Source organism: Variovorax endophyticus (assembly GCF_025376855.1).
Taxonomy (GTDB): Bacteria; Pseudomonadota; Gammaproteobacteria; order Burkholderiales; family Burkholderiaceae_C; genus Variovorax.
Genome location: NZ_JAHUTH010000026.1, coordinates 56,554 through 112,101 on the forward strand (window position 1 = coordinate 56,554; position 55,548 = coordinate 112,101).

The 55,548-nt window shown below is 70.4% G+C and carries 53 protein-coding genes (2 of these 53 cut by a window edge); 15 read left to right on the forward strand and 38 right to left on the reverse strand.

From position 1 onward, the window contains the following. The 10 genes from KV106_RS28780 to KV106_RS28825 all read right to left on the reverse strand — a co-directional run. Positions 1-263, reverse strand: the start of a protein-coding gene (locus KV106_RS28780) for a branched-chain amino acid ABC transporter ATP-binding protein/permease (RefSeq protein ID WP_261214175.1). It extends 1,576 nt beyond the left edge of the window; the window shows 263 of its 1,839 coding nt (coding positions 1-263); its start codon is at positions 261-263; its stop codon lies off the left edge, out of view. Next, positions 260-1,123, reverse strand: a complete 864-nt coding sequence (locus KV106_RS28785) for a branched-chain amino acid ABC transporter permease (protein WP_261214176.1) — start codon at positions 1,121-1,123, stop codon at positions 260-262. Before KV106_RS28785 ends, KV106_RS28780 begins: the two co-directional genes overlap by 4 nt. Before the next feature lie 13 nt (positions 1,124-1,136). Then, positions 1,137-2,276 carry an ABC transporter substrate-binding protein gene (locus tag KV106_RS28790; protein WP_261214177.1) on the reverse strand — a complete coding sequence of 380 codons (1,140 nt, stop codon included), beginning with the start codon at positions 2,274-2,276 and terminating at the stop codon, positions 1,137-1,139. Positions 2,277-2,315: 39 nt separating this feature from the next. After that, positions 2,316-3,122, reverse strand: a complete 807-nt coding sequence (locus KV106_RS28795) for an SDR family NAD(P)-dependent oxidoreductase (RefSeq protein WP_261214179.1) — start codon at positions 3,120-3,122, stop codon at positions 2,316-2,318. A 43-nt stretch (positions 3,123-3,165) separates the two neighbouring features. After that, positions 3,166-4,170 carry a Bug family tripartite tricarboxylate transporter substrate binding protein gene (locus tag KV106_RS28800; RefSeq protein WP_261214181.1) on the reverse strand — a complete coding sequence of 335 codons (1,005 nt, stop codon included), beginning with the start codon at positions 4,168-4,170 and terminating at the stop codon, positions 3,166-3,168. Between the two features lie 30 nt (positions 4,171-4,200). After that, positions 4,201-5,649: an MmgE/PrpD family protein gene (locus KV106_RS28805; protein WP_261214183.1), complete on the reverse strand. Its 1,449-nt coding sequence runs from the start codon at positions 5,647-5,649 to the stop codon at positions 4,201-4,203. Between the two features lie 136 nt (positions 5,650-5,785). Next, complete coding sequence (locus KV106_RS28810) at positions 5,786-6,760, reverse strand: cupin domain-containing protein (RefSeq protein ID WP_261214185.1); 975 nt, start codon at positions 6,758-6,760, stop codon at positions 5,786-5,788. Positions 6,761-6,785: 25 nt separating this feature from the next. After that, positions 6,786-7,769: a Bug family tripartite tricarboxylate transporter substrate binding protein gene (locus KV106_RS28815; RefSeq protein WP_261214187.1), complete on the reverse strand. Its 984-nt coding sequence runs from the start codon at positions 7,767-7,769 to the stop codon at positions 6,786-6,788. Between the two features lie 8 nt (positions 7,770-7,777). Then, positions 7,778-8,662: a fumarylacetoacetate hydrolase family protein gene (locus KV106_RS28820; RefSeq protein WP_261214189.1), complete on the reverse strand. Its 885-nt coding sequence runs from the start codon at positions 8,660-8,662 to the stop codon at positions 7,778-7,780. A 42-nt stretch (positions 8,663-8,704) separates the two neighbouring features. Beyond that, positions 8,705-9,670 carry a Bug family tripartite tricarboxylate transporter substrate binding protein gene (locus KV106_RS28825; protein ID WP_209539543.1) on the reverse strand — a complete coding sequence of 322 codons (966 nt, stop codon included), beginning with the start codon at positions 9,668-9,670 and terminating at the stop codon, positions 8,705-8,707. 223 nt (positions 9,671-9,893) lie between these two features. On the opposite strand from KV106_RS28825, the gene KV106_RS28830 reads away from it, so the two are divergent. Further along, the gene (locus KV106_RS28830; RefSeq protein ID WP_261214193.1) at positions 9,894-10,661 is read left to right on the forward strand and encodes a FadR/GntR family transcriptional regulator; all 768 of its coding nucleotides are present in this window, start codon (positions 9,894-9,896) and stop codon (positions 10,659-10,661) included. A gap of 15 nt (positions 10,662-10,676) precedes the next feature. Here KV106_RS28830 and KV106_RS28835 read toward each other — a convergent pair whose 3' ends face one another. From KV106_RS28835 to KV106_RS28890, 12 genes are all read right to left on the reverse strand, one after another. After that, positions 10,677-11,831, reverse strand: a complete 1,155-nt coding sequence (locus KV106_RS28835) for an ATP-binding protein (RefSeq protein ID WP_261214194.1) — start codon at positions 11,829-11,831, stop codon at positions 10,677-10,679. Between the two features lie 132 nt (positions 11,832-11,963). Next, a complete protein-coding gene (locus tag KV106_RS28840) occupies positions 11,964-12,935 on the reverse strand; it encodes an MYG1 family protein (RefSeq protein WP_261214195.1) in 972 nt (323 codons plus the stop codon). Between the two features lie 13 nt (positions 12,936-12,948). Continuing rightward, positions 12,949-13,341: a hypothetical protein gene (locus KV106_RS28845; RefSeq protein ID WP_261214196.1), complete on the reverse strand. Its 393-nt coding sequence runs from the start codon at positions 13,339-13,341 to the stop codon at positions 12,949-12,951. 149 nt (positions 13,342-13,490) lie between these two features. Then, positions 13,491-14,291, reverse strand: coding sequence for an SDR family NAD(P)-dependent oxidoreductase (locus KV106_RS28850; protein ID WP_261214197.1), 801 nt, complete (start codon positions 14,289-14,291; stop codon positions 13,491-13,493). Next, on the reverse strand, positions 14,288-15,295 hold the full coding sequence (locus KV106_RS28855) for a Bug family tripartite tricarboxylate transporter substrate binding protein (protein ID WP_261214198.1): 1,008 nt from the start codon (positions 15,293-15,295) through the stop codon (positions 14,288-14,290). Before KV106_RS28855 ends, KV106_RS28850 begins: the two co-directional genes overlap by 4 nt. Continuing rightward, positions 15,288-16,970: a GMC family oxidoreductase gene (locus KV106_RS28860; RefSeq protein WP_261214200.1), complete on the reverse strand. Its 1,683-nt coding sequence runs from the start codon at positions 16,968-16,970 to the stop codon at positions 15,288-15,290. The genes KV106_RS28855 and KV106_RS28860 overlap by 8 nt, the downstream gene beginning before the upstream one ends. Before the next feature lie 4 nt (positions 16,971-16,974). Continuing rightward, positions 16,975-17,976: a Bug family tripartite tricarboxylate transporter substrate binding protein gene (locus tag KV106_RS28865; protein WP_261214202.1), complete on the reverse strand. Its 1,002-nt coding sequence runs from the start codon at positions 17,974-17,976 to the stop codon at positions 16,975-16,977. Positions 17,977-18,027: 51 nt separating this feature from the next. Beyond that, entirely contained in the window at positions 18,028-19,515 is a 1,488-nt protein-coding gene (locus KV106_RS28870) for an aldehyde dehydrogenase family protein (RefSeq protein WP_261214204.1), read from the reverse strand. Between the two features lie 101 nt (positions 19,516-19,616). Next, positions 19,617-20,048 carry a Zn-ribbon domain-containing OB-fold protein gene (locus tag KV106_RS28875; protein WP_261214206.1) on the reverse strand — a complete coding sequence of 144 codons (432 nt, stop codon included), beginning with the start codon at positions 20,046-20,048 and terminating at the stop codon, positions 19,617-19,619. Then, on the reverse strand, positions 20,045-21,223 hold the full coding sequence (locus KV106_RS28880; protein WP_261214207.1) for a thiolase domain-containing protein: 1,179 nt from the start codon (positions 21,221-21,223) through the stop codon (positions 20,045-20,047). The genes KV106_RS28875 and KV106_RS28880 overlap by 4 nt, the downstream gene beginning before the upstream one ends. A gap of 2 nt (positions 21,224-21,225) precedes the next feature. Next, positions 21,226-22,251: a Bug family tripartite tricarboxylate transporter substrate binding protein gene (locus KV106_RS28885; RefSeq protein WP_261214208.1), complete on the reverse strand. Its 1,026-nt coding sequence runs from the start codon at positions 22,249-22,251 to the stop codon at positions 21,226-21,228. Continuing rightward, positions 22,244-23,800, reverse strand: coding sequence for a class I adenylate-forming enzyme family protein (locus tag KV106_RS28890; RefSeq protein ID WP_261214209.1), 1,557 nt, complete (start codon positions 23,798-23,800; stop codon positions 22,244-22,246). Before KV106_RS28890 ends, KV106_RS28885 begins: the two co-directional genes overlap by 8 nt. 94 nt (positions 23,801-23,894) lie before the next feature. On the opposite strand from KV106_RS28890, the gene KV106_RS28895 reads away from it, so the two are divergent. From KV106_RS28895 to KV106_RS28930, 8 genes are all read left to right on the forward strand, one after another. After that, positions 23,895-24,911, forward strand: coding sequence for a LacI family DNA-binding transcriptional regulator (locus tag KV106_RS28895; RefSeq protein WP_261214210.1), 1,017 nt, complete (start codon positions 23,895-23,897; stop codon positions 24,909-24,911). 133 nt (positions 24,912-25,044) lie between these two features. Then, positions 25,045-26,229 carry an acyl-CoA dehydrogenase family protein gene (locus KV106_RS28900; protein WP_261214213.1) on the forward strand — a complete coding sequence of 395 codons (1,185 nt, stop codon included), beginning with the start codon at positions 25,045-25,047 and terminating at the stop codon, positions 26,227-26,229. A gap of 6 nt (positions 26,230-26,235) precedes the next feature. Then, positions 26,236-27,369: an acyl-CoA dehydrogenase family protein gene (locus tag KV106_RS28905; RefSeq protein WP_261214214.1), complete on the forward strand. Its 1,134-nt coding sequence runs from the start codon at positions 26,236-26,238 to the stop codon at positions 27,367-27,369. After that, on the forward strand, positions 27,366-28,262 hold the full coding sequence (locus KV106_RS28910) for an enoyl-CoA hydratase-related protein (RefSeq protein WP_261214216.1): 897 nt from the start codon (positions 27,366-27,368) through the stop codon (positions 28,260-28,262). Before KV106_RS28905 ends, KV106_RS28910 begins: the two co-directional genes overlap by 4 nt. Next, positions 28,259-29,782 carry an acyl-CoA synthetase gene (locus tag KV106_RS28915; protein ID WP_261214218.1) on the forward strand — a complete coding sequence of 508 codons (1,524 nt, stop codon included), beginning with the start codon at positions 28,259-28,261 and terminating at the stop codon, positions 29,780-29,782. The genes KV106_RS28910 and KV106_RS28915 overlap by 4 nt, the downstream gene beginning before the upstream one ends. A gap of 1 nt (position 29,783) precedes the next feature. Beyond that, entirely contained in the window at positions 29,784-30,788 is a 1,005-nt protein-coding gene (locus tag KV106_RS28920; RefSeq protein ID WP_261214220.1) for a phosphotransferase family protein, read from the forward strand. 17 nt (positions 30,789-30,805) lie between these two features. Continuing rightward, positions 30,806-31,174, forward strand: a complete 369-nt coding sequence (locus tag KV106_RS28925; RefSeq protein WP_261214221.1) for a DUF6285 domain-containing protein — start codon at positions 30,806-30,808, stop codon at positions 31,172-31,174. Continuing rightward, entirely contained in the window at positions 31,171-32,310 is a 1,140-nt protein-coding gene (locus KV106_RS28930; protein WP_261214223.1) for an acyl-CoA dehydrogenase family protein, read from the forward strand. Before KV106_RS28925 ends, KV106_RS28930 begins: the two co-directional genes overlap by 4 nt. A 37-nt stretch (positions 32,311-32,347) precedes the next feature. Here KV106_RS28930 and KV106_RS28935 read toward each other — a convergent pair whose 3' ends face one another. The 7 genes from KV106_RS28935 to KV106_RS28965 are packed head-to-tail and all read right to left on the reverse strand — an operon-like array spanning position 32,348 to position 39,768. Beyond that, positions 32,348-33,484, reverse strand: coding sequence for an acyl-CoA dehydrogenase family protein (locus KV106_RS28935; protein ID WP_261214224.1), 1,137 nt, complete (start codon positions 33,482-33,484; stop codon positions 32,348-32,350). A gap of 28 nt (positions 33,485-33,512) precedes the next feature. Further along, positions 33,513-34,520 (reverse strand): NADPH:quinone oxidoreductase family protein, encoded by a 1,008-nt coding sequence (locus tag KV106_RS28940; protein ID WP_261214225.1) that lies wholly within the window; start codon positions 34,518-34,520, stop codon positions 33,513-33,515. Further along, on the reverse strand, positions 34,517-35,383 hold the full coding sequence (locus KV106_RS28945; protein WP_261214227.1) for a MaoC/PaaZ C-terminal domain-containing protein: 867 nt from the start codon (positions 35,381-35,383) through the stop codon (positions 34,517-34,519). The genes KV106_RS28940 and KV106_RS28945 overlap by 4 nt, the downstream gene beginning before the upstream one ends. A gap of 47 nt (positions 35,384-35,430) precedes the next feature. After that, a complete protein-coding gene (locus KV106_RS28950; RefSeq protein WP_261214229.1) occupies positions 35,431-36,222 on the reverse strand; it encodes an enoyl-CoA hydratase/isomerase family protein in 792 nt (263 codons plus the stop codon). Next, complete coding sequence (locus tag KV106_RS28955; protein WP_261214230.1) at positions 36,219-37,256, reverse strand: DUF7064 domain-containing protein; 1,038 nt, start codon at positions 37,254-37,256, stop codon at positions 36,219-36,221. The genes KV106_RS28950 and KV106_RS28955 overlap by 4 nt, the downstream gene beginning before the upstream one ends. A gap of 14 nt (positions 37,257-37,270) precedes the next feature. Then, positions 37,271-38,044, reverse strand: a complete 774-nt coding sequence (locus tag KV106_RS28960; RefSeq protein ID WP_261214232.1) for an SDR family NAD(P)-dependent oxidoreductase — start codon at positions 38,042-38,044, stop codon at positions 37,271-37,273. Between the two features lie 59 nt (positions 38,045-38,103). Then, positions 38,104-39,768 carry a long-chain-fatty-acid--CoA ligase gene (locus tag KV106_RS28965; RefSeq protein ID WP_261214233.1) on the reverse strand — a complete coding sequence of 555 codons (1,665 nt, stop codon included), beginning with the start codon at positions 39,766-39,768 and terminating at the stop codon, positions 38,104-38,106. 190 nt (positions 39,769-39,958) lie between these two features. Between KV106_RS28965 and KV106_RS28970 the strand changes: the two genes are divergently transcribed. Together KV106_RS28970 and KV106_RS28975 are read left to right on the forward strand one after the other, a co-directional pair. Next, a complete protein-coding gene (locus KV106_RS28970; RefSeq protein WP_261214235.1) occupies positions 39,959-41,128 on the forward strand; it encodes a thiolase domain-containing protein in 1,170 nt (389 codons plus the stop codon). Positions 41,129-41,130: 2 nt separating this feature from the next. Further along, positions 41,131-41,529: a Zn-ribbon domain-containing OB-fold protein gene (locus tag KV106_RS28975; RefSeq protein ID WP_261214237.1), complete on the forward strand. Its 399-nt coding sequence runs from the start codon at positions 41,131-41,133 to the stop codon at positions 41,527-41,529. 63 nt (positions 41,530-41,592) lie between these two features. Here the strand turns inward: KV106_RS28975 and KV106_RS28980 are convergent, their stop codons facing one another. The 7 genes from KV106_RS28980 to KV106_RS29010 form a co-directional block, all read right to left on the reverse strand. Further along, positions 41,593-42,111, reverse strand: a complete 519-nt coding sequence (locus KV106_RS28980; RefSeq protein WP_261214238.1) for a GNAT family N-acetyltransferase — start codon at positions 42,109-42,111, stop codon at positions 41,593-41,595. Continuing rightward, positions 42,112-42,408 carry a type II toxin-antitoxin system TacA family antitoxin gene (locus KV106_RS28985; protein WP_261214240.1) on the reverse strand — a complete coding sequence of 99 codons (297 nt, stop codon included), beginning with the start codon at positions 42,406-42,408 and terminating at the stop codon, positions 42,112-42,114. It abuts the gene before it with no gap. Positions 42,409-42,520: 112 nt separating this feature from the next. Beyond that, positions 42,521-43,549 carry a Bug family tripartite tricarboxylate transporter substrate binding protein gene (locus KV106_RS28990; protein ID WP_261214242.1) on the reverse strand — a complete coding sequence of 343 codons (1,029 nt, stop codon included), beginning with the start codon at positions 43,547-43,549 and terminating at the stop codon, positions 42,521-42,523. Between the two features lie 38 nt (positions 43,550-43,587). Next, positions 43,588-44,799 carry a CaiB/BaiF CoA transferase family protein gene (locus KV106_RS28995; protein WP_064262253.1) on the reverse strand — a complete coding sequence of 404 codons (1,212 nt, stop codon included), beginning with the start codon at positions 44,797-44,799 and terminating at the stop codon, positions 43,588-43,590. Continuing rightward, a complete protein-coding gene (locus KV106_RS29000; protein ID WP_057594612.1) occupies positions 44,792-45,688 on the reverse strand; it encodes a CoA transferase subunit A in 897 nt (298 codons plus the stop codon). Before KV106_RS29000 ends, KV106_RS28995 begins: the two co-directional genes overlap by 8 nt. 11 nt (positions 45,689-45,699) lie before the next feature. After that, positions 45,700-46,497, reverse strand: a complete 798-nt coding sequence (locus KV106_RS29005; protein ID WP_057594611.1) for a CoA-transferase subunit beta — start codon at positions 46,495-46,497, stop codon at positions 45,700-45,702. 163 nt (positions 46,498-46,660) lie between these two features. Continuing rightward, positions 46,661-47,539 carry a FadR/GntR family transcriptional regulator gene (locus tag KV106_RS29010; RefSeq protein ID WP_057598053.1) on the reverse strand — a complete coding sequence of 293 codons (879 nt, stop codon included), beginning with the start codon at positions 47,537-47,539 and terminating at the stop codon, positions 46,661-46,663. Positions 47,540-47,705: 166 nt separating this feature from the next. Here KV106_RS29010 and KV106_RS29015 point away from each other — a divergent pair, with 166 nt between their 5' ends. Next, positions 47,706-49,955, forward strand: coding sequence for an acyl-CoA dehydrogenase (locus KV106_RS29015; RefSeq protein WP_261214248.1), 2,250 nt, complete (start codon positions 47,706-47,708; stop codon positions 49,953-49,955). Positions 49,956-49,977: 22 nt separating this feature from the next. Here the strand turns inward: KV106_RS29015 and KV106_RS29020 are convergent, their stop codons facing one another. Continuing rightward, a complete protein-coding gene (locus tag KV106_RS29020) occupies positions 49,978-50,706 on the reverse strand; it encodes a FadR/GntR family transcriptional regulator (protein ID WP_057595726.1) in 729 nt (242 codons plus the stop codon). Between the two features lie 154 nt (positions 50,707-50,860). Between KV106_RS29020 and KV106_RS29025 the strand changes: the two genes are divergently transcribed. The 3 genes from KV106_RS29025 to KV106_RS29035 all read left to right on the forward strand — a co-directional run bounded on the left by KV106_RS29025 (position 50,861) and on the right by KV106_RS29035 (position 54,832). Beyond that, positions 50,861-51,844: a Bug family tripartite tricarboxylate transporter substrate binding protein gene (locus tag KV106_RS29025; protein WP_177239464.1), complete on the forward strand. Its 984-nt coding sequence runs from the start codon at positions 50,861-50,863 to the stop codon at positions 51,842-51,844. A 45-nt stretch (positions 51,845-51,889) separates the two neighbouring features. Further along, positions 51,890-53,065 carry a PDDEXK nuclease domain-containing protein gene (locus KV106_RS29030; protein ID WP_261214250.1) on the forward strand — a complete coding sequence of 392 codons (1,176 nt, stop codon included), beginning with the start codon at positions 51,890-51,892 and terminating at the stop codon, positions 53,063-53,065. Positions 53,066-53,224: 159 nt separating this feature from the next. Beyond that, on the forward strand, positions 53,225-54,832 hold the full coding sequence (locus KV106_RS29035; RefSeq protein ID WP_057595729.1) for an MFS transporter: 1,608 nt from the start codon (positions 53,225-53,227) through the stop codon (positions 54,830-54,832). Positions 54,833-54,847: 15 nt separating this feature from the next. On the opposite strand, the gene KV106_RS29040 is transcribed toward KV106_RS29035, so the two are convergent. Next, positions 54,848-55,548: the 3' portion of a nitroreductase gene (locus tag KV106_RS29040; protein WP_208513123.1), read on the reverse strand. 1 nt of this gene lie beyond the right edge of the window; only the last 701 of its 702 coding nucleotides appear in the window; its start codon straddles the right edge of the window (only 2 of its three bases are visible, at positions 55,547-55,548); it ends in the stop codon at positions 54,848-54,850.

A 55,548-nucleotide genomic window follows, 5' to 3' on the forward strand; every position in this document is an offset into this window, starting at 1 on the left:
ACCGCGCTCCAGTAGTCGAGCCCGCCGCGCGTGACCAGCAGGCCGACCGCGTAGGCCCCCACGCCGAGGAAGGCCGCGTGGCCGAAGCTCACGTAGCCGAGCTGGCCGAAGGTCAGCCCCACCGCGAGCGAGAACAGCGCGAGCACCACCGCGTAGCTCAGCACGTCGGCCACGTAGGGCGCGCTCGCGAGGCCGGCGATGGCGGCGCTGGCGAACGCCACGCCGGCGAGCAGCACCGGCAGCCGAGTGAGGAGCGCCTTCATGCCGCGCGCCCCATCAGGCCGTGCGGCCGCCACAGCAGCGTGACCAGCATCAGCGCGTAGATGGCCGCGGCGGCGAAGCCCTCGGACATGAAGGCGCCCGCCAGCGCCTCGACCACGCCCAGCAGCACGCCGAACACCACGGCGCCGCGCACGCTGCCCAGCCCGCCCATCACCACCACCACGAAGGCCTTGATGATCACGGCATGGCCGATCTGCGGCGAATAGAGGATCACGGGTGCGAGCAGCGCGCCGCCGAGCCCCGCGATGGCACTGGCCAGCACGAAGGTCAGGCTGTTGACGCGCTGCACGCGGATGCCCACCACGCGCGCGGCGAAGGCGCTCTGGGCCACGGCGCGCAGCTGCACGCCGAAGGCCGTGCGCCGCAGCAGGAACTCCATCCCCACCAGCACCACGACGCCCGCGCCGAGCACGAACACGCGCTGCCACGGCACGGCGACGCCGCCGGCCGTCCACACGCCCGGGATGCCCGGCACGTTCTCGGCCTGCGCGCCGAAGCTCACGAACACCGCCTCGAACACGATGATCGAAGCCGCGAAGGTCGCGAGCAGCACCTCGGACTTGTCGTGGCTGCGCGCCAGCAGCGGCGCCACGCAGACGCGGTCGAGCAGCGCGCCCAGCGCCACGCCCGCCAGCACCGCCAGCGGCAGCGTCGCCAGGTAGGGCAGGCCCCAGCGCGTGCCCAGCAGGGCCGCGAGCGCGCCGACCATGAACACCTCGCCGTGCGCGAAATTGATCACGTGCAGCACGCCGAAGACCAGCGTCAGGCCGAGCGCGACGAAGGCGTAGCCCACGCCGTTCGACAGGCCGTTGGCCAGCAGCTGAAGGACGAATTCCGTCATCGGTGCCGTCCGCTCACTGCGACGCCGTCAGCTTGCCGCCCTTGGCGACGAAGTCGACGTAGTCGCGGGCCTGCGACTGGCCGCCGGCATCGAAGCGGATCTCGCCGCGCGGCGTGGTCCAGGCGTTCTTGTGCAGCGCCTCCGCCACCTTGGCCGTGTCGGTGCTGGTGCCGGCCGCGGCCATCGCCTTGGCGGTGAGCCAGACCGACTCGAAGCCCAGCACCTCGACCTTCTCGGGCACATGGCCGTGCTTGGCCTGGAAGCGCTTGACGAATTCGTCGTTGAGCGGATTGCGCCGCGTCGACACGTAGATGTCGGAGCCGAAGGCGCCCTCGGCGGCGTCGCCCGCCAGCCGCAGGATCTGGTTGTTGAGCACGCCGGTGGCCGTGCACTTGCGCGCCTGCAGGCCCACGGTGCCCATCGCGCGCAGCGCGTTGGCCGCCTGCTCGGGCTTGCCCGCGACGATGCACACGGTGTCCGCGCCGCTGGCCTTGACCTTGGTCATCAGCGTGCTGAAGTCGCTCTGGCTGAGCTCGAAGGTCTCGCCGGCCACGAACTTGTCGCCGAAGCGCTTCTTCGAGCCCTCGATGACGTAGCGGCCGTAGTCCGTGTTCTCCGCCACCACCGCGAGCTTCTGCGGCTTCACGCGCTCGAGCAGCTGGCGATCGAAGTACTCCGAATCGGCGTCGAGCGTGGTCGTGAGGCGAAACACCTTGTCGTAGCCCGACTTCGTGAGGTCGGGGTGCTTGGGCACCGCCGCCATGAACAGCACGTTGTTGGCGCGCGCGATCTGCAGCACCGCCAGCGCCACCGTGCTGCTGATCTCGCCGGCGATGAACTTCACGCGGTCCTGGTTGATGAGCCGCTGCGCCGCGGCCACGCCCTCGACGGGCTGGAAGTTGCTGTCGTAGACGATGAGCTGCACCTTGCGCCCGCCGAGGATGCCGCCCTGGTCGTTGATCATCTCGGCCGCGAGCTCGGCGCCCTGCTGGCCCTGCTGGCCGATGACGCTCTTGGTGGGCATCAGCACGCCGATCTTCACGGGCTCGCCCTGCGCGAAGGCGGCGGGCGGCAACGCGGCGCAGGTGGCGAGCAGCGTGGCCGAGACGGCCGCGAGCAGGCGGCGGCGAAGGGGGCGGTTCGAATGGTTCATGGCTTGTCTCCGGTTCCGGTCAATAAAGGGCAATAAGGGTCACGACGGCGTGAGCACCTTGCCGCCGCAGACGGAGATGCACTGGCCGGTCACGTAGGAGGAAAGATCGGTCGCGAGGAACTCGAGCGGCCCCGCCATGTCCTCGACGGTCGCGAGGCGGCGCAGCGGGATCTTCGGCAGGTCGGCATCGCCCACCATGCCGCGCGCCCGGGCCTGGCTCGCGACGCGCGCGGTGGCCGTGGAGCCGGGCGCGATGCAGTTGACGCGGATGCCGTCGGGGCCGACCTCGGCCGCGAGGAAACGCGTGAACTGCACCACGCCGGTCTTCGCCATGCCGTAGTGCGCATAGGCGCCGGCGCGGTGCGCGGCATCGAGCCCCAGCGTCGAGCCCACGTTGATGATGTTGCCGCTGCGCCGCGCGCGCATGTGCGGCAGCACCGCCTGGCTGCAGTACACGGTGGTCATGAGGTTGACGTCGAACATGTCGGCCATGTCGCGGTCGCTCATCTGCGAGGCGCGGCTCGCTTCGATCGGCGCGAAGGCGCCGCCCGCGTTGTTGACGAGGATGTCGACGCGGCCGAATTCCTCGATGGCGCGCGCCACCAGCGCGTCGGCGGCCGCGCGCTGGCGCAGGTCGCCCTGCACGCCGATGCTGCGGCGGCCCAGCGCGACGATCTCGTCGCTCACGCTGGCGGCGCTGAGCTGCTCGTCGAAGCGGCGCGCCGCGTCGAGGTCGACGTCGGCCACCACCACGTGACAGCCGAGCCGGGCGAGGCGCAGCGCGAAGCCGCGGCCGATGCCGCGCGCGGCGCCGGTGACGATGGCGACCTGGTCCTGGAGTTTCATGAAGGGGTCCTCGTTGGATGGATGGGGCAAGGCGGCGGGAGCCTCACTGCTGCTGGACCAGGCCGTACTCGTCGGCGATGCGGCGGTACTGCGGGATCTTGGCGGCCAGGTCGTTCTTCATGGCCTCGCCGTCGAGCACGTAGAGCGGCACCTGCATCTGCTCGAGCAGGCTGCCGAAGGCCGGGCTGCGCGCGGCCTTGAGGAAGGCGGTCTCCAGCGTCTTGCGGATGGGCTCGGGCGTCTGCGCGGAGACCGCGAGGCCGGTGATCCAGGGAAACTGCCAGTCCACGCCGAGCTCGGTGAAGGTCGGCACCTGCGGCATCGAGGGCATGCGCTGGCGGTCGAGCAGCGCGAGCGCGCGCAGCTTGCCGGCCTTGACCATCTCGGCGTAGTTGGAGGTCGGTGCGAAGGTGGTCTCGCCCGACACCACCGCCATCAGGCTCTGGTTGGCGCCCTGGTAGGGAATGTGGTTGAAGCGCACGCCCTTGGCGCGCTCGAGGGCCTTGGCGCCGAAGTAGGCGGTGTCGGAGGTGCCGACCGTGCCGAAGCTCAACTCGCCGGGACGCGCGCGCGCATCCGCGATCAGGTCGTCGAGCGTGCGGTACTTCGAGTCGGCCTTGACCACCAGCGCATGCGAAGGCCCCGCGTAGTTCAGCACGTAGGCGATGTCCTTGAGCGGATCGAAGGGCGCCTTGGTCAGCAGCGGGCTGATCAGCACCACGCTGGTGGTGACGGCCACCAGCGTGTAGCCGTCGGCCGGCGCGCGCAGCACCTGCGCGGTGCCGATCAGGCCGTTGGCGCCGGGCCGGTTCTCCACCACCACCGGCTGGCCCAGGTCGTCGGCCACGAGCTGCCCGATGCGGCGCGCGCTCACGTCGGTCAGGCCGCCCGGCGGGAACGGCACCACGATGCGGATCGGCTTGCTCGGGAAGGCATCGGCGGCGCGCGCCGGCTGCGCGAGCGGCGCGAGCACGGCGCCCAGCGCCATGGCCGCGCACAACAGGCGCGAGACGAAGCGGGGAAGGAAGGGACGGACGGTCAGGGTCATGTCGGCTCCTCGGGATGGATGGGGAAGGCCTCAGCAGGCCGGATCGAGCGCGCGGGTCAGTGCGCGCACGTCGGAGAGCGACTCGAGCGCCATCACCATGTCGACCGCCTCGTCGATGCGCGCGTCCCAGCGGCTGGACATCGGCGCGAGCGTGCGTGCCATGCGGCGGAACTTGTCGACCACGTCCTGCTCGCCGTAGCGCGGCGCGCCCTCCCAGCTGTCGCCGAGCGCGAAGTCGCTCTCCAGCTCGAACTCGCGGCCGCGCGCGCGCACCACCGCGCGCGACGGCACCTTGAGCACCTGCTGTTCCAGGCCCCAGGTCGCGGGGTCGTAGCCCTTGGGCTCGTTGGCCAGGCGCACCTTGCGGCGCATCGCGCGCGCCACCTCGCCGCGCATGTTCTGGTCGCTGAACCACTCGGGGCCGGCCGGCACGCCCAGCGCCACCATCGCGGCCGCATGCGGGAAGCTGAAGGTGGCGGCCACGAGGTTCGGCGGATCGCCGTCGTCGGCGAAGCGCGGGTACGGGATCATCGGGAACGAGCGCAGCTCGATCGATTCGATCTCCTCGGCGCGCAGCGCATGGCGGCGCAGCAGCTGGTCGAAGGCGGTCAGCGCGTAGTGGATCCAGCGGCAGCAGGGCCAGAACTTGATCGAGGTGCCGGGCAGGTACCACTCGCTGCCCAGCTTCGCGAGCATCGCGCCGGGATCGAGGATCACGCCCTGGAACACCTGCGCGTAGCTGTCGGTGTCGAAGATGTCGCGGATGCCGCGGATGCCTTCGCGCGCATGCCAGGCGGCCATCAGCCCGCCCTGCGCATTCCAGCCGGTGTCTGCGTACTTGAAGGTGCCCAGGTCGGTGTCGCGCCCCCACTGGCGCGACCAGTCGCGGCCGACCATGTACTGGGCGCAGTTGCCGAAGGCATCGGCGAGCTCCGCGGGCGTGGCGCCGATCAGGCGCGAGGCCGCGGTGCAGGCCGCATGCACGCCCTGCCCCGGGCCGACCAGCCCGGTCCAGCCCTTGGTGCGGCCCTGCTCGTCGACGGTCACGCGCGGGCTCAGGAAGTTGCCCAGCCGCACGCCGACCTCGAAGCCCAGCGTGAAGGCGGCCAGCAGGTCGGCGCCATTGCCGCCCTGCTCCTCCGACAGCGCGAGCGCCGCGCCGAGGCTGGCCTGCGCATGGTGGCCCTGGACCTTGTAGCACTCGTCGATGTCGAGGATGTTCCCGAGCCGCCCGTTGGCCCAGGCGGCGGTGGCGACCGAGGTCTTCTGGCCCGTGCCGAGCACGCTGGCCGGGCCGCCGATGCCGTTGCGCCGCACCATGCGCCGCACCGCCAGGCCGGGATCGGTGCCGACCGCGCCGATGGCGCAGCCCAGCGTGTCCAGCAGCAGCAGCTTGGCGCTGCGGCGCACCGCTTCGGGAATGTCCTCGTGGCGGGTCTCGATGGCGAAGGTCGCGAGTCGGCGGGTGGTGGTGTCCATGGTGGCGAACGGAGCTGCGTGGGTGGAAGGGGCGAACCGGCTCCTGCCGGCACGGGGCCTGGCATGGAGAGCGAAACGGAAGGTGGGCGGCCGGCACCTGCCGGCCCGCCTCAGTTCATCGGTGCATGGCCGTGGCTCACGGAGGAAGCGTCCCCGAGCGCAGCCAGCGGAAGGCGCGCATCACCGGGGCATCGGACATGCGCACCAGGATCGCGTCGCGCGTGGCGCTGTGTCGCTGCGCGAGCCAGGCCGGCGCCGCGATCACGTCGCCGCGCCGCCATTCGAAGCCGTGCTCGCCGATGCGCGAGCTGCCCTCGCCCTCGACCACGATGAAGATCTGGTTCGCGGTGCTCTGCGCGACCTGCCACGCGCGGCCGGCCGAAAGCGCCACCGCCACGCGGTCGAAGGTGTCGAGCGTCGGCGGTCCGAACTCGAGCGTGCGCACGCCCGGCGCGGTCTCGGGCGCGTCCAGCAGCCGCGGCTTGTAGTCGCGCAGCGCGAAGCGCATCGGGCTCGTGGGATCGACGCGCTCGGCCTTCTCGACCTTGTCGGGATGGTGCTCGAAGAACATCGGCCCGAGCAGTTGCACCAGCGGCGCGTCGAGGATGTCGATCCAGTAGGCGTCGACCTCGCTGCGGTTGTCGTGCCCGTGGAAGCTCCAGTTGGGCGTGAGCAGCACGTCGCCGGGCTCCATCGGCACGTCGGTGCCATCGACGATGGTGAAGGTGCCGGGCCCGGCCTCGACCACCACGCGCATCGCGTTGGGCGTGTGGCGATGGCTGCGCGCGGCCTCGCCGCCCTTGACCATCTGGTAGGCCGCCACCAGCGTGGTCACGGTCGGGTAGTCGTTGCCGGGGATCGGGTTGGCCAGGATCAGGTTGCGCCGCTCGGCCCATTCGGTGCCGACGAGGCGGCCGGCCGCGTGCAGCGCGGCGCGCGCGTCGGCGTACTGCCAGTGCGCGGGCATGTAGTGCTGTTTGGGCTGCGGATAGAGCGAGGGCGTCGGCTTGTTCCAGCCGTTCTTCACCTGGATGTCCTCGAGCATGCGGTGCAACTGCGCGAGATCGCTCGCGCTGTCGAAATCGGGTCGGACGGTGGCGGTGGTGTTCATGGCGGTGGGCCTTGCGTTGTCTTCTTCACTCGGGCTTCACGCCCGCGGCCTGCACCATCTCGCGCGTGACGGCCACGTCATCGCGGATGGCCTGGCGCAGGTCGGCCGGCCCGCCGGCGTTGACCTCGAGGCCGCGCGCGGTGGCGTTCTTGCGTGCGAACTCCGGCTCGCCGAGGATCGCCTTGACGTCGGCGGCGATGCGCTCGATCACCGCCTCGGGCGTGCCGGCCGGCGCGACCAGCGCATACCAGACGGCGGCGCGCAGCTGCGGATAGCCCTGCTCGGCCGTGGTCGGCACATCGGGGAAGAGCGTGGAGCGCCTGGCTCCGGCCACCGCCAGCGGCTTGATCTTTCCGGCCTTGAGCAGTTCGCCCGCGACGCTCGCGCTGCCCGTGGCCAGCTGGATCTCGCCACCCACGAGCCCGGTCATGACCGGCGCCACGCCCTTGTAGGGCACATGGGTGATGTCGAGCGAGGCCTTGGCCTTGAGCAGCTCGTAGACAAGGTGCGGCTGGCTGCCGTTGCCGAACGAGCCGTAGGCCAGCGTGCCGGGTCTGGCGCGCACCGCCGCGACGAGTTCGCGCAGGTCCTTCGCCGGCACCGAGGGGTTGGCGATCAGGAACTGGTCGCTGGTGGTCATCAGCGCGACCGGCGCGAAGCTCTTGTCGGGGTCATAGGGCAGCGACTTGTAGAGGAAGCGGTTCGAGGTCAGCGTCTGGTTGATGGTCGCCATCAGCGTGTAGCCGTCGGGCGCGGAACGCGCCACCGCCTCCGCGCCGATCAGCGAGCCGGCGCCGCCGCGGTTGTCGATGACCACGGCATGGCCCCAGCGCTTCGACAGTTCGGCCGCGACCGACCGGATCAGCACGTCGACGCCGCCGCCCGCCGGGAACGGCACGATGATGCGCACCGGCCGGGACGGATAGTCCTGCTGCGCGTGCACGGCGGTGGCGCCGCCGCCGAGCAGCGCGAGCGCGCAGGCCAGAAGACGCAGGGTTCGCATCGCCATCCTTGTCCTCAGAAGCGCCGCGGCGCGAAGTCCTCGTCCTCGACGACCGGCAGCGTCATCGAGCCCACGCGTTCGATCTCCATGCGAACACGGTCGCCGGGCGAGAACTGGCCCACGCCCTCGGGCGTGCCGGTGGCGATGATGTCGCCGGGCTGCAGCGTCATGACCGAGGAGGCCCACTCGATGAGCCCGGGCACGTCGAGGATCAGCGCGCTGGTGCGCGAATCCTGGCGCAGCTCGTCGTTGACCCACAGGCGGTTCGCGAGGTCGCCGGGATCGCCGATCTCGTCGGCCGTCACGATGTACGGGCCCACGGGCGTGAAGGTATCGAAGGACTTGCGCGCGACGCGCTCCTCCTCGAACCGGCCGGGCTCGATGCGCAGGGTCACGTCGATCAGGCAGCAGTAGCCGAACACGTGCGAGAGGGCCTGCTCGCGCGGCACGTTGCGCGCCTGCCTGCCGATCACCACGGCGAGTTCGGATTCGTGGTCGAAGCGGCGCGTCGAGCCGCGCGGCAGGCGGATCGCCTCGCCCGCGCCGATCACCGACGAGGAGGCCTTCAGGAAAAAGCCGCGCTCGACCGCCGAGGCGCCGCCGCTGACAGAGCGCGCGCCGATCTCGCCGATGTGCTTGCGGTAGTTGACCGGCGCCGCCACCACGTGCAGCGGGAAGGGATTGGGCGCGCGCAGCGTCACCTCGGACAGGGGGCGCGCCCGCGCCTCGCGGCGTGCCTTCTCGATGTCGGCCTTGCGCCGGTCCCATTGCGCGATCAGCCGCGACATGTAGACGCGCGGGAACTCGGGCCCGGCATCGGGCACGGCCGCGGTCACGTCGTAGATCAGGTCTTCCTCGACGAGGCCCACGCGGTCGTCATCGAACACGGCAATCTTCACTTGGCTTTTCCTTTCAGGTCTCGGAGGGAACGGGGCGGCGGCTCAGTCGAGCTTGATGTCCGCCTCGGTCACGAACTTCTTCCACATCGCCAGGTCGGCGCGGGTGGTGGCGTCGAGGTAGTGCACCGAGGTGTCCTCGGCCGGGTCGACGCCGATGTCCTTCATGCGCTGGCGCATCTCGGGCGAGCGGACCACCTTGGCGATCTCGGCGTTGAGCCGTTCGACCACCGCCTTGGGCGTGCCCGCCGGCGCGGCGATGCTGTACCAGGAGCGGATCGAGAAGCCCGGGAAGCCCTGCTCCTGCATCGTCGGGAGGTTCGGCGCCATGCCCAGGCGGCTCGGGCCGGTGACGGCCAGCGCGCGCAGGTTGCCGCCCGTCACCTGTGTCATCGCGGAGGTGTCGCTGAACACCAGTTCGATCTGCCCGCCGATCAGGTCGACGATGGCCGGCCCGATGCCCTTGTAGGGCACGTGATTGATCGAGATGCCGGCCATGCGCCGGAACATCTCGCCCGACAGGTGCGGCGTCGCGCCGTTGCCCGAGGAGCCGTAGTTGAGCTTGCCCGGATTGGCCTTGGCGTAGCTCACCAGGTCGGCCACGCTGCGGTACGGGCTCTTGGCATTGACCATCAGCACGTTGGCCGAGGTGTAGACCATGGCCACCGGCGAGAAGTCCTTGATCGGGTCGTACTGCAGCTTGGGGTAGATGGCCGGGTTGATCGCCATCGTGCTGTTGACCGCCATCAGCAGGGTGTAGCCGTCGGCCGGCGCCTTGGCGACCAGGGCCGCGCCGAGCCCGCCGTTGGCGCCGGGCCGGTAGTCGACCACCACGCGCTGCCCCAGCGCCGGGCTCAGCGCCTCGCTCATCAGGTTGCCGAAGGTGCTGCCCATGCCGCCGGGGGCATAGGGCACGACGAGCGTGATCGGCTTGTCCGGGTATGCGGCGCATGCCATGCCCGCGGCCAGGGACAGGGCCCATCCCACCAGGTGACGTCCAGCGGTACTCATCGTGTCTCCTTCATCATGGAAGGTACGATAGCTAATAAGGTCATACCTTATACATGAGGCAAACCCCGATACCATCGAGCGCATTTTGGCGTTAGGTGCTAAGGTCTGACCTTTTAGGAATATGGATGGCGCTGCTTGAAAATCCCTGGTGCGACACCCCTCTATCGAGACAAGGACATAAGGTATAACCTTTGCCCGAACCGCAAGAAAGAGGAGGCGCCGCATGACTGCCGAACAGACCGACATCGAGAACGCCGAGGCCGGCACGGCCGGCCGTTCCGGACCGAATTTCCAGCCGATCAAGGCCAAGCGCGCCTTCGAGGCGGTGTGCGAGCAGATCCGGCGCGAGGTGGCGCTGGGCACGCTCAAGCCCGGCGACCGGCTGCCGCCCGAGCGCGAGTTCGCGGAGCAGCTCGGCGTGAGCCGCACGGCCGTGCGCGAGGCCATGCGCAGCCTGGAGAACGCGGGCATCGTGCAGTGCCAGCAGGGCATGGGCGGCGGCGCGTTCATCCGCAAGCGCGACTCGAGCACCGTAACCCAGGCGGTCGGCGACATGGTGATGCTCGGCCAGATCCCCTCGCACAGCGTGACCGAGATGCGCATCATCCTGACCGAGCAGGCGATCCGCCTCGCCTGCGAACGCGCCACCGAGGAGGACTTCCAGGCCATCGAGCAGGACATCGACCGCGCGGAGGAGCTCACCCTGCGCGGCGACTTCTCGCGGCGCAATGCCTACATCACCGAGTTCTACCGGATCCTCGCGCAGGCCACGCACAACCAGGTGATGGTCATGCTGGTGGAGTCGCTGTCGGAGCTCACGCGCGCGCTGCTCGCGAAGGCCAGCCCGGTGCCGCGCAGCGACGTGATCGGCGTGCGCCGCAACGTGCTGCGGCTGATGCGCGCGCGCGATGCGGAGGGCGCGGTGAAGGAAATGCGCGCGCACCTGGAGCGCCTCAACCGGCTGCTGGAGAAGCCGGCGACCGAGGGCTGAGCGCCGCGCAGACTTCTAGGCCGCGGCGTCCAGCAGGCCGTGCCGGCGCATCAGCTCGGCGGTCATGCTCTCCTCGAGCGAGTAGACGCCCCGCTTCTCTTTCCAGACCAGCGACTTGTCCTGCAGCGCGCCGAGCGCCGCCTGGACGTTGGACACCTCCGGCACCATCGTCTCGCCCGGCGCGAGCGCCGCGAGCATCGCGCGGTAGCGCTCCATGGTCCCCGCCTCGAAGGGCGCGTACTTCTCGCCCTCGCGCGCCAGCACCCGCAGGACCGCGGACTGCAGCGGGGTGAGCGCCTGGATCACCCGCAGGGTCTGCAGGTCGACTTCCTCGATCTGCTCATCGACGGCCTGGGCGAAAGCCGCCGCGGCATCGGCCGGAGCGATGTTGAAGTCGAAACGGATGCTGTCGGCGGCGGCACCGAGGATCTCGGGCCGATGGCCCGCCCGCTCGAAGAGCTTCGTGACCGCGTCCGGATCCAGCGGGCCCGCCAGGCCGACGCCCTTGCAGAACCACTGGATGTAGTCGGCGTCCAGGGGCGGGAATGCGACCAGGGGCGCGCCGAAGAAGGCCTGGTCCTTGCTGTTGCGCAGCATCGCCAGCTTGTCGCGGTTGGAGCCCGTGGCCACGATGCGCAACCCATGGTGCTCGCTGCTGTTGAGCTCGTCCCGCGCGGCCTTCAGCGCGAACAGGGCGTCGTAGCCGGCCTCCGTGGCGATCGCGTGCTGGGCCTCGTCGATCAGCAGCACGATCGGCTGCCTCGTCTCGTCGGAGAGCGCCGCCAGAGCCGCGCTCAGCGAGATCTCCTTGCCCAGTCCGACGCGATCGAGCGAGAAGGCCACGCCGCCCACGGTGACCTTCTCCATGCCGGCCGACCTCGCAAGCCGGGCCACGACACCCTCGTGCCGGGCCAGCTCGGCGCGCACCGCGCCGACGATGACCGCGCCTGGATCCGCCTTCCTGTTCGCCCAGAGATCGACATAGAGGACCGTGGCGCCCCGGTTCTGCAGCGCGGGGCGGAGATCCTCGCGCACGAAGGTGGACTTGCCGGTGCGCCGGGGCGCGGCGAGAAACAGGCCCGAAGCGGCCGCCGAGCCGACGGCCGAGGCCATGACGCCCTGGGCCATCCGATCGGCCAGCTGGGTGCGGTGAAAAACCGTGTCCGCCATGGATGTCTCCTCGAAGTGCCGCCGCCTGGGTCAGCTCTGGAGATTACAGCAGATTATAGTTTTCTCTTTTAAATTATAGTTAGCAGTCGCCAACTATAGATTCAAGACATAGAGTGCCGTAGTTGCCCCGGCCTAAGGTGCCAGGGCACGGGGCGCGCCCTCGTCCCGCAGCTGCGCCACGGCCGCCCGCGCCAGCCCGATCGCGCCAGCCAGGGACCCGGCGCCGGCGATGAACAGGTTGTTGTGACAGAAGACGGCGTCCTCGACGCCGGTCACGGCCGCGAGGTCCTGGTTGCGCAATCCGGCCCAGGCGGACGGCAGGTCGCGGCGCGCCACGAAGGACTGGGGCTCGATCGGCGCCACGCGCACCTGGTGCTGGCCGCCCGGAGTCTCCGGGTAGACCACGAACAGGACATCGGGCATCTCGGCGCAGACGACACCCGACCAGGACAGCCCCGACGTCTTGAGCACCAGGATCTTCCCGTCCGCCAGCAACTCGCCCTGCCGGACCAGCGACTCGCCCGCGAACTTGTCCGAGAAGCGCACCATGAGACGGTCGATGAAAAGACCCATGAAGCCCATCACGGTCTTGAACTGCGCCAGCTCGAGCGCGGCGATCGCCGGCGGTGCGCCGGCGGCGCCCTCCTCGCTGCGCGAGGTGTTGAAGGCACTGACCATCGCGGAAATGCCGAAGTATCCGGGCGCGGCGTTGAGCGCGCCGGTGTCGGCCATGTCCAGGTGCTGCACGAGCTCGTCGTCGATCGCGTCGCGCACGCGCAGCGCGATCTGCTCGTCGATGCCCGGCAGGCGCTGGCGGATCAGGTCCAGGCCATGGGCCAGCCACACCAGGCCGGAGCTCGCGTAGACGACGCCGCTGGGCCGGTGCTCGGCGAAGCCCTTCTGGTGGTGGTCGAAGCGGCCGCGCGCGGGATCCCATTCCCCGCCCACGTCGACGGCAAAGTCCGCAGCGGCAACGAGCCCCGTGTCACGTGTGCGGATCAGCGTCGCGCCGGGGTGCAGCGCCATCAGCACGGCCGCGGCGAAGACGTCGTCCGCATGGAAGGAGTTGCCATGCACGGCGACGGTCGGCGGAGGGTTGGTCATGAACGCCGATCCGCTAGTGCGCGGAGAAGAAGCAGCGGAACGCGACGTTCTTGTCGCCCATCTCATCCGCGACGTCGCGGAACATGTCGAGGATCTCCTGGCACAGGGCGTACTGGGCCCGGGTCGGCAGATGTTCGAGGACCACGACGAAGCCCGTGTCCGCCGAGCGCGGGACCGAGCGCACGATGCTGGCGCCGAGCTCGGTCAGGCCCTTCTGCGCGCCCAGGCCGAAGTCCTCGACGATCTTCGCCACGGCGTCGGCCTTCGTGGCCATGTCGCGCAGCGACGTGCGCCAGAAGACGTTTCGCTCGCGCTGCGCGGCTTCCTGGAGGTCGCCGATGCGCAGTGCGCGGATGGACTGCACGAAGTTCGGGCGCATGTCGCCCAACCTGAGCATCTCTTCCAAAACCAATTCCATTCGATCTCTCTGTGTCGTTGATCAGGGCGGTGGTCGGTCGGATGACCGCTGCAGCGGAACTTCACGTGTGAGGCCGCCCCGACGGGGAAAACCCTCGATTATCGAGCTTCCCCCGTTTCAACGAAAGCCGCCGCGCGTCAGTGCGCCATCGTGCAGGTCACCCCACCGTCGATCGGTAGCGCCGCGCCCGTGATGTACTTCGATTCGTCGCAGGCCAGGAAGACCGCGGCATTGGCGACGTCCCAGACATCGCCCATGCGCTTCATCGGCACGCAGCGCGAGCGGGCCTCGCGCATGCGCTCGACGTCGCCGTCGTAGAAGGACAGCATCGTCACGTGGACGCGCGGCGAATCGATGAGCCCGGGCAGGATGCTGTTGCAGCGGATGTTGTCGGGGCCGTGCTGGACGGCGATCATCCGTGTCAGGTGGTTGAGGGCCGCCTTCGAGGCCTGGTAGGACACGATGGGATGGCCGGTCCAGGTGATGCTCGCGATCGACGACACATGGATGATCGAGCCGCCGCCCTGCGCCTTCATGACCGGGATGACGGCCTTGCAGCTCAGGTAGGCGCCCTTGACGTTGACATCGAACACGCGATCGAAGTCCTCCTCCGCCGTCTCGACCACGCCGCCGCGGGTGTTGATGCCCGCGTTGTTGTGCAGCACGTCGATGCGGCCGTAGCGCCGCATGGCCTCTTCGACCACCGCATTGACCTGCGCCGCATCGGCGACGTCCGCCGCGGCGTGGATCGCCTCGCCGCCCTCCGCGTGGATCAGGCCCGCGGTGCGCGCGGCCGCCGCCTCGTTCATGTCGACGCAGACGACACGCGCGCCCTCGCGCGCGAACGCCACGGCCGCGGCATTGCCGTTGCCCCAGTCGTCGACCACGCAGCCGGCGCCGAGCACCAGCGCCACTTTTCCTTCGAGTCTTCTTTTCATGGCTTCGTGCCTTCGCAGGACGCACCGCGGCTGCTGCAGGGCAGCTGTTGCACGACGGCGCGCCATTTTTCGGATTCGATCGCGACCGCCCGCTTGAGCGCGGCGGACGGGATGGCCTGGGCGTGATAGCCCAGGGTTTCGAGCTGGCGCCGGTAGTCGGGGTCCTGCGCGATGCGCGCGACCTCGGCCTCGAGCCGCTTCGCGATGTCGGCCGGCAGCCCCGCGGGCGCCACCAGGCCGAACCAGCCCGTCGCCTCGTAGCCGGGCACGGTCTCGGCGACCGTGGGCACATCGGGGAGCAGCGACGAGCGCGCCTTGCCGCTGGTCGCCAGCGCCTTGACCTTGGCGCCGTCGATCAGCGCCTTGGCACCGCCGACGACGTCGAACATGAAGTCGGTGCGCCCGGCGATCACGTCGATCATTGCCGGGCTGCCGCCGCGGTAGGGGATGCCGTTGAACCGCACCTTCGCGAGATCGCCGAGCAGCGCGCCCGCCAAGTGGTTGCCCGTGCCGACGCCCGACGAGCCGTACGAGACGGCATCGGGTGCCTTGCGGGCCCGCGCGAGGAGCGCACCCAGGTCCTTGTCGGGCGCATCGGCGCGGGTGACCAGCACGTACTCGAAGGACGCATAGGTCCCGAGCCAGGTGAAGTCATTGACGGCATCGTAGGGAAGCCTGGACATGTGCGGCGCCACGGTGTGCAGGCTGTTGGCCGTCGCGCCGAGGGTGTAGCCGTCCGCGGGCGCGGAGGCGACGCGCTTCAATGCGATCTCTCCCGAGGCCCCGGTGAGGTTCTCCGCGACGACCTGCTGCCCGAGCGCCGTGCCCAGCCGCTGGGCCAGCAGGCGCGCCGCCTTGTCGGTGGCGCCGCCGGCCGCGAGCGGAATGATCAGCCGGATCGGATGGTCGGGCCAGTTCTGCGCCGCGGCCGGCCCGGCGGCGATGGCGGCCAGCAGCAGGGCCGACATGCCGCGCAGGTGGCCGAAGACGTGGCGGCTACGCATGGAGCGGCTCCTCTTGGTCTTGCGACACAGTAGCGGGACGCTGCGCCGTCTGCTCCCGCCGTGCCTCCACGTTCTTGCCAAGCACCATGTCCGCGGCCTTCTCCGCCAGCATCACGGTCGCGGCGCAGGTGTTCGAGGACGTGATGGTCGGCATCACGGACGCGTCGATCACGCGCAGGCCCTGCATGCCGTGCACCCGCAACTGCGGATCGACCACGGCCAGCGCGTCCGATGCGGGGCCCATCTTGCAGGTGCCGATCACGTGATAGCCGGTGACGGCATACCGGCGCACGAAGTCCAGGAACTCGTCGTCGGTCTGCACGGACGGGCCGGGCAGCAGCTCGGCGCGCACCGTGCCGCGCATGGGTTCCGTCTCGAAGATGCGGCGTACCCAGCGCAGCGCATCCACCACCACGCGCTGGTCGGTGGCATGCGACAGGTAGTTGGGCTGGATCAGCGGTGCGTCGCGGCCGTCGGCCGAACGGATGCGCACATGGCCCTGGCTCTGCGGGCGCAGCTGCCACGCGCCGCAGGTGAGGCCGGGCTCCTCGTCCACCTCGCCGAGCCGGCCGAGCGAATAGCTGGCCGAGATGAAGGACAGCGCGAAGTCGGGCGACGGCAGCTCCGCGCGCGTCTTCCAGAAACCGTAGATCAGGATCGGGCTGATCGAGAGGATGCTGGGCCGCCGCACGGCCCAGGCCGCGACCTCGCGCGCGAGCCGCAGGCCGCGCACGCGCCGGTTGATGCTGTCGGCGTCCGGGCTCGTGCGGGCGACGAAGCGCGGGCAGTAGTGATCGCGCAGGTTCTCGCCGACGCCTGCCAGCGCCTGCACGACCTCGATGCCGTGCGCCTGCAGCAGGCCCGCCGGCCCGATGCCGGACAGCTGCAGCAGCTGCGGGCTGTGGATGGCGCCGGCGCTCACGATCACCTCGCGCCGCGCGGCGATGCGTTCGGGCTGCATCGCGCCGTCGCGATGAAACTCCACGCCGGTCGCGCGGCGCTGCTCGGTCAGGATGCGGCTCACGCGCGCACCGGTGACGACCCGCGTGCCGAAACGGCGCTGGGCCGGATGCAGGAAGGCATGGGCCGTGCTCCAGCGCCGGCCCTCGTGGATCACGCTCTGCGTGTAGCCGATGCCGGCCTGCGAGGCGCCGTTGTAGTCGTCCGTGCGCGGAATGCCGGCCCGCTGCGCCGCCTGCAGGAAGGTCTCGCACAGCGCATCGCGCCAGGGGGTTTCCTGCACGCGCATGGGACCGTCGCGCCCGTGGTATTCGTCGCTGGCCGGCCCGACGAAGCCTTCGCTGCGCCGGAAGTACGGCAGCACGTCGCGGTAGCCCCAGCCGGTGTTGCCCAGCTGCTCCCAGCCGTCGAAGTCCTGCGCCTGGCCGCGGCTGTAGACCGCGCCGTTGACCGCGCTCGAGCCGCCGAGGGTGCGGCCCTGGACCAGGGCGGTGCGGCGCCCCGCCGTGCCCGGCGAGGGCTCGCACTCGAGCTGCCAGCTGTAGCGCGGGTCGCGCAGCAGGCGCGTGAAGCCGGCGGGGATGCGCGTCCAGGCGCTGTCGTCGGACGGCCCGGCCTCGAGCACGCAGACGCTGTGGCCGGCTTCGCCGAGCCGCCAGGCCAGCACGCCGGCCGCCGTGCCGCCACCGACGATCACGTAGTCGAAACTGTCCATGGGATCAATCGACCTTCAGGTCGAGCCTGGTCACCAGTTCGCGCCACTTCTTCTGCTCGGTGGCCATGATGCCGCCGAGCTCCGCGCCCGAAGTGACGCGCGGCACCAGGTTGTTGGTCTGCAGGTACTCCACCACGGCCGGGCTCTTCGAGGCCTCGCGGATCGCGGCGTCGAGCCGGGCGATGGCCGCCGGCGGCGTCCTGGCCGGTGCCACGATGCCCATGAACGCGGCCGTGCTGAGCTTGGGCATGCCGAGTTCGGCGAAGGTCGGCACGTCGGGCATCCTGGGCATGCGCTTGTCGCCCGAGATGGCCAGCACCTTCATGCGGCCCGCGTTCACGTACTGCACCGAGGTCGACACATCGTTGAACATGGCCTGCACCTGCCCGCCGATCATGTCGGTGATGGCCGCCGCGGCGCCCTTGTACGGCACGTGCGTCATCTCGATGCCGGCCACCGACTTCAGGTTCTCCATCGCGAGGTGCGGCAGGCCGCCCGACGCGGTGCTGGAGTAGTTCAGCTTGCCCGGGTTGGCCTTGGCATAGGCGATGAATTCCTTGACGTTGTTCGCGGGCACGAAGTTGTTGACGGCCAGGCCCAGCGGAATCTCCGCGACCGAGGTCACCGGCACGAAGTCGCGCGTGAGTTCGTAGGGCTGCTGCTTGTAGAGGTAGGCGTTGTACGAGAGCAGCGACAGGTCCATGAAGAAGATGGTGTAGCCATCGGGCGGCGCGGTGGCCGCGGCCTGCGTCGCGATGAGCGTGTTCGCGCCGGGCTTGTTGTCGACCACGATCTGCTGGCCCAGCTTGTCGCTCATGACGGTGGCGAACTGGCGCGCCATCACGTCGGTGACGCCGCCGGCCAGGTAGGGCACGATCATGCGGATCGGCTTGGAGGGATAGGTGTCCGCGAGCGCGGGCAGCGCGCTCGACACCAGCATCAGCGCCGTGGCGGCGAGCAGGCGGCGGCGCATCGTGCGCCCGGCGAGGTGGTTGGCGATCTTCATGGTGTTGTCTCCGTTGAGGTTTCTTTCGAGGATGCGGATGGGGCGAAGCGGTCAGCCCATGTCGAGCACCACCGACTTGAGCTGCATGAACTCGTCGATGTGGCGCGTGCCGAACTCGCGCCCATAGCCGCTCATGCGGTAGCCGCCGAAGGGGATCGACGGGTCCATCTGCAGGTAGCAGTTGATCCAGACGGTGCCCGAACGCAGCGCGCCGCTGACGCGATGCGCCTTCTTCACGTCGCGGGTCCACACGCCCGCGCCGAGGCCGAAGGGCGTGTCGTTGGCGATCGCCAGGGCCTGGTCGGCGTCGTCGAAAGGGATGGCGGAGATCACGGGGCCGAAGATTTCCTCGCGCGCGATGCGCATGTCGTTGCGCACGCCCGCGAACACCGTGGGCGGCACGAAGAAGCCGTCGCGCAATGCATCGTCGTCGCACCGGTTGCCACCCGAGACGAGCTGCGCGCCCTCGCGCGGGCCGGCGTCGAGGTAGCCGCAGACGCGATCGAGCTGCTTGCGCGAGACCAGCGGGCCGATCTGGGTGGCCGGGTCCAGGCTGTGGCCGATCTTGAGCGAGCGGCCGACCGCGGCCACGCGCTCGACGAATTCGTCGTGGATCGAACGCTCGACCAGCAGGCGCGAGCCCGCGCAGCAGATCTGGCCCGAGTTCGCGAACACCGCCATCGCGGCGCCACGCGCCGCGGCGTCGAGGTCGGCATCGGCGAAGACGATGTCGGGCGACTTGCCGCCGAGCTCGAGCGAGAGCCGCTTCACGTTGCCGGCCGAGGCGCGGATGATGGCCTGCCCCGTGACGGTGGAGCCGGTGAAGCCGAGCTTGTCGACGCCGGGATGCGCCGCGAGCGCCGCGCCGGCATCGCCCGCGCCGGTGACGATGTTGAGCACGCCGGGCGGCACCCCCGCCTCCACCGCGAGTTCCCCCAGCCTCACGGCGGCGAGCGATGCCTCTTCCGACGGCTTGAGCACCACCGTGCAACCCGCCGCGATGGCCGGCGCGATCTTCGTGATGCACACGCTCAGCGGGCCGTTCCACGGCGTGATGGCGCCCACCACGCCGATCGGCTCCTTCAGCGCATAGCTCAGGAAGTGGCCGGGCAGCGAGTTCTCGATGGTCTCGCCATGGATCGCCGTCGCCAGGCCCGCATAGAAGCGCAGCAGGCCGGTGGGGCGACCCATGCCCGCGCGCACCACGCTGATCGGGCCGCCGAACTCCAGCGACTGCAGGTAGGCCAGCTCTTCCCTGTGCCGGTCGATGAGGTCGGCGATGGCCAGCAGCAGGCGCTGGCGCTCCACCGGCTTGGTGCCGCGCCACGGACCTTCGAAGGCTCGGCGCGCCGCCGCCACGGCATCGTCGATGTCGGCTTCGCCGCCTCGTGCCAGCCGCGCGATGACCTGGCCGGTCGAAGGATCGACCGACTCGAAGGTCTGGCCGGAACGCGCGGAGGTCCATTCGCCGCCGATCAGCAGGCGCGTGTCGCGCGACAGGATGGCGGGGCGCGATGGGTCGTTTGGGGTGTTGGGCATGGTGAATCTGAAAACGTTTTTCTCTGCCGTTCTATTGGGAAGCAGAGCGAACATCGCTGCAATCCCGTGGAACGTTTCTATGTGGGAAAACCACTAGCGGCTCACGGCCGGGCGCTGAACACCGGTGCCATGCGGCCTTGCTCGGTCGCGCGAAAACGCACCGCGACGGGCATGCCGACACGCACGTCGGCGAGGTCGGTGTCGACGATGTTGGTCATCAGGATCGGGCCTTCCTCGAGACGCACATAGGCCAGCACATAGGGCGCGCCGGTGCGCCGGACGATGGAGAAGCTGTAGACCTCGCCCAGGCCCGATGCCTCGATCCAGTCGAGCGCATCGGCATGGCAGAACGGGCAGAACGCGCGCGGATGCCAGTGCCATCGCGAGCACGCGCGGCAGCGCGGAAGCAGCAGCTGCCCCGCGGCACTGGCACGCCAGAAGGCCTCGGTCTCGGGAAAGGCCTGGACATAGGGGTCCCGCAGCGTGCGCTCGAGAGCGCCGGCCGCAGCCTGCTCGACGTCGGGCTTCGTCATGACGTGCGCTCCATCAACAGCGTGGCGTGCGAATGGCCGATGCCGAACACCATGCCGGGACCGGTGGCCATCGCGATGTCGCAGTTCGGCACCTGCACGGCCGCATGCGCTTCGCCGCGCAACTGCCGCACGGCCTCGATCACCTTGGTCATGCCGCCCCGGTTCTGCGGGTGGTTGTTGCACAGGCCGCCGCCATCGGTGTTCCATGGCAGGCGCCCGACGCCCGAGACCAGGCCGCCATCCGCGACGAAGCGGCCGCCCTCGCCGCGGGCGCAGAAGCCCAGGTCTTCCAGCTGCAGGATCACCATGATGGTGAAGTTGTCGTAGATGGACGCGTACTTCACGTCGCGCGGCGTGAGGCCCGCCGACTCGAAGGCGTCGCGCCCGGAGATCGCCGCGCCGGTGCGCAGCATGTCGAAGTCTCCGGCCTCGCCGGTGCGCACCGTCTCGCCGAAGCCGCGCACCGCCACCATCGGGCGGCGCAGGCTTCGCGCGATCTCGGGACGCGTCACCACCAGCGCGCCGCCGCCGTCGGTGATCACGCAGCAGTCGAGCCGATGCAGGGGATCGGCCACCATCGGCGAGTTCAGCACGTCCTCGACGGTGAAGACCTTGCGCAGCAGCGCATGGGGGTTGTGCTGCGCATGCATCGACGCCGCCACCTTGACCCAGGCCAGCTGCTCGCTGGTGGTGCCGTGCTCGTGCATGTGGCGGCAGGCGAAGTTGGCGTAGATGCCGCTCACGGTCCAGCCGTAGGGGCTCTCCCAGGCCGACCAGGGCCTGTCCGCGGGCAGCACGCGCAACTCGGTGCCCGTCGCCTGGCCACCGCTGCGCGGCTTGCCGGCCAGCGTGACGAGCGCGACCGAGCAGCGCCCCTGCGCGATCGCCTGCGCGGCGCGGCCCACGTGGCTGATGTACGAGCAGCCCCCCGACTCGGTGCCGTCGACGTGCCGCACCTTGAGGTTCATGTAGTCGGCCATCAGCGCGGGAACGCCGGCGGGTGCATCGGCCGCGCAGAAGTAGCCGTCGACATCGGCGAAGCCCAGGCCGGCGTCGTCGAGCGCGCCGCGTGCGCACTCGGCATGCAGCTGCGCGACCGACTTGTCGGGCGCGTGGCGCGTGGGGTGTTCGTAGGCGCCGACGATGCAGGCCGGATAGGGTCGTTGCACGGACATCGCTACTCCGCCTTCGCGCCGCTGTCGCGCACGAGCTTGAGCCATTGCTCGCGCTCCGACGCGATGGTCTTGCGCCAATCCGCATGGCCGACGAAGTCGGGCTCCATCCCGATCGATTGGGCGTACTCCCTGAACGCGGGCTCGCTGGCCACCTCGCCGATCGCGTCGGACATCTTGCGCACGATGGCCTCGGGCGTGCCCGCCGGCGCGAAGAAGAAGGTGTTGGCGACGTAGGCGTAGCCCGGCACGCCGGCTTCCGCCATCGTCGGCAGGTCGGGGTAGGAGGCCGAGCGGCTCGCGCCGCTGGCCGCGAGCACGCGCAGCTTGCCGGCCGCGATCAGCGGACGCGCCGTCGTGATCGCGGCGAAGGAGAAATCGACCTCGCCGGTGGAAGTGCCCACGGCCGCGGGCACCTGGCCCTTGTACGGCACGTGCAGCAGCTGGATGCCGGCGAGCGTGGCGAGCAGCGCGGCCGACAGATGCTGCGAACTCCCATTGCCGCCGGATGCGTAGCTGAGCTTGCCGGGGTGCGACCGGGCATGGGCGACGAGGTCCTGCACGCTCCGGAAGCGCGACTCGGCCGGCACCACCAGCAGCAGCTGCACCGCGCCGACCTTGGCGATCGGCACGAAGGACTTCAGCGGGTCGTAGGTGATGCGCTGCATCAGCGCCTCGTTGGTGAAGTAGCCCGTCGAGGTGATCATCAGCGTGTAGCCGTCGGGCGCCGAGCGCGCGGCCAGCTCGGTGCCGATCAGCCCGTTGGCCCCGGACCGGTGGTCCATGACGAGCGGCACCTTCCAGCGCTCGCCGATCTTCTGCGCGATGAAGCGCGAGGAGGCATCCGTCGCGGTGCCCGGCGCATAGGGCTGGATGAGCGTGATCGCGCGCTCGGGCCATGCCGTTGCCTGGGCGCGAGCCGCCAGCGGCAGGCCGGCCGACGCCACGGCGGCGAAGGCGCACAGTCCTTCGACGATCCACGAGCGGCGCCGGATCCCGCTGCCCGCGTGTTGGTGTGAGAGTTCAGACACGGCGCGCACTCCCTTGCCAGAAACGTTCGCGAATCTCGCGCTTGAGCACCTTCCCGACGGCGCTGCGCGGCAACTGCTCCCAGACCTCGATGGTCTTGGGTGTCTTCATGCCGCCCAGCCGCTCGCGGCACAACGCGAGCGCCGCGTCGGAGTCCAGGCTCTGCCCGGGCTTGAGCTCGACCACGGCCTTGATGGCCTCGCCCCAGACCGCATCGGGCACGCCGATGACCGCGCAGTCGCTCACCGCGGGCAGGGTCCACAGCACCTGCTCGATCTCGCCGGGCGAGATGTTGAAGCCGCCGGAGACGATCAGGTCCTTGAGGCGGTCGACGATGTAGAAGTAGCCGGCCTCGTCCATGTAGCCGACGTCGCCGGTGTGCAGCCAGCCGTGCTTGAGCGTCTCGGCCGTCTTCTCGGGGTCGTTGTAGTAGCCCTTCATCACGATGTCGCCCTGCACCACCAGTTCGCCGCGCTCGCCGGCCGGCAGCAGCCCGCCCTGCGGATCCATGACCGCCACGCGCACGAACGGCGACGCGCGGCCGCAGCTCGCCAGCCGTCCATGCAGCGCGGAATCGGCCAGGATGTCGGCATGGTCCTGCGGCGTGAGGCAGGTGCAGATGAACGGGGCCTCGGCCTGCCCGTAGCACTGCACCATGACCGGCCCGAACACATCGAGCGCCTGGCGCAGCTTGTCGACCGACATCGGGGCCGCCGAGTAGACGAAGTAGCGCAGCGCGCTGTAGTCGTGCCGGCGCAGGTCCGGATGCGCCAGCAGCTTGTAGATCACCGTCGGCGGCAGGAAGAGCTGCGTGACCCGGTAGGCCGAGAGGGCCTCGAGGATGGCACCGGCGTCGGCCGATGCCAGCACGATGGTCGAGCCGCCATAGGCCATGGTCATGAAGCAGACTGCACCGGCGGCGTGCGTCATCGGGGCCACGGCCAGGTGCACCGGCCGCCCCACCACCGGCATGGCCGCGAACCAGTTGGCCATCATGGCGCCGTAGACGCGGTGCGTGACCAGCACGCCCTTGGGCAGCCCCGTGGTGCCGCCGGTCCCGCGGATGGCGACCACGTCGTCGGACCGTGCGGGGCTGCGGTGGCGCGCATCGGACTGGCGCGCGGCCCAGCTCTCCAGGCTGGGCACGCCGTCGAGTTCGCGGTCGATGCAGACCACGCCGCGCAGTTCCGGGATCGCCTCGCGCAGCATCGGCAGCTGGGCCTCGAAGCTGCTGTGGATGAAGAGGAAGCGGCAGCCGCCGCGCGCGAGGATGTTGACGTTCTCCTCGGCCGAGTTGCGCGCGTTGACCGGCAGCCACACGGCGCTGGAGCGCACCGTGCCGAGCACGGCGACCATGGTCAGCAGGTGGTTCTGGGTCAGCAGGCCGACCTGCGATTGCGCATCCATGCCCGCGGCCTGCAGGCCGTTGGCGATGCGGTGCGTCAGGGCATCGACCTCGCCATAGCTCAGGGTGCGCCCGCCGGGCTCGACGAGGCAGGGCGCGTCGGGGCCGAGGCTCAGGCCCCGGTCGAAGGAGTCGATCAGCTGCATTGGGGGTTTTCTAGAAACGATTTCATATGCGTTTCACTCTACGATAGGCACCCGATTCCGCAAATGGTGTGGAACGTTTCTATACTGGTAAACGATGAGACAACGGATCTCGGTGCGAGATGTGGCCCATGCGGCCGGCGTGGCGATCGGCAGCGTGTCGCGCGTGCTCAACGACAGCGGCTATGCCAGTCCCGAGTTGCGGCGGCGCGTGCTCGAGGCGGTCGCGAAACTGGGCTACGAGCCGGACTTCACGGCGCGCCATCTGCGCACCGGACGCAGCAAGACCATCGGCTACCTGCTGCCCAACATCGCGAACCCCTCGCTGGCCGCGCACCTGAGCGAGGTCGAGCGCCTGACGCAGGCCGCGGGCTACTCGCTGCTGGTCGGCAGTTCCGAGCGCCAGACGCGCGACCGCGAACTCGTCGCCTTCTTCGAGAACCGCCGGCTCGAGGGGATCATCGCGTCGCCGACCTTCGAGTACCCCGACCCCGAGGACTGCCCCTTCGCGCAGTCCAAGCTGCCCGTCGTCATCTGCGACCGCGACATGGGCGCGGCCTTCGACAGCGTGCTCATCGACCACCTGCGCGGCATGCGCCGCGCGGTCGACTACCTGCTGTCGCTGGGCCACCGGCGCATCGCGCTGTTCGTGTCGAGCGCGAGCCTGCGCCCCGGGCGGGAGAAGCTGGCGGGCTACAAGGCCTCGCTGGCCGCCGCAGGCGTCGCGTTCGACGAGCGGCTGGTGTTCATGCCCAATTCCTGGATCGAGTCGTCGAGCACGCGCATGTCCGAGATGCTGGCGCTGGACGAACCGCCCACGGCGATCATCGCGCTGGGCACCCGCATGCTGTCGGGCGCGGTCCATGTGGCACACGAGGCCGGGCTCGAGATACCGCGCGACCTGTCGGTCATCGGCATCGGCGAGGCCTCGACCCTCGAGCTCATGTACCCGCCCCTGACGATGCTGCGCTACAACTTCGAGCGCAGCGCCCAGTTGGCGGTGAAGCTCATGATGGACCGGGTCGCCGACGAGGCGCCGGCCCATCCGCGCAAGCTGATGGTCGACTGGGACCTGGTCATCGGCCGGTCCTGCGCGCCTGCCCGGCAGCGCTGATCCGGCCCGGGCCGCCGAGGCATCCAGGTTCCCGTGGATTCTGGCTTCGGCCTCATGGAAGCAATGGTTGATCCAATCAGAAGTCCGGCATATGATGGCCTGAGCCAACTCTCAGCCACCGCTGCTTCGCCCGATGGATCTCGCCACGCCCCCCGACCAAGCCGCCTTCCGCCGCGAGGTCCGCCAGTTCATCGAGGAACGGCTGCCCGCCGAGATCCGAAACCGCCTGCGCCTGGGCCATCCGCCGCGCAAGCAGGACACCGTCACGTGGCAGCGCATCCTCAACGAGAAAGGCTGGGCGGCGCCGCACTGGCCGCGTGAGTACGGCGGCGCCGAGCTCGGACAGGCCGAGCGGCTGATCCTGCTCGACGAGCTGTTCCGCGCGCCCGCGCCGCTGCCGCAGGTGTTCAACGTGGGCATGCTCGGGCCGGTGCTGCTGAAGTTCGGCACCGAGGCGCAGAAGCGCTTCTTCATGCCCAAGCTCGCGAACCTCGACCTCTGGTTCTGCCAGGGCTTCTCCGAACCGGGCTCGGGCTCCGACCTGGCCTCGCTGCGCACTTCGGCTAGGCGGGAAGGCGAAGGCGAGGACGAACACTACGTCGTCGACGGCCAGAAGATCTGGACCACCACCGCGCACCTGGCCGACTGGGTGTTCGCGCTGGTGCGCACCGACGGCACGGGCAGCAAGCAGCACGGCATCTCCTTCCTGCTGATCGACCTGCGCAGCCCCGGCATCACGATCCGCCCGATCACCTCGATCGACGGCCAGCACCATCTCAACGAGGTCTTCTTCGACGCGGTGCGCGTGCCGGTCGGCAACCTCGTGGGCGAGGAAGGCCGCGGCTGGGACTGCGCCAAGTACCTGCTGATGAACGAGCGCACCGGCATCGCCAACGTGGGCCTGTGCCGCGAGCGGCTGGACTATGCGCGCGAGCTGGCCGGCCGCCTCACGCAGGCCGGCCGGCCGCTGCTCGACAGTACGCGGCTGCGCGCCGAGATGGCCGTGCTCGACGCCGAGATCCGCGCGCTCGAGGTCACGAACTGGCGCTTCCTGCTGTCGAACGACACGGCGCGGAAGAATCCGGGCTTCGCTTCCGTGCTCAAGCTCAAGGGCACCGAGCTGCAGCAGGAGATCGCGCAGCTGCTGCAGCGCATCGCCGGTCCCGCGGCGATGGAGCGCCGCGCGCACGACGGGCCCGGCGCCGAGCACTGGGCCGGGCCGCTCGCGATGCGCTACTTCTACAGCCGCGCCGCCAGCATCTACGGCGGCACGAGCGAAGTCCAGAAGGACATTCTTTCCAAGACGATCCTGGGATAGGCCCGCATGAACTTCGAACTCAATGAAGAGCAGCAGGCGCTGCAGGCCAGCCTCTCGCGCCTGCTCGGCGATGTCTACGGCTTCGAGCAGCGCCGCGCGATCGCCGCCACGCCCGCGGGCTGGAGCGAAGCGGTGTGGCGGCAACTGGCCGATCTGGGACTGACCGCCCTGCCCTTGCCGCAGGCCCACGGCGGCTTCGGCGGCGGCGCCATCGACCTGCTGCCGGTGATGCAGGAGCTCGGCCGCGCGCTGTCGCTCGAACCCTTCCTCGCCTCGGTCGTGCTCGGTGCCACCGCGCTGCGGCTCGCGGACGACGACAACATGCAGGCGCGGTTGCTGCCCGGCGTGGCCAGCGGCGAAGTCCGCCTGGCCTGGGCCCACGACGAAGCGGCCGGGCACCAGGCCCCGCTGTGGATCGAGACCGTCGCGCGCCGCGATGGCGAACGCTGGCGGCTCGACGGCGTGAAATGCAACGTGCTGCATGCCACGGCCGCTCACCATGTCGTGGTCAGCGCGCGCGTGGCGGGCGCGCCCGACGACAAGCAGGGCCTCGCCCTGTTCCTGGTCGATGCCCAGGACCCGGGCGTGCAGTGCCGCGCCCATCGCCTGGTCGACGACACGCCGGCCGGCGAGCTGTGCTTCGAATCCGCCACCGCGCTGCCGCTGCACGATCCGCACGATGCCGCCACCGCGCTGCGCGCGCTCGAGGGAACGCTGGCCGCCGGCACCGCCGCGGTCTGCGCCGATGCCGTCGGCCTCATGGAGTCGGCCTACCGGCTGGCCGTCGACTACCTGAAGACGCGCCGCCAGTTCGGCCGCCTGATCGGCGAGAACCAGGCGTTGCGCCACCGCGCCGCGGAAATGCTCGTGAGCCTCGAGATGTGCCGCAGCATGGCGCTGGTGGCGGCGGTCGCCGCCGACGACCTCGACGCACCCGGCGCGCGCGCCGACCTCGCGCGCGCCAAGCTCATGATCGGCCGCCACGGCCGCGGCCTGTGCCACGCGGCGATCCAGCTGCATGGCGGCATCGGCATGACCGAGGAATACGCGGTGGGCCACTGCCTGCGCCGCCTCGCGCTGCTCGACCAGCTCTTCGGCGATGTCGACGCGCAGTCGGCGCGGCTGGCGGCGATGGCATGAGCGAACCCGCCTTCGAGACCCTGCGCTGGGACCTGTCGGGCCCGGTGCTCACGCTGACGCTGCACCGCCCCGAGCGCATGAACGCGATGACCCGCGCCATGCGCCGCGAGCTGTGCCGCGCGCTCGACCTCGCGGATGCGCAGGACGCGGTGCGCGCCATCGTGATCACCGGCGCGGGCCGTGCCTTCTGCGCCGGCTTCGACCTGTCGGAAGGCGCGCGGGCCTTCGATCCGGCCGCGGCCGCGCGCGACGCCGAACCCTGCGAGGAACCGGGCCGCGACGGCGGCGGCGTGCTCGCGCTGCGCCTGTTCGCGAGCACCAAGCCGCTGATCGCCGCCGTGAATGGCGCGGCCGTCGGCATCGGCGCGTCGATGCTGCTGCCGATGGACATCCGCATCGCCTCGCGCGACGCGCGCTTCGGTTTCGTCTTCGCGCGCCGCGGCATCGTGCCCGATGCCTGCGCGAGCTGGTTCCTGCCGCGCGTGGCCGGCATCTCGAAGGCGCTGGAATGGAGCATGGGCGGCCATGTCTTCGATGCCGAGGAGGCCCGCGCGGGCGGCCTCGTGAGCGAGCTGTGCGAACCCGGCGAGCTGCTGGCGCGCGCGCAATCGCTGGCCGCGGAGATCGCCACGCATGCGGCACCGGTGTCGGTGGCGCTCACGCGGCAACTGATGTGGCGCATGCTCGGCGCGGCGCATCCGATGGAGGCCCATCGTCTCGAAAGCGCCGCGCTGCGCTCGCGTGGCGCTTCGGCCGACGCGGCCGAGGGCGTGGCCTCGTTCCGCGAGAAGCGGCCCGCGCGCTTTCCCGATGCCGTCAGCACCGGCATGCCCGCGCCCTACCCCTGGTGGACGGAGCCGCCGTTCGCCCCCATCGGAGACACGACGACATGAGCCAGGTGATCCTCGACGGGCGCGCGATGGAGCGCGACCTGCTGACCCGGCGCGCCCTGCAGGCCGCGCGCGGCCTCGATGCGCTCGGCGTGCGCGAGGGCGACGCGGTGGCACTGCTGCTGCGCAACGACTTCGCCTTCCTCGAGGCGCAGCAGGCCGCGGCCGCGCTCGGCGCCTACGCCGTGCCGATCAACTGGCACGGCAAGCCCGAGGAGGTGCTCTACATCGTCGAGGACGTGCGTCCGCGCGTGATCGTGGGCCATGCCGACCTGCTCGCGCCGGTGCGCGAGCGCTTCCCCGTGGACACCGCCGTCGTCACGGTGCCGACGCCGCCCGAGGCGGTGCGCGCCTTCGCGCTGACCGACGAGGCCGCCGCGGTGCCGGGCGGTGCGCTCGAATGGAACACCTGGCTCGCGGCCTTCGCGCCCTGGGACGGCCCGCCGATGCGCAGCCGCGCCACCATGATCTACACCTCGGGCACCACCGGCCGCGCCAAGGGCGTGCGGCGCGAGGCCGCCACGCCCGAGCAGGCGCGCGCCTATGTCGAACTGCTGCGCAGCGTGTACGGCCTGCAGCCCGGCGTGCGCGCGCTGATCGCGGGGCCGCTGTACCACGCCTCGCCCAATGCCTTTGCGCGCCAGGCGCTGCCCGCCTGCGAGGTGCTGGCGATGCAGACCAAGTTCGATCCCGAGGCCGTGCTCGCCGCGATCGAGCGCCACCGCATCAGCCACATGGTGGCGGTGCCCACGATGTTCGTGCGCATGCTCAAGCTGCCCGAGGCGGTGCGCCGCCGCTACGACCTGGGCTCGCTGCGCTGGGTCACCCATACCGGCGCGCCCTGCGCGCCCGAGACCAAGCGCGCGCTCATGGACTGGTGGGGACCGGTGGTGTACGAGACCTATGGCGGCACCGAGGTCGGCACCGCCACGCTGAGCACGCCGCAGGACTGGCTGGAATTTCCCGGCAGCGTGGGCCGGCTGACGCCCGGCGCGCGCATGGCGCTCTACGGCGAGGACGGACGCCCGGTCGCGCCGGGAGAGGTCGGCGAGATCTTCGTGCGCGTGCCGGCCTATGCCGACTTCACCTACCACAACCATCCCGAGAAGCGCCGCGAGGTCGAGCGCGACGGGCTGATCAGCTGCGGCGACGTGGGCTACGTCAAGGACGGCCACCTGTACCTGTGCGACCGCCGCGCCGACATGGTGATCTCGGCCGGCGTGAACATCTATCCGGCCGAGATCGAGGCCGTGCTGCTGCAATGCCCCGCGGTGCGCGACTGCGCGGTGTTCGGCATTCCGGACGACGAGATGGGCGAGTCGCTGGCCGCGGCCATCGAGTGCATGCCCGGCGCCGCGCCCGATGCGGAAGCGATCCGCGCCTTCCTCGCCGAGCGGCTGGCCCGGTACAAGGTCCCGCGCCGCATCGACTTCCACGCGTCGCTGCCGCGCGAGGACAGCGGCAAGATCTTCAAGCGCCGCCTGCGCGATCCGTTCTGGCAAGGCGCGGGCCGCAGGATCTGAAATGGCGCCCGCCACGGAAGCGATGGCGCAACGGCTCGCCGCCGCGCTGAGCCGCCATGCGGGACTGCACGGCCGCGTCGAGGCGCTGCGCCGCCTCACGGGCGGCGCGACCAAGACCACCTGGTCCTTCGAGCTCGCGACCGCCGACGGCCCTGTCGCGCTGATCCTGCAGCAGGCACCAGCCGCCACACCCGAAAGAAAGGAATCGTCGGCACCGAAGCTCGATGCCGCCGACGATGCGCGGCTGATGATCGCCGCGCGCACCCACGGCGTGCCGGCGCCCAGGGTACGCGCCATCCTCGACCTGCACGACGGCCTCGGCCGCGGCTACGTCACCGAGCATGTGGCAGGCGAGACGCTGGGCCGCAAGCTGGTCGCCGACCCCGCGCATGCCGGTGCGCGCGCGGCGATGGCGGAGCAGGCCGGGCGGATTCTCGCGACCATCCATCGCATGCCCACCACGGGACTGGATTTCCTGCAGCGGCTCTCGCCCGCGCAGGAACTCTCGGTATACGCGGGCCTGCTCGACGCCACGGGCTTTCGTCATCCCGCGCTCGAATTCGCGCTGCAATGGGTGCGCCGCCACCTGCCCGCGGACGATGCCGACGCGCTGGTGCATGCGGACTTCCGCACCGGCAACCTGATCGTCGGGCCCGAGGGCATCCGCTGCGTGCTCGACTGGGAGATCGCACGCCGCGGCGATCCCATGCAGGACCTCGGCGTGCTGTGCATGCGGACCTGGCGCTTCGGCGCCGCGCCCGAGGTCGGCGGTTTCGGTGCGCGCGAGGACCTCTACGCGGCCTACGAGCGCGCCGGCGGCGCGCCGGTCGATCCCGCGCGCGTGCGCTTCTGGGAGGCCTTCTCCAACCTCAAGTGGGCCATCGGCTGCGTGCGCCGCGGCCTCGCCACCCGCGACGACGGCACGCCCGCGAGCCTCGAGCTGTGCGCCGTGGGCCGGCGCATGGAAGAGCCGCTGTGGGACTTCTTCCAGCTTGTCGAGCACTGAACAAAGGAACCGCGGCCATGTCCGACAGCGTCCCGCCCGCCCCCACCCTGCTCGCGGCGACCGCGCGCTATCTCGAGGACGAGCTGATGCCCTCGCTCGATGGCTATCACCGCTTCCAGACCCGCATCGCGATCAACGTGCTGCGCATCGTCGAGCGCGAATTGCGGCTCGGCGCCGCGCACGATGCCGCGGCGCGCGAGCGCCTGCTCGCGCTGCTGCAAGACGCCCCCACTCCCACCTCCCCGTCCCTCGCGCTGGCCGACGCGCTGCGTGACGGCCGGCTCGACCCCGACGCGCCCGGCGTCGCGGCCCACCTGCGCGCCGCGCTGGCCGAGGCGCTGGCCATCAACAACCCCCGCTGGATCACCAAGGAAACCCCGCCATGAACTTCACCGAAGAACAGATCGCCTTTCGCGACAGCGTGCGCCGCATGGTCGAGCGCCATGTCGCGCCCATCGCCGCCGAGATCGACGAGAACGACCGCTTTCCCGAGGAGCTGATCCCGGTCTACGGCGACATGGGACTGCTGCAGCTGTGGGTGCCCGAGGCCTACGGCGGCCCCGGCGCCAACCTCACGATGGTGTGCATCGCGCGCGAGGAGATCTCGCGCGTGTCGGAGTCGTGCGCGCTGATGGCCGGCATGAACACCATGTTCGCGCTGCCGCTGATGCACTTCGGCACCGAGGAACAGAAGCAGCGCTTCCTGCCGCTCCTGGCCGAGGGCCGCACGGTGACGGCGATCGCGCTGTCGGAACCCGACTGCGGCAGCGACGTGGGCGGCATGCGCACGCGCGCGGTGGCCGACGGCGACAGCTACGTGCTCAACGGCCAGAAGCAGTGGTGCACCTTCGGCAGCCGCGCCGACTACATCCTGGTCTTCGCCAAGACCGGCGAAGGCGGCGGCGCCGACGACATCAGCCCCTTCATCGTCGACGCGAAGAACAGCCAGGGCCTGAGCTTCGGCCGCAACGAGCGCAAGATGGGCATGAAGGGCACGATCAACGTGCCGATCTACCTCGACAACGTGCGCGTGCCGGCCGAGAACCGCCTCGGCGAGGAAGGCAAGGGCTTCCGTTCGGCGATGCGCGCGCTCGACCTCAACCGCCCCGCCATCGCCGCGGCCTCGGTCGGGCTGGCGCAGGGCGCGCTCGACGCGGCGCTGGCCTACGCCAAGCAGCGGCGCCAGTTCAAGCGCGCCATCATCGAGTTCCAGGGCATCCAGTTCATGCTGGCCGACATGGCGATGCAGATCGAGGCCGCGCGCTGCCTGGTCTACGAGACCGCGCGCCTGGCCGACGCCGGCGACTGGGCCGCGCTGCCCAAGTTCGCGAGCATGGCCAAGTGCTTCGCGAGCGACGTCGCGATGAAGGTCACGACCGACGCGGTGCAGGTCTTCGGCGGCTACGGCTACGTGAAGGACTATCCGGTCGAGAAGATGATGCGCGACGCCAAGCTCAACCAGATCTTCGAAGGCACCAACCAGATCCAGCGCGTGGTGATCGCACGCGAGCTGATGCGATGAGACCGGGCGCGGGCGCCGCGCCCGCACCGGCCTTGCTTCAAGCCAGCAACTGCCGCGCAATCATGTTGCGGTGGATCTCCGAGGCGCCCTCGTAGATGCGCAGCACCCGCAGGTCGCGGTACACGCGCTCGACGATGGTGCCGCGGCAGTAGCCCGAGCCGCCGAAGATCTGCAGCGCCTTGTCGGCGATGCGACAGGCCGCCTCGGTGCAGATCACCTTCACCATCGAGGCCTTCATGCGCGCATCCTCGCCGCGCGTGGCGCGCCACACGGCCTCGAACAGCACCATGCGCGCGGCGTGCAGGTCCATCGCCATGTCGGCGATCATGTGCTGGATCGCCTGATGCTCGGCCAGCGCCTGCCCGAAGGTGACGCGCGTGCGGGCGTGCTCGATGGTCTCGTCGAGCGCGATCTGCGCCGGGCCGAGTGCCTGGCAGCCCACGTTGAGGCGGCCCTCGTTGAGCCCCGACATCGCGTACGAGAGGCCGCGGCCCTCCTCGCCCAGCAGGTTCTCCACCGGGATGCGACAGTCGGTGAAGGTGATCTCGCAGAGGCTGTCGTCCATCCAGCCCATGGTCGGCATGGTGCGCGCCACCTCGAAGCCCGGCGTGGTGGTGTCGAGCAGGAAGGCCGAGATGCCGTGCTTGCCGGCCGCGCGGTCGGTCGAGGCCAGCACGGTGATCGAGTGCGCATGGTTGGCGTTCGAGATGAAGGTCTTCGTGCCGTTGAGCACGTAGTGGTCGCCCTCGCGTTTGGCGGAGGTCAGCATCCGCGCCGCGTCGGAGCCCGCGTGCGGCTCGGTGATCGCGATGCAGTTGCGCGAGCGGCCCGAGGCGATCTCGGGCAGCCACTTCTTCTTGAGGGCCTCGCTGCCGTGGTCCACGATGATGTGCACGCCGGGCCCGATGGCCGAGCGCACGAAGGGCCAGAACTGCGGCGGCAGGCGCGCGAGCTCGAGCTGCACCGCCACGCTCGTGAGGTGGTCCACGGGCATGCCGCCGTAGGCCTCGGGGATCGCCATGCCGTAGAAGCCCATCTCGCACAGGGTGCTCTCGACCTGCTCGGGCACTTCCCCGGTCTCGTGGTAACGCGGTTCGAGCTTGAGCAGCGCGTCGACGGCGTCTCGCGTGGCGACGCGCATTTCCTCGGCGTCGGCGGGCAGGTTGAAGTCCATCATGTCTCCTTTGGTAGAACCATTGATTCTACGCAAGCGAATTCGATCCTGCACGTTCCGTCGGCGACACCAGGGACATCGTGAGGATCGCCTTGCCGCAGGTGCGGCGCTGCGCCAGGGCGGCCAGCGCCTCGGGCAGTCGCACGAAGTCGAAGGCCGTGGCCTCGAGCGGGCGAAGACGCCCTTCGCGCCACCAGTCGCGGATCTCCTGCGCCAGCCGGCTCGCCAGGGCCGGCTCGCGCTTGCGCACCTCGCCCCACAGCACGCCGATGGCCGAGGCATTGGCGAGCAGCAGGCGATTGGCCGGCAGTTGCGTGAGCGCGCCGCCCGCGAAGCCGACCACCAGCAGCCGCGCGCCGAAGCCGAGGCAGCGCGCGCTTTGCGCACCGACCTCGCCGCCCACCGGATCGAAGACGAGGTCCACGCCGCGCGGGGCGAGCGCACGCACCGCGTCGACCCAGCCGGCATCGCCGTAGTCGACCACCGCATCCGCGCCCAGCGCCCGGCAGAGTTCGCGCTTGGAATCGCTGCCCGCGGTGGCGATCACGCGCGCGCCCATGGCCTTGCCCAGTTGCACGGCCGCGCTGCCCACGCCGCCCGCGCCCGCGTGCACCAGCAGGGTTTCGCCGGCGGCCAGGCGGCCCGCATGGCGCAGCGCATACAGCGCGGTGGGATAGTTGCCGCGCAACGCGAGCGCCACGCCGGGCGGCACGTCGGCCTCGAGCACCACCGCCTCGGCGCGCGGCACCAGCGCGTACTCCGCGAAGCCACCGAAGCGTCCGGACGGCGTCGCGGCCGCCACGCGCAGCCTCGCCTCGGCCCCGCCGACCACGGTGCCCACCACCTCCATGCCGGGCGTGAACGGCAGCGCGGGCCGCACCTGGTAGCGGCCCTCGACCAGCAGGGTGTCGAGGAAGTTCAGGCCCGCCGCCTCGACCTTCACGAGGTACTCGTCGGCGGCCGGCTCGGACAGGGGCACGTCGACGAGGCGCAGGCCGGCCGGATCGCCGATCGCCTCGACGCGCCAGGCCTTCATCGCAGCTCGGCGCGGCCGTGCGTCAGCACCAGCACATCGCGCTCGAGCGCGCGCGCTCGGAACGCCACCTCGTTGCCGTTGCGCCAGCTCTCGAGGCGGATGGTCTCGCCCGGATAGACCGGTGCCGACAGGCGCGCGCGCATCGCCACCAGCCGCGCCGGATCGAGGCCGCCGTGCGCCTCGAGCAGGCCGCGGCCCGCGATGCCCCAGGTCGCGAGGCCATGCAGGATCGGTTTCGCGAAGCCCACCTTGGCCGCGAAGGCCGGCTCGGCATGCAGCGGGTTGAGGTCGCCCGAGAGCCGGTAGAGCAACGCCTGGTCGGGCCGCGTGGGCAGGTCCAGTACATGCTCCGGCGCGCCCTCGGGCGTGGCCGGCGCCGGCGCGGCGGCTTCGTCGCTGCGCCCGTCGGCCCGGGAGAAGCCACCGTCGCCGCGCAGGAAATACACGCTCTCGACGGTGGCGAGCGCCCGGCCCTCGGCATCGGCCAGTTCTTTCTCCACATGCAGCACCGCGCCCTTGCCCTCACCCTTGTCGACCACGCGCGTCACGCGCGTGCGCCCGAGCACCGTGCCCGACGGCGGCAGCGGCGCATGCAGGCGCAGCGCCTGTTCGCCGTGTACCAGCTTCATGAAGTCGATGCCGATCTCGCGCCGCTCTCGCATCCAGAAGCCCGGCGAAGCCAGCACCGCGGCCATGGTCGGCAGCGCCGCGAGCTCCTTCTCGTAGACGAAGCGCAGTTGCCGCTCGTCGAGCGGGTCGGCGCCCAGGCCGAGACCGAGCGCATAGAGCATGGTGTCCCGCGGTGCGTAGTCATGGCGAACCTCGCCGGATTGCCAGTCGCGGGCCTTCTGATAGTCGAGCATCGTCGCTTGCCTTGTCGTGTCGGTGAATCTGTCAGGGTCGCCGCGCTTCACGCGGCAGGCGGCCAGCGGAACTGCGCGGGCTCGCGCGCCGCGAAACGCCGCACCGCCTCTTTCGCGTAGTCGCTGTTCGAAGCCAGCGCCTGGCCGGACGACTCGATCTCGAGCAGCGTCTGGAGGTCGCTCCCGAGCGAGGCCTGCAGGGCGCGCTTGGCGATGCTCATCGCCACCGGCGAGGCGCCCACGAAGCTGCGCGCGATCGCCTTCGCGCGCGCGGCCAGCGCCTCGGCGGGCACGACCTCCATCGCCAGGCCCAGGCGCAGCGCCTCGGCCGCATCGATCTCGCGCGCCGAGAAGATCAGTTCCTTCGCGCGCTGCAGCCCCACCACGCGCGGCAACGTGTAGAAGGCACCCATGTCGGGCACGAGGCCGATGCGCTGGAACACCATGCACAGGCGCGCGCGTTCCGAGAGCAGCACGATGTCGCACATCAGCGCCAGGCTGAAACCCGCGCCGTAGGCCACGCCGTCGACCGCGGCGATCACCGGGCGATCGAGCGCCATGAGCTCGGTGCAGATGCGCGTGTAGCGCGCCATGCCGGCGCGCCGCTGCTCGGGCGTGCGCGGCCCGCCCTGCCCCATGGCCTTGACGTCGCCACCCGCGCAGAACGCGCCGCCGGCGCCGGCGAGCACCAGCACCCGCACGGCCTCGTCGGCGCGGATCGCGGCCAAGCATTCGCCGAGCTCGTCGGCCATCGTCGGGTCGAGCGCGTTCTTCGCCTCGGGACGGTCGAGCGTGAGCGTCGCCACGCCGTCGTCCAGCCGGTAGTCGAGCGTCTTCATCGCGCCTCCGTCTCGCGCACCGAGATCGGCACGCCGTCCACCATCAGGTCGCAGTACTCCGACATGCCCAGCGCGCTACGCCCTTCGCAGCGGTACTCGGTGATGCCCTCGGTGATGCGCGTGTAGTCGCCGGTGCCGCCGGCCACGCGGCGATGCCGCAGCGGCACCAGCGCGCCGACCTTCCCGGTCAGGGTGTAGCTGCGCTCGGCCGTGCGAACCTGCGCGCTGAAGGCGCGCGGATAGTGCTGCGCGTCGTAGTCGGTCTCGATGCGCCCGTCGACCACCGGTTCGTAGCGGCCGTCGCGCAGCACGTTGCCGCTCACGTGGTTCGGCTGCCCCTTGCGGCCCTTGATCGACAGCAGCGCGCCGAAGTCGTCGCCGAAGGTCACGGGCAGCCACTTGTACCAGTAGAAGCTGTGCCAGTGGCGCGGGCCCCAGGACTTGTCGCGGTAGCCGTGCCCGGCGATGTCGAAGCGCAGGCCATCCACCGCGATGTGGCCGGTCACCGCCATGTTCTGCTCGATGTGGCCGCGGTACACCGCATGCTCGGGGTCCAGCACGATCGGGCTGCCGTCGAGCGCGACGATCTCGCCGCCGTGCATCGGCGAGACGCCGCGGAAGTCGAGCGCGATCGAGGCGGGCCGCTTCGGATAGCGCTTGAAGGCGCTGCTCGGGTCGGCCATCGCATGCGGGTCGTCCATCAGCAGCAGTTCGCCCTCGTAGCGCACGCGCAGGTGCCTGAAGGGCTCGACCACCTCGAAGCGCATGCCGCCCGCGTTCAGTGCCTCGTTGTGCTCGATCTTCGGGCGCTGGTGCATGAAGCCCACGCGCCCGTCGGGCAGGTAGACGCAGCAGCTGAGCTCCGCATGCCCCTCGTGCGGCCGGTTGCCCAGGCGCATCCAGGCACCGATGCCGCGCGCGCTGTCGAAAGCGTTGAAGTAGGCGCTCTCGTTGTAGTTGGACACGGCCTCGGGCACGTGGTTGTACTCGTCCCGCGGATCGAGCCGCAGCTTGCTGTGGGGCGGCATGTACATGGTTCGCCCCGTGCTCAGAGGCTGATGTGGAAGCCGCCGTTGACCCCCAGGTGCTGGCCGGTGATGTAGGAGGCCGCGTCCGACATCAGGAAGCACACCGTCTTCACCACCTCCTCGGGCGTGGACCAGCGGCCCAGCGGGATCTGCGCGAGCATGCCGTCGCGGAATTTCTCGCCGCGCACCACCTCGGTCATCGGGGTCTCGACCACGCCGAAGCAGATCGAGTTGGTGCGGATGTTGTAGCGGCCCCATTCGCGCGCCGCGGTCATCGTGACGCCCAGCATGCCGGCCTTGGCGGCCGCGTAGTTCACCTGGCCGATCGAACCCTTGCGCCCGGCGTCGGAGGAGATGTTGACGATGGCGCCGCCGCTGGTGTCGCCCGCCTTCGCGCGCGCCACCATGTGGCGGCCCACGGCCTGCAGCCAGTAGAAGGTGCCGGTGAGGTGCACGTCGATCACCTCCTGCCATTGCTGCGGCGTCATCTTCTCGATCATGGCCGGGCGCGTGATACCGGCGTTGTTCACCAGGCCGTGCACGCCGCCGAAGCGCTCCACGGCCTCGGCGACGGCGCGCGCGGCGAGGTCCGCGTCGGTCACGCTGCCGACCACCTGCTGCACGCGGCTGGCGGGCAGCGCGGACATCGCCGTGCCCAGCGTGTCGGGATTGAGGTCGAGCGCGACGACGTTGCCGCCGAGCTCCACGGCGAGCGTCGCGATCGCCTTGCCGATGCCCTGCCCGGCGCCGGTCACGACGATGGTTCGGCCTTCGAGATTGACGAGGTTCTGCATAGGTCTCCGTTGGATGATGGATGGGGGTTGAATTCGATGTACGAGACGTTGCGGCTCGCTCAGGCGGACGCCATCGAGGCCTTCGCGCGCTCGGCGTCCTGCAGCTGGCGCCAGGCGATCTTTCCGGTCGGCGACTTGGGCAGTTCGCGCACGAACTCGACCAGCCGCGGGTACTTGTAGGCGGCCATCTTCTGCTTCGCCCATTCGATGACGTCGGCCTCGCGCACCTGGCCCGCATGCGCCTCGCGCAGCACCACCACGGCCTTCACGGTCTCGCCGCGATAGGGATCGTGCGCGGCGATCACGCAGGCCTCGGCGATGGCCGGATGCTCGTGCAGCATCGCCTCGACCTCGGCCGGCCAGACCTTGTAGCCCGAGGCATTGACCATGCGCTTGAGCCGGTCGACGATGAAGAAGTAGCCGTCCTCGTCGCGCCGCCCGAGATCGCCGCTGCGCACGAAGCGCCGCCCGTCGATCTCCAGCAGCGCCGCGCGCGTGGCCTGCTCGTTGCGCCAGTAGCCCGCGAATACCTGCGGCCCCGACATCACGATCTCGCCCACCTCGCCGGGCGGCAGCTCGCGCAGGGTCTCGGGATCGACGATGCGCAGGTCGGTGCCGAACAGCGGCATGCCCAGGCACTGGCGCTTGAACGCATGCGCGGGGTTGCCCGAGACATGCGCCGTTTCCGACAGCCCGTAGCCCTCGAGGAAATCGAGCCCGGTCAGTTGCTTCAGGCGCTCGCACACGGCCTCGGGCATGCCCGCGCCGCCGCCGCCGATGCGGCGCACCGAGCTCAGGTCGTACTCGGCCAGCCGCGGACTCGCGAGGAAGTCGATCACCATGGTCGGCATCGCCGTCCAGTGGCTGACCCGGTGGCGCGCGATCAGCGCCGCGGCCTGGTCGCGGTCCCAGCGCTTCATCAGCACCAGCGTGCCGCCGCCGTAGATCGGCGCGTTCAGCAGGTTCTGCATGCCGGTGATGTGGAAGTACGGCAGCGCCACCAGTTGCACCGAGTGCGGGACCATGCCCATCCAGTGCGCGACCGCGACCGTGCTGGCATTGAGCGTGCGGTGCGTGTGCATGCAGCCCTTGGGCACGCCGGTGGAGCCCGAGCTGTAGAGGATCAGAGCGAGCGCGTCGGGCAGGTGCTCGAGCGGGGCCACGGGGGCGCCGGTGGCCGCCAGCACGCGGCGCAGGCCGATGGTGCGCGACGCGCCGGTTGCCGCGTCGCAGGCTTCGGCGGCTTCCAGCGGCTCCTCCACCGGCGCCGGGCTGCCGACGATCACCACGCGGCGCAGCCGGTGCGCGCCCGGCACGGCCAGCAGCTCCGCCACGTTGTCGGCACCGCAGAAGGCCACCACCGCCTCGCTGTCCTCAAGGTAGTGCGGCAGCTCGTCGCGCTTGTTCATCGGGTTGACGGGCACCACGACCGCGTTGATGCGCAGGATCGCGAAATAGGCCGCGATCCAGCCGCGGCCGTTGGGCAGGTACAGCAGCACCCGGTCGCCCAGGCGCACGGCCAGGTCATGCTGCAGGAAGGCCGCGATGCGCTCCACCTGCTCGACCAGCGCCGCGTAAGACAGGCTGCCGAAATCGTCGACCACCACCGCGCGCTGCGGGGAACGCATGGCCGACACCAGCAGGTTCGCGCACAGGTTGGTGGGCGGGACGTCGATGTCGCGCGGCAGGGTGCGCGGCCAGTGCTTCGAATCGTGCGGGGTCATGGCTGTCGTCCTTGGTCTTCGCCGGGCCGCGGCATCGCGCGAGAGACAGCGCCGCCGATTTGCCTGTTGATTTATTTTGGTTGAACCAATGATAATCAGCCTCGCGACACAGCGTCAAGGCGGGCGGCAACGATCCGGCCGGCGCGACGCACCTCGAGCCCGCAACGGGCGATCACACGGAGCCATTGGAATGAGCATCAAGCGGCAGGCCTGCATCGCGGGCGCTTTCGAACACCCCACGCGCAAGGCGCCCGACAAGACCGTGCCGCAGCTGCATGCGGAATGCGCGCGCGGCGCGCTGGCCGACGCCGGCCTGTCGCTGCAGGACGTCGACGGCTATTTCTGCGCGGGCGACGCGCCGGGGCTGGGCCCGCTGAGCATGGTCGACTACCTCGGTCTCAAGGTGCGCCACGTCGACAGCACCGACACCGGCGGCTCGGCCTACCTGGTGCAGGTCTCGCATGCCGCGCAGGCCATCGCCGCGGGCAAGTGCAACGTGGCGCTGATCACGCTCGCGGGACGCCCGCGCACCGAGGCCAGCGGCGTGGGCACCGGTCCGCGCAACGTGACCGCGGCCACGCCCGACGTGGCCTGGGAAATGCCCTATGCGCCGGTCACGGTCAACATGTATGCGCTGGCCGCGGCGCGCCACATGCACGAGTTCGGCACCACCAGCGAGCAGCTCGCCTGGATCAAGGTGGCCGCCGCCGCGCATGCGCAGCACAACCCGAACGCGATGCTGCGCGATCCCGTGACGGTGCAGGACGTGCTGGCCTCGCCGATGATCTCCGACCCGCTGCACAAGCTCGACTGCTGCGTCGTCAGCGACGGCGGCGGCGCGCTCTTGGTGGTGCGCCCCGAGATCGCGCGCTCGCTCGCGCGGCCCATGGTCAGCGTGCTCGGCGCCGGCGAGACCGTGAAGGGCCAGGCCAATGGCCAGCTCGACCTCACCTACTCGGGCGCCGCCGTCTCGGGCCCGATTGCGTTCGCCGAAGCGGGCGTGACGCCGGCCGACATCCAGTACGCGTCGATCTACGACAGCTTCACCATCACCGTGCTGATGCAGCTCGAGGACCTGGGCTTCTGCCGCAAGGGCGAGGGCGGCCGCTTCGTGGCCGACGGCAACCTGATCTCGGGCATCGGCAAGCTGCCGTTCAACACCGATGGCGGCGGCCTGTGCAACAACCATCCCGCCAACCGCGGCGGCATCACCAAGGTCATCGAGGCGGTGCGCCAGCTGCGCGGCGAGGCGCATCCGAAGGTGCAGGTCCCCGGCTGCGGCCTCGCGCTCGCGCAGGGCACGGGCGGCCTGCTCGGCTCGCGCCACGGCAGCGCCACCCTGATCCTCGAAAGGAATTGAAGATGAGCACTCCCTACCAGGACCGCGCGCTCGGCGCGCCGATCGTCGACGCCGCCACCGAGGCCTACTGGAACGCCGCGCGCGAAGGCGTGCTGCGCATCAAGCGCTGCACCGCCTGCGCCAAGGTCCACTGGTATCCGCGCGCGCTGTGCCCCTACTGCCTGGGCGACACTGCATGGGAAGACGCCAGCGGCCTCGGCACGGTCTACAGCGTGAGCGTGACGCGACGCGCCGGCCCGATCCCCTATGCGATCGCCTACGTCACGCTCGACGAAGGGGTGACGATGCTCACCAACATCGTCGATGCCGATCTCGATGCGCTGCGCATCGGGGATCGGGTGAAGGTGTGTTTCAAGGCGGCGGAGGGTGGGTTCGCGGTGCCGATGTTTGCGCCGGCTTGAGCACGACGAGACGACCTCAAGATTGCGAGCTTCCGCAAGATGACCCCCGTGGGGCCGGATGACCTAAGCAAACAGCCCGGCGATTTGCGACATGGGCAAGAACAGCCGCAACGGTGTTTGCTGGAACGGCTGGAAATCGAAATGCCGGTAGAAGCTTTCGGCCTGCGCGTCCTTCGCATCCACGACCACCGCCATGGCTGCGATCTGCTGCGCGGCCTCCAGGCTGCGACGCATGGCATCCACCAGAAGAAACTCTCCCACGCCCTGCCCTCGGGCCAAGCGATCCACGGCCAGGCGCCCAAGCAGCGTGACGGGCAACTGTCCATAGCGCGGCAGCCGCTTCATCAGATCCGCCGGTAGCTCGCCGGCGGGAATGATCGAGGACGAAAGGGTGTAGAAGCCGAGCACCTTCGGAGCGCCCGGTTGCGTGAGCACGAAAGGCGCGGCCACCCGCTTCTCAGCGTCTTGCCGCGCCTGTTCGCGCAGGTAGCGATTCAGGTCTTCGTTGCCGCAATCGAACGACTTGCGGTCATACGCCTTCTCGAGCGGGCCGATGTGCTCCGGTGCGAGGAGGAGCGCCAATCACAACCCCGCCTTCCGACGATAGCCTTGGACGGCCTTCTTCAGGCGTGGCCCCGGCTCGGGGGGTGCCAGCAAAGCGGTGACGAAGGCGATCTGCTCCTCCCGGTTCAGGCGAATGACTTCGTGCTCCTGCACGATCTTCGTTGCCGCCTCCTGCGTACTGTCGATGACGAGTTCGCTCAGGGTGCGCCCCGTCAAGGTTGCCGCGCGCTGGAAGAAGTCCTTCTGGTCACTGGACACGCGTGCTTCCAGCCGCGCGTTGCGCGGCTTTTCTTGGGTTTCGGGCGTATTCAGCATGGATGACCTCGCGAAGGATCGGAATGACCTGCATCGCAGAATGTACGCCATTTGTCCGTACACGTCAAGGTGATGCCCCGCCCTCGATACCCAGTGACGCGGGCTTGTCCAACTAATCCGTCCTGATGTTGGCTTCGCGGATCACCGAAGTCCACGTCGCATATTCCTCCGCGATCCGCGCCCCCAATTGCTCGGGCGTGCTCCCAGTGGCGGCCGCCCCTGCGGTCTCGAACTTCTCCTTCACCTCGGGCAGCGCCAGCGACTTCACGATCGCGTCGTTGAGCCGGGCCACCACCTCGCGCGGCGTGCCGGCCGGGGCGAACAGGCCGAACCAGACCTCGGGATTGAAGCCCGGCAGGGTGTTGGCGATCGGCGGCGCGCCGGGCGCGAGCGGCGAGGGCTGCAGCGAGGACACGCCGAGCAGGCGCACCCTGCCCTCCTTGATGAAGGCATTCATCTGCGACGAACTGGTGCTCAGCAGCACCTTCGACTCGCCGGTCAGGATCGCCTGCGTGGTCGGCGCCTGGCCCTTGTAGGGGATGTGGGTCATCTCGATGCCGGCGCGCCGGCTGAAGAGCTCGGTCGCGAGGTGGCCGAAGGAGGCCGGCCCGGCGGTCGCGAAGTCGAGCTTGCGCGGATTGGCCTTCGCGTAATCGATCAGCTCCTGCACCGACTTCGCGGGCACCGAGGGATTGATCGCGAGGATCATCGGCTGCAGCGAGACCAGCGACACCGGCGCGAAGTCCTTCAGCGGCGCGTAGTCGGCCTCCTTCGAGACCTGCGGCGAGATCACCAGGCCGTTGTTGGGGAACAGCAGCGTGTAGCCGTTGGCCGGCGCCTTGGCAACGAACTTGGTGCCCAGCACGGCCGAGGCGCCGGCCTTGTTCTCGATGATCACGGGCTGCTTGAGGAAGCGCTGCATCGGTTCCTGCAGCACGCGCGCGAGCACGTCGGTGGTGCCGCCCGGCGGATAGGGCACGACGATGGTGATCGGGCGGTTCGGGAAATCCGACACCGCGGACTGCGCGATGCCGGCCTGCGGCAGCACGAGCGCGCCGGCCGCGAGCAACGCGGCCCAGAAGCCGCGGGCCGCGGCTCGCGCCGGGCCCCCTGCCTTGCCGGCGACTCGCGGAAGGCGCATCCAACTCTTCATCATGTCTGTCTCCTTCGTTGTGTGTCTCAGCCGCGCACGTGCAGCGCGCGGCTCTCGCGCAGCGCCGCGATGCGCTCCTCGCCGAGCCCGAGCAGGCTGCCCAGCAGCGCGGGGCCGTCGGCGCCGAGCTCGGACACGCTGCCGCGCGCATGCGCCGCGGTGCGGGCGAAGCGGAAGGCGGGGTTGGGCACCTGGAACGCGCCGGCGCCGTCGTCGATGGTCTGGAAGGCCTGGCGCTCCACCAGCGGCGGCAGCTTCATCGCTTCGCGCACGGTGAAGTAGCGCGAGCACGGCACGCCCGCGGCATTCATCTCGGCCTCGCATTGCGCGGCGCTGCGATCGGCGGCCCAGTCGTCGAGCAGCTGCATCAGCGCGCCCCAGTGGTGCTCGCGCTCCTGGCTGGTCGCGAAGCGCGCGTCGGTGATCCATTCGGGATGGCCGGTGCCGCGCGCCAGCGCCTCGAAGTTGTTCTGGCTCACGGGCGCGATCAGCAGGAAACCATCCTTCGCCTTGGTGGGGCGGTAGAGCGGGCGACGCCGCTCGGCCGGGAACTGCGCCTCCTGGCACTCGTAGACGAGCAGGCCCAGCATCGCATCCATCAGCGCGAGGTCGATGTGGTCGCCCTCCCCGGTGCGCGCGGCGCGGAACAGCGCGCTCTGGATCGCGCCGAAGGCCAGCGAGCCGCCGAGCACGTCGGCCACGAAGATGCCGTTCTTCAGCGGCCGCTCGACGTCGCCCTCCTGGTAGTCGAGGTTGGCCATGTCGTAGCCGCTGGCCGCGTGCAGCACCGGCGCGTAGGCGCTGCGGCCCGACCAGGAACCCTGCTGCCCGAAGCCCGAGATCGAGCAGTACACCAGCCGCGGGTTCAGCGCCGAGAGCGTCGCGTAGTCCAGGCCCAGGCGCTGCATCACGCCGGGGCGGTAGTTCTCCACCAGCACGTCGCACTGGGCGACCAACTCGCGCACCAGCGCCACCGCCTCGGGCTTCTTGAGGTCGAGCGCGAGGCTCTTCTTGCCGGCGTTGAGCTGCGCGAAGTAGGTGCTGCGGCCCTGGCGCCGCGGCGGCCGCAGCCGGATGTGGTCGCCCTCGGGCGGCTCCACCTTGATGACCTCGGCACCGAGGTCGGCCATCAGCCGCGTGCAGTAGGGGCCCGACATCATCGCGGTGAAGTCGAGCACGCGCACGCCGTCGAGCACGCCGGGCTTCGCGGCGGCGGAGTTGTTGGTCGGCTCAGCCAAGGTTGCTCTCCGTCACGGCGAGGCCGGCGAGGCGCGAGCCGCCGAGCGCGTCGAGGTAATCGGCATGCGCCGCGGTGCCGCGCGCATAGCGCGCGAGGTAGGCCTCGAAGGCCGCGTCGTCGGCGCTCGCCTTCACGTACTCGCGCAGGTGGCGCTCGTCGGCGCGGTACAGCGTGGGCGAGGCGCTCGGGTGGGCGCCATAGGGCGCCTCCACCACCGCGTCGACCATCACGCTCGGCAGCTTGGTCAGGTGGTTCGAGCGGCGGATGGTGTCGGACGACACGATGCGGTCCACCGAGACGATCACGTGGCGCGAGGCCTGCGCGAGCATCGCGTCGAAGAAGGGCGTGGCGAGGTACTGCACGTTGCCGTATTCGTCGGCCTGCTGCGCGTGGAGCAGGCACACGTCGGGCTTGATCGCGGCGGCGGCGAGCATCTTGCGCTCGCCGGGCTTCGAGGGCAGCGGCCAGTAGTGCTCGGGCGTGTGGCGCGGCAGGTCGGTGCCCAGGTCGGGGATCGCGGTCCAGGGCATGTCGCAGATGCCGGCGCGCAAGCCTCCGGCGATGCCGGGTCCGTCGAGCTCGTAGACCTTCAGCGTGCCGGACTCGGCGCGGCGGCGGAAGTGCGGCGCGAGGCCGAACTGCTCGAAGCTGATGAACACGCAGGCGGTGCTGCGCGCACAGCCGGCGCCGATCAGCATGTCGGGCGCGATCGAGCCGGGAGCGGGCACCAGGTCGAGGTCGCGCGCGCCCTTGCGGATCAGCGCGCGCACCAGCGCCATCGGCTGGGCATTGAAGATCCAGCCGCCCAGGCCGACGCGTTGGCCGTCCTGGATGACCGACACGGCCTCGTCGAGGGTGGTCAGCTTGCTTTTGTTGTTGGGGCTCATGGCTCGTCTCTTCAGGGGAACTTGCGGCGCAGGGTGCCGCGCGTGTCGACACGGGTGCGCAGCAGGCGCAGCTCCTCGGGTTCGGGCATGCGCGTGAGGGGCGGCGTGCCCTCCACCACCAGCTCGAAGCCGGTGGCCTTGCGGATCTGCTCGAGCGTCACGCCCGGATGGATCGAGCGCACGCGCATGGCCTTGCTCACGGGCTCGAAATCGAACACGCCCAGCGGCGACACCACCAGGCGCGGCCCGCCCGGCGGCAGACCGGCCTCCTCGCGCGAGTTGCCGCCTTCCATGTGGCCCGGTCCGCAGAGGAAGTCGACGCGCGGCACGAAGGCGCCCGGATCGTGGCGCGTGAGCGCGACATAGAAGCGCCTGGCGAGTCCGCACAGCGCACTGATGCCCACCGTGCCGGGGCCGCGCACCCTGGGCCGGGCCTGGTCGCCGACCACCACCGTGTTGATGTTGCCGAAGCGGTCGACCTGCAGCGCCGAGAGGATCGCGAAGTCGAAGAAGTGGATCTTCCAGTCGATGAAATCGATCATGTTCGGCAGGTCCATCCAGGCCTCGGAGGACTCGATGTTCTCCGAGTCGGCCGTGGACAGCAGGTGGTCGCGCACCGGGTTCACCATGCCGCCGGGCCCCGAGATCCACCACAGCCGCGGCGCCTGCATCTCGCGCGCGAGGTTGCAGGCGGCGAGCTGGATGTCGGAGTTGGTGCCGATGATGACCTTCTCGCCATCGGCGAAGTCGCGCGCCAGCAGCACGGCGAGCAGCTCGCCGGTCGACGGCTTGTCGTCGTTCTGTGTCATTTGCTTGATATTTGGTTCAACCATTTATTGATCCTAGGAATCAACCATGGCACTGTCAAGCGGGATTCACCTGCCGGGCGCGCAAGAAGAAAGGACCGCGCGCCTTGCGGCGGGCGGTCCTCTGCGGATGGGACGAAGGCGTGGCGGCGCGTGCCGCGCGGGTTCAGCGCGCGGTCTTCGGGGCGCGGGTGGCGGATTTGGCCGCCGGCTTGGTGGCGGGCTTTTCGGCCGGCGCCCTTGCCGCCGCCTTGCGCGGCGCGGCGGGCGCGGCGGCCGGGGCATCCTGCGCGGCGTCCTCGCCCACCTTCGACAGATAGCTGCGCTGCAGTCGCTTGAGGCTCGATTCCATCTCCGCCGCGGCCGCGTCGGCGTCCTTGGCCGCGAGGTGCTTGAGGAAGCGGCGGCGCGAGGGCAGCACGTAGGCGTTCTCCTCGTGGCCGATCTGGCCGATGAATTCGGCCAGCACGTTGAGCACGCCGTTCATCACGATCACCATGATCGGATTGCCGGTCATGCGCGCGAGGATGCGGTGGAACTCGAGGTTGGTCGCCGCGCGCGCGGGGAAGTCGTCGCGCCGCAGCGCTTCCTCGGCCGCGTCGATGTTGGCCGCCAGCGCCTCGAGATCGGCGGGCGTGGCGCGCGCGCAGGCCTCGCGCACCAGGATCGATTCGAGCCAGATGCGCGCCTCGGTGAGCTGCGCCGGCTGGATCGCGCCCATGTGGTACATGTCCATCAGGCCGGTGGCGATGGCGTCGCCGCTGCGCCCGCTGATGAAGGCGCCGCCGCTGGCGCCCTTCTGCAGCCGGATCAGGCCCGCATGCTCGAGCGAGCGCAGCGCCTCGCGCAGCGTGTTGCGCGACACGCCGAACTGCTCGGACAGGGCACGCTCCGATGGCAGCCGCGTGCCGACCTTGAGCCGGCCCTGCGACAGCTCGCCGCGGATCTGCTGGGCGATCTCCTCGAAGGCACGCGCGGAACGGATGGGCTGGAACTTGGCGCTCCGTGCGTCGGCCGCGGGCGGCGACGGTTCTTTGGCGTCCATGGGGAATCCTCCGTTGGAAAAACTAAAAGTTGGACCTTTGAGCCAAATGATAAGGGGCCGCGTTGCGCAGGCCGCTGCGGGTCGAGCCCTCGCGATCATGGCGGTTGCCGGATCTCATTAATGGTTCTACCATTAAAATTTTCCGAGATCCAGGAGAGACACGCCCATGCCCCCGACCACCCTTCCCGGCGACGAAGAGCGCGCCCTGCTGCGCGACTCGGTGCGCGGCTTCCTCGAGCGCCACTGGCCGCCCGCCACCGCCGTGCCATGGGCACGCGAACCCGGGCACGTGCAGGCGCTGTGGCAGCAGCTCGCGGCCCAGGGCCTTGCCGCATTGGGATCGGATCCCTCGGAGGGCGGCCTGCGCGAGATCGCGCTGGTCATGGAGGAACTGGGCCGCGCGGGTTGCACCCTGCCGCTGCATCACGGCACGCTGCTGAACCTCGCGGCGCCACGCACGCCACAGGGCGAGGAACCCGCGCTGCTCGCGCTGCAGCGCGCCGGCGAGGCGCGCGTGGTGCTGTGCTTCGGCGCCTTCGACGGCGACCGCGGCGCGGGCCAGGCGCGCATCGACGACGACGGCAGGCTCCACGGCGAACTCGCCTTCGTCGAGCATGCCGACAGCGCCACCCACCTTGCGGTGGTGGTGGACGGCCCCGCGCTCGCGCTCGTCGACCTGCGCGCGGTGGGCGTGCGCATCGAGGCCACGCCAGCGATGGGAACGCAGGGACTGTTCCGCGTCGCGCTGGACGGGATCGCGGCCACCGTCCTCGCACTGTCAGAGGAGCAGCTCGGCGCGCTGCACGCGATGGCCCGCCTCGCGCTGTGCGCGCGCGCCACCGGCGCCGCCGAACGCGCCTTCGAGCTCGCCGTGGCCTATGCGGGCGAGCGCCGGCAGTTCGGCCGCCCGATTGGCAGCTTCCAGGCGATCCAGCACAAGCTCGCCGACAGCCACATCGCGCTGCTGGGCGCACGGCTCACGCAGGCCGGCGCCGCGCGGCAGCACGACCTCGGCGCCGACAACTGGCGCGTGTTCGCCGAAGCGGCCTGCGCGCTGGCCGCGACGACGCTGCGGCGGGTGTCGCTGGAAACGCAGCACACCTTCGGCGCCATCGGCTACAGCGAGGAGCACGAGGCGCCGCGCCATTTCAAGCAGGTGCACCTCGACGTGCTGCGCCACGGCGGAGGGCGCCGCGCGCGCGAGGCGCTGGCCGATCACTTCCTCGGCGACACGCCGCGCACGCTGCCCGAATACGACCTGGGCCCGGCCGGCAACGCCTTTCGCGAGGAGGTGCGCGCCTGGCTGCAGACGCACTGGTCGGGCGAGCGCAAGGCCGCGCACGAAGCGCTGGACTTCAAGGCGCGCGAGTACGACCGCGAGTTCGCGCGCGCACTCGGGCGTACCGGCTGGATCGGCCTCTCTTGGCCGCAGCGCTTCGGCGGCCAGGCGCGCGGCGCCTTCGAGCAACTGGCCTTCGTCGAGGAGATGGAACGCGCCGAGGCACCGCGCGTGGGCGCGCCGGTGCAGGCCGCGATGCTGCAGGTGCACGGCAGCGCGGCGCAGCAGGCGCGCTACCTGCCCGAGATCCTGCGCGGCGAGGCGATCTACGGCATGGGCTACAGCGAGCCCGACGCGGGCTCCGACCTCGCGTCGATGCGCACCCGCGCGGTACGCAACGGCGACCACTACGTGATCGACGGCCAGAAGATCTGGACCACCACCTACTGGGGCGACTACATGCTGCTGGCCACGCGCACCGACCCCGAGGCGAGCCCGCCGCATGCCGGCCTGAGCCTGTTCATCGTACCGATGGACACGCCCGGCATCACCATCCGCACCTCGACCACGATGTACGGCGGCAGCTTCGCCAATGTCTTCTACGACGGCGTGCGCGTGCCGGCCGAGGCGATGGTGGGCGAGCTCCACGGCGGCTGGAAGGTGCTGGTCGGGGCGCTGGCCACCGAGCGCGGCTTCATCGGCGGCGGCATCGTGATGAAGGTGGCGCATGCCTTCGAGCAGCTGTGCGAGCACCTGCGCGGCGCGACGGGTGCCGACGGCCGGCCGATGCGCCTCGATCCGCTGGTGCGCGAGCGCATCGCCGACCTGGCGGGGCAGATCGAGGCCGGGCGCCGCATGATGATGCACTGCGCCGAGCGCGTCGACGCGGGCGAGACGCCGCTGCACGACGCGGCCGCGAGCAAGGTCTACTCGGGCGAGCTGATGGAGCGCTTCGGCGAGGTGGCGCTCGACCTGCTCGGCATGGAAGGCACGCTCGGCGAGGGCAGCCCCGGCGCGGTGCTGCGCGGGCGCATCGAGCAGAACCTGCGCCATGCGCTGATGTGGGTGATCAGCATCGGCACCAACGAGATCCAGCGCAGCCTGATCGCGCAGCGCGGGCTCGGCCTGCCGCGCTGAACGCGCCCCGGGCCGGCGCGGCTCAGCGTGCCGGCTTCTTGCGCTCCATCTCGAGCAGCAGCGCGTTCAGTGCGTTGAGGTGCTTGGCCAGCGCGGCGCCGGCCTTGTCCGCATCGCGCTCGCGCATCAGGCGCAGCACCTTGCGGCGCACCTGCACCACGTTGCTGTGCGGCGTCTGCAGCTGCGCGATCAGGCCGCGCAGGATTTCCGACAAGGCATCGATCAGCATCACGATCACCTCGTTGTGGGTGGCGCGGCCGATCAGGCGATAGAACTCCGTGATCTGGCCGCTGTCGCGCACCGGCCGGCCCTGCTTCACCAGCTCGGCGAAGCGCTCGATGTCGGCCTCGATGGCGGCGAAGTCCTCTTCCGTTGCGCGCTCGCAGGCCAGCCGGATCGCCAGCCCGCACAGCAGGATGCGGGCCTCGGTCAGGTCCGACACCGGCACCTGCTTGAGCGCCACCATGTCGCGCACCGCCTGCGTGATGCCCTCGGGATGCGACTGCTTGATGTAGAAGCCGCCGTTGATGCCGGTCACCGCCTCGACCATGCCGGCCATCTCGAGGCTGCGCAGCGCCTCCCGTACGCCGCTGCGGCTCACGCCGAACTGCTCGGACAGCTCGCGCTCGCTGGGCAGGCGGTCGCCGGCGCTCAGCACGCCCTCCACCACCTGCTGGCGGATCTGGTCGCAAATCGCCTCGAAGGCGCGGCGCATGCGCACGGGCGCGAAGACTGGTGCGGATTCCGACATGGCTCCTTTCCTCCTCTGGATCACGAACGTCGATGGCTGGATGCCGAGCCGATAGTGTGCCCTTCCTGGCGCTGACGCCAATTGACCATCGACAAGGCTTTCGCTATGGTTCAACCAATTACATCACAAACCATCCGACCAGGAGACAAGCCTCATGACCCACTCCCGCCGCCACGCGCTGGCCACCGGCCTCGGCCTGCTGGGCGCCTCGGCGCTGCCCGCCTTTCCCCTGGCCGCGCGCGCCGCGCCGGGCTATCCCGACAACGTCATCAAGTTCATCATTCCCACGCCGGCCGGCGGCGGGCACGACACGATGATGCGGGTCATCGGGCAGAAGCTCACCGAGGCCTGGGGCCAGCCGTGCATCGTCGAGTCGAGGGCCGGCGCGAGCGGCGCGATCGCGGCCTCCGCGGTGGCGCGCGCCACGCCCGACGGCTACACGCTCGGTGTCAGCTACAGCGCGCTGATCAGCAACCTGGTGCTGCAGCCCGCTCAGCAGCCCTACAAGCTCGCCGATCTCGCGCCCATCAGCATGCTCGCGCTCACGCCCATCGCCATCGGCGTGCGCGAATCGCTCAACGTCAGGACGCTCGACCAACTGGTGGCGCTGGCGAAGTCCAGGCCCGGCAAGGTCTCGTACGGCTCCTACGGCCCCGGCTCGGGCGGCAACTTCGTGGGCGAACTGCTGAACATGGCCGCGGGCATCGACACCGTGCACGTGCCCTACAAGGGCGAGGCGCCGGCGCTGCAGGACCTGATCGGCGGCCAGATCGACACCGCCGTGGTGTCGCTGGGCGGGGTCTCGCGCTACCCGGGCAAGATCCGCGCGCTGGCGGTCGCGAGCCCGACGCGCTTTCCGCTCTATCCCGACGTGCCCACCTTCGCCGAGGCCGGCTTCCCCGACGTGAACATGCCGGGCTTCGGCGCGCTGTTCGCGCCGGCCTCCACGCCCAAGGCCATCATTGACAAGCTCGATGCCGAGATGGCGCGCATCGTGAAGCTGCCCGACGTGGCGCCCAAGCTGCTCGAGCTGGGCTTCGAGCCCGCCGGCTGGGGCCCGCAGAAGCTGTCGAGCTTCCTGGCCGAGCAGCTGGCGCTGACGCAGAAGCTGGTCGCGACCGGGCGCATCAAGGTCTGAGCGGGCGCCGCATGCGGCGCAGTGGGGCTACCCTATAGTGCACGCATGACCTTACCCAGCGGCGAAGCTGCCGACTACGCATCCTTCATCGAGGCGCTCAAGGAGCGTGTCGCGGCGGCCCGCCAGTCCGCGGCCCGCGCGGTCAATCACGGCCTGATCGCTTTGTACTGGGACATCGGCGAAGCCATCCTCGACAAGCAGCAGACGAACGGCTGGGGCCAGGCCGTGGTCGAGCGGATCGCCCGGGACCTGCGCGCGGCCTTTCCCGGCACACAGGGTTTCTCGGCACGCAATGTCTGGGACATGCGGCGCATGGTCGAGGCTTACAGCGAGCCCGGATTTCTGCGACAGCTTGTCGCAGAAAGTTCCAAGAGCACGAACTCGGGGCGCAATACCCACCGACTCAGCGCCGCACGAAAAGCCGTGCTGTTCGGCGGCAACGACTCTCTGCGACAGCTCGTCGCAGAAATCCCCTGGGGCCACCACCTGCAGATTCTGGGCAAGACCGCCGACCCGGCACAGCGCCTGTACTACCTGCGCGCCAGCGCCGCGCTGGGTTGGAGCCGCAACGTCCTGCTCAACCAGATCAAGGCCGGCGCCTGGGAACGCTCGCGCGCGGAGGGCAAGAGCCACAATTTCCCGCGGGTGCTGCCGCCCGCCATGGCCGGGCAGGCCGAGGAGGTCCTCAAGAGCAGCTACAGCCTCGAGTTCCTGGGCATCCGCCAGGCGGTGAAGGAACGCGAACTGGAAACCCGGCTCCTCGACAGGCTGCGCGACTTCATCCTCGAACTGGGCTACGGCTTCTGCTTCATCGGCCGCCAGCACCGCCTCGTGCTGGGACGCAAGGAATACTTCATCGACCTGCTCTTCTACCACCGCTTCCTCAAGGCCCTGGTCGCCGTGGAACTGAAGGTCGGCTCCTTCGAACCCGAGTACGCGGGCAAGATGGACTTCTATCTCAACCTGCTCAACGACAGGGAGCGCGCGCCCGGCGACGCCCCGTCGATCGGCATCATCCTGTGCGCCGAGAAGGACAACCTGGAGGTCGAGTTCGCCCTGCGCAGCAAGACCAATCCTATCGGCGTGGCGGAGTACCAGTTGCAGGCGGCCCTACCGAGCGAACTGCGCGGCAAGCTGCCTTCGGTGCGCCAGCTCCAGCAGGTGGTGCGCGGTGCGCTGCCGCCTCCGGTCGCGACACAGGAGCGACGCGGCAAAGACTGAGCGGCGCCGCCGGTTCGCTACGAGGTCGCTCCTCGACCCAGCGCGCGGCGTCGCCGACGGCCGCGCGCGAGGTGCGGAAACCGTTGGCCGGGTGCGCCGCGAGCGGGCCGGCGCATGCATCTATATGATTTGCCTCGCCCGCCGCCGATCGCCCCGCGCTTGAATCCCAGCACTCCCACCGCCCCGAACGCAGCCTCGCTCTGGAGTCCGCTCGCCCAGCCCGCCTTCCGCGGGTTGTGGGGTGCCGGCAGCCTGTTCTTCGTCGGCAATGCGATGCAGAACATGGCGGCCTCGTGGCTGATGATCGAGCTCACGGCCTCGTCCTTCCTCTCGGCGCTGGTCCAGACCGCCTCCTTCCTGCCGATGTTTTTGCTGTCGCTGCCCGCCGGCGTGCTGGCCGACACCATCGACCGCCGGCGGCTGATGCTGCGCATCCAGGGCGTCTACGGGCTCGCCGCGCTGACGCTCACGCTGCTCGCGCTGGCCGGCTGGATCGGCCCGGGCGGGCTGCTGTTCTTCACCTTCCTGCTGGGCGTGTGCACGGCGCTGCAGTCGCCCTCGTGGAATTCCGCCGTCAGCGACACGGTGGCGCGCACCGAGCTGCCGCTGGCCATCACGCTGGTGTCGATGACCTTCAACGGCGCGCGCGCCGTCGGCCCCGGCCTCGCGGGCGTGCTGTTCGCGCTGACCGGCGGCGCCGCCGTGTTCGCGGTCGCGGTGCTGACCGCCTTCGGCATGAGCTGGGCCACGCGGCGCTGGCCGCCGCGGCCGCCCTCGCCCGGGCGCCTGCCGGCCGAGCGGCTGTGGGGCGGCATGCTCAGCGCGCTGCGCTATGCGCGCCATTCGCCGGCGATCTTCGCGCAACTGGTGCGCACGGCCGGCTTCAGCGGGCTCGGTTCGGCCCTGTGGGCCCTGCTGCCGGTGATCGCGCAGCAGCGGCTCGGGCTGGGCGCGGCGGGCTACGGCCTGCTGATGGCCTGCCTGGGCACGGGCGCCGTCGCCGCCGGCTTCTTCGTCGGGCGCATCCGTTCGCGCTTCTCGCTCGATGCGCTGGCCGCCGGCTGCTGCCTCGTGTTCTCGGGCGCGATGCTGGTGGGCGCGCTCTCGACCTGGCGGCCGCTCGTATGCGCCAGCTTCGTGCTCGGCGGCGCGGCGTGGATGACGATGATGTCGACCTTCAACGCCGCCACCCAGACCAGCGCGCCATCCTGGGTGCGGGCGCGCGCCGCGTCGATGCACACGCTGTGCTCGCTCGGCGCCTTCGCGCTCGGCTCCGCGCTCTGGGGCGCGATGTCCTCGCTGATCGGCCTGAGCGCGGCACTGTGCCTGTCGGCCGCGGGCATGCTCGCGAGCATCGCGCTGGCGCGGCCGTATCCGTTGCGCATGGGCGCGGACGACGAGGTCACGCTGGCGCCGCTGCACGAGGAGTTCTCAGTGCAGCACGAACCCGAGTTCGAGGCCGGGCCGGTCGCCGTCGAGGTGGTCTACCGCATCCGCGATGCCGACGCACGGCGCTTCCTCGACGCGGTGCAGCAGCTCGCGGTGCCGCGCAAGCGCGACGGCGCCACCTTCTGGCGCGTCTACCGCGACCTCGACGACCCGAGCCGCTACGTCGAGCGCTTCATCGTCACCTCGTGGGCCGACTACCTACGCCAGCGCGCGCGGGCCACCGTGGCGCGCCACGAGCTGGAGGCGCTCGCTCGCAGCTTCCAGGTGCCGCACGAACCGGTGCTCACGCGCCACTACCTGGCCGAGCGCAGCCCCTGAGCGCGGGCCGCCGGATCAGTCCTCGACCCAGCGCGCGGCGTCGCCGACGGTAGCGCGCGATGTGCGGAAACCGTTGGCCGGGTGCGCCGGATCCTCGTAGCCGAAGGAGATCCCGCAAACCACCTGGCGATCGTCCGGGATGTCGAACCAGCGGTGCAGGAACTTCGCGCGCGAAGCGAGCGCGGCCTGCGCGATGCTCGCCACGCCGCGGCTGCGCGCGGCCAGCATGAAGTTCGACACGTAGGCACCGCAGTCCAGCGCGCCATAGGCGCCGAGCGCGGCATCGGTGTGGATCAGCGCCACGTGCGGCGCGCCGAAGAACGAGAAGTTCAACAGCCCCTGGCGCGCCGAGGCCTCGCGGTCGCCATGGGCGATGCCCACGCTGTCGTAGAGCTGGAAGCCGCATTCGCGGCGGCGCTCGCGGTAGACGCCGCGGTACTCGGCGGGCGGCGCGATCTCGAAACCCTGGTCGACCAGTGCCTCGGGCGTGGCCATCGCCGCGCGCAAGCGCTCGGTGGCGGCCGCGCCGGTCACGACCACCTGCCAGGGTTGCGAGTTGCACCACGAGGCCGTGCGCTGGGCGGCGCGCAGGATCGCGTCGATGACGTCGCGCGGCACCGGGTCGGCGAGGTAGCCGCGGCAGCTGTAGCGCGCGTCGAGCACGGTGTCGAGGGCCGCGGCGAGATCCGGCGCGGGAACGGGCGGGGAAGTAGTCA

What these genes read in the sequence shown, in the direction of transcription:
- KV106_RS28785 (WP_261214176.1), bottom strand. Translation starts at nt 1,123, where the DNA reads ATGACGGAATTCGTCCTTCAGCTGCTGGCCAACGGCCTGTCGAACGGC.
- KV106_RS28790 (WP_261214177.1), bottom strand. Translation starts at nt 2,276, where the DNA reads ATGAACCATTCGAACCGCCCCCTTCGCCGCCGCCTGCTCGCGGCCGTC.
- KV106_RS28795 (WP_261214179.1), bottom strand. Translation starts at nt 3,122, where the DNA reads ATGAAACTCCAGGACCAGGTCGCCATCGTCACCGGCGCCGCGCGCGGC.
- KV106_RS28800 (WP_261214181.1), bottom strand. Translation starts at nt 4,170, where the DNA reads ATGACCCTGACCGTCCGTCCCTTCCTTCCCCGCTTCGTCTCGCGCCTG.
- KV106_RS28805 (WP_261214183.1), bottom strand. Translation starts at nt 5,649, where the DNA reads ATGGACACCACCACCCGCCGACTCGCGACCTTCGCCATCGAGACCCGC.
- KV106_RS28810 (WP_261214185.1), bottom strand. Translation starts at nt 6,760, where the DNA reads ATGAACACCACCGCCACCGTCCGACCCGATTTCGACAGCGCGAGCGAT.
- KV106_RS28815 (WP_261214187.1), bottom strand. Translation starts at nt 7,769, where the DNA reads ATGGCGATGCGAACCCTGCGTCTTCTGGCCTGCGCGCTCGCGCTGCTC.
- KV106_RS28825 (WP_209539543.1), bottom strand. Translation starts at nt 9,670, where the DNA reads ATGAGTACCGCTGGACGTCACCTGGTGGGATGGGCCCTGTCCCTGGCC.
- KV106_RS28830 (WP_261214193.1), top strand. Translation starts at nt 9,894, where the DNA reads ATGACTGCCGAACAGACCGACATCGAGAACGCCGAGGCCGGCACGGCC.
- KV106_RS28835 (WP_261214194.1), bottom strand. Translation starts at nt 11,831, where the DNA reads ATGGCGGACACGGTTTTTCACCGCACCCAGCTGGCCGATCGGATGGCC.
- KV106_RS28840 (WP_261214195.1), bottom strand. Translation starts at nt 12,935, where the DNA reads ATGACCAACCCTCCGCCGACCGTCGCCGTGCATGGCAACTCCTTCCAT.
- KV106_RS28850 (WP_261214197.1), bottom strand. Translation starts at nt 14,291, where the DNA reads ATGAAAAGAAGACTCGAAGGAAAAGTGGCGCTGGTGCTCGGCGCCGGC.
- KV106_RS28855 (WP_261214198.1), bottom strand. Translation starts at nt 15,295, where the DNA reads ATGCGTAGCCGCCACGTCTTCGGCCACCTGCGCGGCATGTCGGCCCTG.
- KV106_RS28860 (WP_261214200.1), bottom strand. Translation starts at nt 16,970, where the DNA reads ATGGACAGTTTCGACTACGTGATCGTCGGTGGCGGCACGGCGGCCGGC.
- KV106_RS28865 (WP_261214202.1), bottom strand. Translation starts at nt 17,976, where the DNA reads ATGAAGATCGCCAACCACCTCGCCGGGCGCACGATGCGCCGCCGCCTG.
- KV106_RS28870 (WP_261214204.1), bottom strand. Translation starts at nt 19,515, where the DNA reads ATGCCCAACACCCCAAACGACCCATCGCGCCCCGCCATCCTGTCGCGC.
- KV106_RS28875 (WP_261214206.1), bottom strand. Translation starts at nt 20,048, where the DNA reads ATGACGAAGCCCGACGTCGAGCAGGCTGCGGCCGGCGCTCTCGAGCGC.
- KV106_RS28880 (WP_261214207.1), bottom strand. Translation starts at nt 21,223, where the DNA reads ATGTCCGTGCAACGACCCTATCCGGCCTGCATCGTCGGCGCCTACGAA.
- KV106_RS28890 (WP_261214209.1), bottom strand. Translation starts at nt 23,800, where the DNA reads ATGCAGCTGATCGACTCCTTCGACCGGGGCCTGAGCCTCGGCCCCGAC.
- KV106_RS28895 (WP_261214210.1), top strand. Translation starts at nt 23,895, where the DNA reads ATGAGACAACGGATCTCGGTGCGAGATGTGGCCCATGCGGCCGGCGTG.
- KV106_RS28900 (WP_261214213.1), top strand. Translation starts at nt 25,045, where the DNA reads ATGGATCTCGCCACGCCCCCCGACCAAGCCGCCTTCCGCCGCGAGGTC.
- KV106_RS28905 (WP_261214214.1), top strand. Translation starts at nt 26,236, where the DNA reads ATGAACTTCGAACTCAATGAAGAGCAGCAGGCGCTGCAGGCCAGCCTC.
- KV106_RS28910 (WP_261214216.1), top strand. Translation starts at nt 27,366, where the DNA reads ATGAGCGAACCCGCCTTCGAGACCCTGCGCTGGGACCTGTCGGGCCCG.
- KV106_RS28915 (WP_261214218.1), top strand. Translation starts at nt 28,259, where the DNA reads ATGAGCCAGGTGATCCTCGACGGGCGCGCGATGGAGCGCGACCTGCTG.
- KV106_RS28920 (WP_261214220.1), top strand. Translation starts at nt 29,784, where the DNA reads ATGGCGCCCGCCACGGAAGCGATGGCGCAACGGCTCGCCGCCGCGCTG.
- KV106_RS28925 (WP_261214221.1), top strand. Translation starts at nt 30,806, where the DNA reads ATGTCCGACAGCGTCCCGCCCGCCCCCACCCTGCTCGCGGCGACCGCG.
- KV106_RS28930 (WP_261214223.1), top strand. Translation starts at nt 31,171, where the DNA reads ATGAACTTCACCGAAGAACAGATCGCCTTTCGCGACAGCGTGCGCCGC.
- KV106_RS28935 (WP_261214224.1), bottom strand. Translation starts at nt 33,484, where the DNA reads ATGGACTTCAACCTGCCCGCCGACGCCGAGGAAATGCGCGTCGCCACG.
- KV106_RS28940 (WP_261214225.1), bottom strand. Translation starts at nt 34,520, where the DNA reads ATGAAGGCCTGGCGCGTCGAGGCGATCGGCGATCCGGCCGGCCTGCGC.
- KV106_RS28945 (WP_261214227.1), bottom strand. Translation starts at nt 35,383, where the DNA reads ATGCTCGACTATCAGAAGGCCCGCGACTGGCAATCCGGCGAGGTTCGC.
- KV106_RS28950 (WP_261214229.1), bottom strand. Translation starts at nt 36,222, where the DNA reads ATGAAGACGCTCGACTACCGGCTGGACGACGGCGTGGCGACGCTCACG.
- KV106_RS28955 (WP_261214230.1), bottom strand. Translation starts at nt 37,256, where the DNA reads ATGTACATGCCGCCCCACAGCAAGCTGCGGCTCGATCCGCGGGACGAG.
- KV106_RS28960 (WP_261214232.1), bottom strand. Translation starts at nt 38,044, where the DNA reads ATGCAGAACCTCGTCAATCTCGAAGGCCGAACCATCGTCGTGACCGGC.
- KV106_RS28965 (WP_261214233.1), bottom strand. Translation starts at nt 39,768, where the DNA reads ATGACCCCGCACGATTCGAAGCACTGGCCGCGCACCCTGCCGCGCGAC.
- KV106_RS28970 (WP_261214235.1), top strand. Translation starts at nt 39,959, where the DNA reads ATGAGCATCAAGCGGCAGGCCTGCATCGCGGGCGCTTTCGAACACCCC.
- KV106_RS28975 (WP_261214237.1), top strand. Translation starts at nt 41,131, where the DNA reads ATGAGCACTCCCTACCAGGACCGCGCGCTCGGCGCGCCGATCGTCGAC.
- KV106_RS28985 (WP_261214240.1), bottom strand. Translation starts at nt 42,408, where the DNA reads ATGCTGAATACGCCCGAAACCCAAGAAAAGCCGCGCAACGCGCGGCTG.
- KV106_RS28990 (WP_261214242.1), bottom strand. Translation starts at nt 43,549, where the DNA reads ATGCGCCTTCCGCGAGTCGCCGGCAAGGCAGGGGGCCCGGCGCGAGCC.
- KV106_RS29000 (WP_057594612.1), bottom strand. Translation starts at nt 45,688, where the DNA reads ATGAGCCCCAACAACAAAAGCAAGCTGACCACCCTCGACGAGGCCGTG.
- KV106_RS29005 (WP_057594611.1), bottom strand. Translation starts at nt 46,497, where the DNA reads ATGACACAGAACGACGACAAGCCGTCGACCGGCGAGCTGCTCGCCGTG.
- KV106_RS29010 (WP_057598053.1), bottom strand. Translation starts at nt 47,539, where the DNA reads ATGGACGCCAAAGAACCGTCGCCGCCCGCGGCCGACGCACGGAGCGCC.
- KV106_RS29015 (WP_261214248.1), top strand. Translation starts at nt 47,706, where the DNA reads ATGCCCCCGACCACCCTTCCCGGCGACGAAGAGCGCGCCCTGCTGCGC.
- KV106_RS29020 (WP_057595726.1), bottom strand. Translation starts at nt 50,706, where the DNA reads ATGTCGGAATCCGCACCAGTCTTCGCGCCCGTGCGCATGCGCCGCGCC.
- KV106_RS29025 (WP_177239464.1), top strand. Translation starts at nt 50,861, where the DNA reads ATGACCCACTCCCGCCGCCACGCGCTGGCCACCGGCCTCGGCCTGCTG.
- KV106_RS29030 (WP_261214250.1), top strand. Translation starts at nt 51,890, where the DNA reads ATGACCTTACCCAGCGGCGAAGCTGCCGACTACGCATCCTTCATCGAG.